51 protein-coding genes (2 of these 51 cut by a window edge) are annotated in these 57671 nt (G+C 44.0%); 28 read left to right on the top strand and 23 right to left on the bottom strand.

Annotation, left to right across the window (positions count from 1 at the left end; translation table 11 throughout):
• From BSZ04_RS01950 to BSZ04_RS01930, 5 genes are all read right to left on the bottom strand, one after another.
• On the bottom strand, positions 1 to 944 hold the 5' portion of the coding sequence (locus BSZ04_RS01950) for an MFS transporter (RefSeq protein ID WP_088879352.1). Its footprint begins 913 nt before the window's first position; 944 of the gene's 1857 nt are visible here — the first part of the coding sequence; its start codon is at positions 942 to 944; its stop codon lies off the left edge, out of view.
• 183 nt (positions 945 to 1127) lie between these two features.
• On the bottom strand, positions 1128 to 1487 hold the full coding sequence (locus BSZ04_RS01945; protein WP_045391241.1) for a hypothetical protein: 360 nt from the start codon (positions 1485 to 1487) through the stop codon (positions 1128 to 1130).
• A gap of 10 nt (positions 1488 to 1497) precedes the next feature.
• Complete coding sequence (locus BSZ04_RS01940; RefSeq protein ID WP_010451224.1) at positions 1498 to 2235, bottom strand: helix-turn-helix domain-containing protein; 738 nt, start codon at positions 2233 to 2235, stop codon at positions 1498 to 1500.
• Position 2236: 1 nt separating this feature from the next.
• Positions 2237 to 2890 (bottom strand): HD domain-containing protein, encoded by a 654-nt coding sequence (locus tag BSZ04_RS01935; RefSeq protein WP_045391244.1) that lies wholly within the window; start codon positions 2888 to 2890, stop codon positions 2237 to 2239.
• Between the two features lie 105 nt (positions 2891 to 2995).
• Positions 2996 to 3766, bottom strand: coding sequence for a hypothetical protein (locus BSZ04_RS01930; protein ID WP_088879351.1), 771 nt, complete (start codon positions 3764 to 3766; stop codon positions 2996 to 2998).
• A gap of 340 nt (positions 3767 to 4106) precedes the next feature.
• On the opposite strand from BSZ04_RS01930, the gene BSZ04_RS01925 reads away from it, so the two are divergent.
• Positions 4107 to 4289: a hypothetical protein gene (locus BSZ04_RS01925; protein WP_010451230.1), complete on the top strand. Its 183-nt coding sequence runs from the start codon at positions 4107 to 4109 to the stop codon at positions 4287 to 4289.
• A 51-nt stretch (positions 4290 to 4340) separates the two neighbouring features.
• On the opposite strand, the gene BSZ04_RS01920 is transcribed toward BSZ04_RS01925, so the two are convergent.
• From BSZ04_RS01920 to BSZ04_RS01895, 6 genes are all read right to left on the bottom strand, one after another.
• Positions 4341 to 5618 carry a cytosine deaminase gene (locus BSZ04_RS01920; RefSeq protein ID WP_010451232.1) on the bottom strand — a complete coding sequence of 426 codons (1278 nt, stop codon included), beginning with the start codon at positions 5616 to 5618 and terminating at the stop codon, positions 4341 to 4343.
• Positions 5619 to 5627: 9 nt separating this feature from the next.
• The gene (gene codB / locus BSZ04_RS01915; protein ID WP_088879350.1) at positions 5628 to 6866 is read right to left on the bottom strand and encodes a cytosine permease; all 1239 of its coding nucleotides are present in this window, start codon (positions 6864 to 6866) and stop codon (positions 5628 to 5630) included.
• A gap of 813 nt (positions 6867 to 7679) precedes the next feature.
• Positions 7680 to 9026 (bottom strand): magnesium transporter, encoded by a 1347-nt coding sequence (locus tag BSZ04_RS01910; RefSeq protein ID WP_088879349.1) that lies wholly within the window; start codon positions 9024 to 9026, stop codon positions 7680 to 7682.
• A gap of 74 nt (positions 9027 to 9100) precedes the next feature.
• Positions 9101 to 10423 (bottom strand): ABC1 kinase family protein, encoded by a 1323-nt coding sequence (locus tag BSZ04_RS01905; RefSeq protein WP_088879348.1) that lies wholly within the window; start codon positions 10421 to 10423, stop codon positions 9101 to 9103.
• Positions 10424 to 10524: 101 nt separating this feature from the next.
• Positions 10525 to 11748 carry an HlyD family secretion protein gene (locus BSZ04_RS01900; protein WP_010451240.1) on the bottom strand — a complete coding sequence of 408 codons (1224 nt, stop codon included), beginning with the start codon at positions 11746 to 11748 and terminating at the stop codon, positions 10525 to 10527.
• Positions 11748 to 12074 (bottom strand): MFS transporter, encoded by a 327-nt coding sequence (locus BSZ04_RS01895; RefSeq protein ID WP_010451241.1) that lies wholly within the window; start codon positions 12072 to 12074, stop codon positions 11748 to 11750. Before BSZ04_RS01895 ends, BSZ04_RS01900 begins: the two co-directional genes overlap by 1 nt.
• A 107-nt stretch (positions 12075 to 12181) precedes the next feature.
• On the opposite strand from BSZ04_RS01895, the gene BSZ04_RS01890 reads away from it, so the two are divergent.
• Positions 12182 to 13183: an AraC family transcriptional regulator gene (locus tag BSZ04_RS01890; protein WP_088879347.1), complete on the top strand. Its 1002-nt coding sequence runs from the start codon at positions 12182 to 12184 to the stop codon at positions 13181 to 13183.
• A gap of 34 nt (positions 13184 to 13217) precedes the next feature.
• Here BSZ04_RS01890 and BSZ04_RS01885 read toward each other — a convergent pair whose 3' ends face one another.
• Positions 13218 to 13499 (bottom strand): hypothetical protein, encoded by a 282-nt coding sequence (locus BSZ04_RS01885; RefSeq protein ID WP_138955199.1) that lies wholly within the window; start codon positions 13497 to 13499, stop codon positions 13218 to 13220.
• A gap of 356 nt (positions 13500 to 13855) precedes the next feature.
• On the opposite strand from BSZ04_RS01885, the gene BSZ04_RS01880 reads away from it, so the two are divergent.
• Entirely contained in the window at positions 13856 to 14548 is a 693-nt protein-coding gene (locus BSZ04_RS01880; protein ID WP_071234523.1) for a response regulator transcription factor, read from the top strand.
• A 4-nt stretch (positions 14549 to 14552) separates the two neighbouring features.
• Positions 14553 to 15902, top strand: coding sequence for an ATP-binding protein (locus BSZ04_RS01875; protein WP_088879345.1), 1350 nt, complete (start codon positions 14553 to 14555; stop codon positions 15900 to 15902).
• Here the strand turns inward: BSZ04_RS01875 and BSZ04_RS01870 are convergent.
• A complete protein-coding gene (locus BSZ04_RS01870) occupies positions 15856 to 16512 on the bottom strand; it encodes a pyridoxamine 5'-phosphate oxidase family protein (RefSeq protein ID WP_088879344.1) in 657 nt (218 codons plus the stop codon). The two genes, BSZ04_RS01875 and BSZ04_RS01870, sit on opposite strands and share 47 nt — an antisense overlap.
• Positions 16513 to 16616: 104 nt before the next feature.
• On the opposite strand from BSZ04_RS01870, the gene pdxR reads away from it, so the two are divergent.
• From pdxR to BSZ04_RS01850, 4 genes are all read left to right on the top strand, one after another.
• Positions 16617 to 18059, top strand: coding sequence for a MocR-like pyridoxine biosynthesis transcription factor PdxR (gene pdxR, locus BSZ04_RS01865; RefSeq protein WP_088879343.1), 1443 nt, complete (start codon positions 16617 to 16619; stop codon positions 18057 to 18059).
• Positions 18060 to 18283: 224 nt separating this feature from the next.
• Complete coding sequence (locus BSZ04_RS01860) at positions 18284 to 19381, top strand: efflux RND transporter periplasmic adaptor subunit (RefSeq protein WP_088879342.1); 1098 nt, start codon at positions 18284 to 18286, stop codon at positions 19379 to 19381.
• Complete coding sequence (locus BSZ04_RS01855; protein ID WP_088879341.1) at positions 19381 to 22431, top strand: efflux RND transporter permease subunit; 3051 nt, start codon at positions 19381 to 19383, stop codon at positions 22429 to 22431. The genes BSZ04_RS01860 and BSZ04_RS01855 overlap by 1 nt, the downstream gene beginning before the upstream one ends.
• A 669-nt stretch (positions 22432 to 23100) precedes the next feature.
• On the top strand, positions 23101 to 27177 hold the full coding sequence (locus BSZ04_RS01850; protein WP_088879340.1) for an ImpA family metalloprotease: 4077 nt from the start codon (positions 23101 to 23103) through the stop codon (positions 27175 to 27177).
• Positions 27178 to 27373: 196 nt separating this feature from the next.
• Here the strand turns inward: BSZ04_RS01850 and yjeH are convergent, their stop codons facing one another.
• Complete coding sequence (gene yjeH, locus BSZ04_RS01845; protein ID WP_088879339.1) at positions 27374 to 28636, bottom strand: L-methionine/branched-chain amino acid transporter; 1263 nt, start codon at positions 28634 to 28636, stop codon at positions 27374 to 27376.
• 175 nt (positions 28637 to 28811) lie between these two features.
• Here yjeH and BSZ04_RS01840 point away from each other — a divergent pair, with 175 nt between their 5' ends.
• The 4 genes from BSZ04_RS01840 (at position 28812) to BSZ04_RS01825 (ending at position 31268) form a co-directional block, all read left to right on the top strand.
• Positions 28812 to 29267: an Lrp/AsnC family transcriptional regulator gene (locus BSZ04_RS01840; protein ID WP_010451258.1), complete on the top strand. Its 456-nt coding sequence runs from the start codon at positions 28812 to 28814 to the stop codon at positions 29265 to 29267.
• Positions 29264 to 29641, top strand: a complete 378-nt coding sequence (locus BSZ04_RS01835; RefSeq protein ID WP_088879338.1) for a nuclear transport factor 2 family protein — start codon at positions 29264 to 29266, stop codon at positions 29639 to 29641. Before BSZ04_RS01840 ends, BSZ04_RS01835 begins: the two co-directional genes overlap by 4 nt.
• Positions 29631 to 30545, top strand: a complete 915-nt coding sequence (locus tag BSZ04_RS01830; RefSeq protein WP_038886100.1) for a LysR family transcriptional regulator — start codon at positions 29631 to 29633, stop codon at positions 30543 to 30545. The genes BSZ04_RS01835 and BSZ04_RS01830 overlap by 11 nt, the downstream gene beginning before the upstream one ends.
• A 108-nt stretch (positions 30546 to 30653) precedes the next feature.
• Positions 30654 to 31268 (top strand): LysE family translocator, encoded by a 615-nt coding sequence (locus tag BSZ04_RS01825; protein ID WP_010451264.1) that lies wholly within the window; start codon positions 30654 to 30656, stop codon positions 31266 to 31268.
• Positions 31269 to 31419: 151 nt separating this feature from the next.
• Here the strand turns inward: BSZ04_RS01825 and BSZ04_RS01820 are convergent, their stop codons facing one another.
• Both BSZ04_RS01820 and BSZ04_RS01815 read right to left on the bottom strand, forming a co-directional pair.
• On the bottom strand, positions 31420 to 31641 hold the full coding sequence (locus BSZ04_RS01820; protein ID WP_005442428.1) for a hypothetical protein: 222 nt from the start codon (positions 31639 to 31641) through the stop codon (positions 31420 to 31422).
• A gap of 505 nt (positions 31642 to 32146) precedes the next feature.
• Positions 32147 to 33580 (bottom strand): glyceraldehyde-3-phosphate dehydrogenase, encoded by a 1434-nt coding sequence (locus BSZ04_RS01815; protein ID WP_010451270.1) that lies wholly within the window; start codon positions 33578 to 33580, stop codon positions 32147 to 32149.
• A 611-nt stretch (positions 33581 to 34191) separates the two neighbouring features.
• Here BSZ04_RS01815 and BSZ04_RS01810 point away from each other — a divergent pair.
• Positions 34192 to 36825 (top strand): hybrid sensor histidine kinase/response regulator, encoded by a 2634-nt coding sequence (locus tag BSZ04_RS01810; protein ID WP_162531042.1) that lies wholly within the window; start codon positions 34192 to 34194, stop codon positions 36823 to 36825.
• 58 nt (positions 36826 to 36883) lie between these two features.
• Positions 36884 to 37876: a Gfo/Idh/MocA family protein gene (locus BSZ04_RS01805; protein WP_088879336.1), complete on the top strand. Its 993-nt coding sequence runs from the start codon at positions 36884 to 36886 to the stop codon at positions 37874 to 37876.
• A gap of 64 nt (positions 37877 to 37940) precedes the next feature.
• Here BSZ04_RS01805 and BSZ04_RS01800 read toward each other — a convergent pair whose 3' ends face one another.
• Together BSZ04_RS01800 and BSZ04_RS01795 are read right to left on the bottom strand one after the other, a co-directional pair.
• Entirely contained in the window at positions 37941 to 39278 is a 1338-nt protein-coding gene (locus BSZ04_RS01800; RefSeq protein ID WP_088879335.1) for an MATE family efflux transporter, read from the bottom strand.
• A gap of 123 nt (positions 39279 to 39401) precedes the next feature.
• A complete protein-coding gene (locus BSZ04_RS01795) occupies positions 39402 to 39716 on the bottom strand; it encodes a DUF496 family protein (RefSeq protein ID WP_005453573.1) in 315 nt (104 codons plus the stop codon).
• 237 nt (positions 39717 to 39953) lie between these two features.
• On the opposite strand from BSZ04_RS01795, the gene BSZ04_RS01790 reads away from it, so the two are divergent.
• The 5 genes from BSZ04_RS01790 (at position 39954) to luxQ (ending at position 45112) form a co-directional block, all read left to right on the top strand.
• On the top strand, positions 39954 to 40157 hold the full coding sequence (locus tag BSZ04_RS01790; RefSeq protein ID WP_010451278.1) for a hypothetical protein: 204 nt from the start codon (positions 39954 to 39956) through the stop codon (positions 40155 to 40157).
• 93 nt (positions 40158 to 40250) lie between these two features.
• On the top strand, positions 40251 to 40904 hold the full coding sequence (locus BSZ04_RS01785; protein WP_010451280.1) for a YceH family protein: 654 nt from the start codon (positions 40251 to 40253) through the stop codon (positions 40902 to 40904).
• Entirely contained in the window at positions 40901 to 41206 is a 306-nt protein-coding gene (locus BSZ04_RS01780; protein WP_010451282.1) for a GIY-YIG nuclease family protein, read from the top strand. Before BSZ04_RS01785 ends, BSZ04_RS01780 begins: the two co-directional genes overlap by 4 nt.
• A gap of 223 nt (positions 41207 to 41429) precedes the next feature.
• A complete protein-coding gene (locus tag BSZ04_RS01775; protein WP_088879334.1) occupies positions 41430 to 42527 on the top strand; it encodes an autoinducer 2-binding periplasmic protein LuxP in 1098 nt (365 codons plus the stop codon).
• Positions 42527 to 45112: a quorum-sensing autoinducer 2 sensor kinase/phosphatase LuxQ gene (gene luxQ, locus BSZ04_RS01770; RefSeq protein ID WP_088879333.1), complete on the top strand. Its 2586-nt coding sequence runs from the start codon at positions 42527 to 42529 to the stop codon at positions 45110 to 45112. The genes BSZ04_RS01775 and luxQ overlap by 1 nt, the downstream gene beginning before the upstream one ends.
• 119 nt (positions 45113 to 45231) lie before the next feature.
• On the opposite strand, the gene BSZ04_RS01765 is transcribed toward luxQ, so the two are convergent.
• A complete protein-coding gene (locus BSZ04_RS01765; RefSeq protein WP_045391311.1) occupies positions 45232 to 45894 on the bottom strand; it encodes a PilZ domain-containing protein in 663 nt (220 codons plus the stop codon).
• A gap of 135 nt (positions 45895 to 46029) precedes the next feature.
• Positions 46030 to 46974, bottom strand: coding sequence for a DMT family transporter (locus tag BSZ04_RS01760; protein ID WP_088879332.1), 945 nt, complete (start codon positions 46972 to 46974; stop codon positions 46030 to 46032).
• Positions 46975 to 47121: 147 nt separating this feature from the next.
• On the opposite strand from BSZ04_RS01760, the gene BSZ04_RS01755 reads away from it, so the two are divergent.
• Together BSZ04_RS01755 and BSZ04_RS01750 are read left to right on the top strand one after the other, a co-directional pair.
• Entirely contained in the window at positions 47122 to 47577 is a 456-nt protein-coding gene (locus tag BSZ04_RS01755; protein ID WP_029561069.1) for an Lrp/AsnC family transcriptional regulator, read from the top strand.
• 62 nt (positions 47578 to 47639) lie between these two features.
• Entirely contained in the window at positions 47640 to 48263 is a 624-nt protein-coding gene (locus BSZ04_RS01750) for a class I SAM-dependent methyltransferase (RefSeq protein ID WP_088879331.1), read from the top strand.
• A gap of 429 nt (positions 48264 to 48692) precedes the next feature.
• Here the strand turns inward: BSZ04_RS01750 and BSZ04_RS01740 are convergent, their stop codons facing one another.
• Positions 48693 to 49256 carry an ATPase gene (locus tag BSZ04_RS01740; protein ID WP_088879330.1) on the bottom strand — a complete coding sequence of 188 codons (564 nt, stop codon included), beginning with the start codon at positions 49254 to 49256 and terminating at the stop codon, positions 48693 to 48695.
• Between the two features lie 87 nt (positions 49257 to 49343).
• On the opposite strand from BSZ04_RS01740, the gene BSZ04_RS01735 reads away from it, so the two are divergent.
• The 4 genes from BSZ04_RS01735 (at position 49344) to secF (ending at position 53528) form a co-directional block, all read left to right on the top strand.
• A complete protein-coding gene (locus tag BSZ04_RS01735; protein WP_010451302.1) occupies positions 49344 to 50012 on the top strand; it encodes an SH3 domain-containing protein in 669 nt (222 codons plus the stop codon).
• A 131-nt stretch (positions 50013 to 50143) separates the two neighbouring features.
• Entirely contained in the window at positions 50144 to 50620 is a 477-nt protein-coding gene (locus tag BSZ04_RS01730; protein ID WP_088879329.1) for a hypothetical protein, read from the top strand.
• A gap of 164 nt (positions 50621 to 50784) precedes the next feature.
• The gene (secD, locus tag BSZ04_RS01725; RefSeq protein ID WP_010451304.1) at positions 50785 to 52623 is read left to right on the top strand and encodes a protein translocase subunit SecD; all 1839 of its coding nucleotides are present in this window, start codon (positions 50785 to 50787) and stop codon (positions 52621 to 52623) included.
• 2 nt (positions 52624 to 52625) lie between these two features.
• Complete coding sequence (gene secF, locus BSZ04_RS01720) at positions 52626 to 53528, top strand: protein translocase subunit SecF (protein ID WP_010451305.1); 903 nt, start codon at positions 52626 to 52628, stop codon at positions 53526 to 53528.
• A 140-nt stretch (positions 53529 to 53668) separates the two neighbouring features.
• Here the strand turns inward: secF and BSZ04_RS01715 are convergent, their stop codons facing one another.
• Complete coding sequence (locus BSZ04_RS01715) at positions 53669 to 53935, bottom strand: hypothetical protein (RefSeq protein WP_088879328.1); 267 nt, start codon at positions 53933 to 53935, stop codon at positions 53669 to 53671.
• A gap of 16 nt (positions 53936 to 53951) precedes the next feature.
• A complete protein-coding gene (locus BSZ04_RS01710; RefSeq protein WP_033009389.1) occupies positions 53952 to 54572 on the bottom strand; it encodes a LysE family translocator in 621 nt (206 codons plus the stop codon).
• 753 nt (positions 54573 to 55325) lie between these two features.
• Between BSZ04_RS01710 and BSZ04_RS01705 the strand changes: the two genes are divergently transcribed.
• The 3 genes in view from BSZ04_RS01705 to BSZ04_RS01695 are tightly spaced (at most 44 nt apart) and all read left to right on the top strand, a layout consistent with a single transcriptional unit that may run on beyond the window.
• Complete coding sequence (locus BSZ04_RS01705; RefSeq protein ID WP_088879327.1) at positions 55326 to 56066, top strand: SDR family oxidoreductase; 741 nt, start codon at positions 55326 to 55328, stop codon at positions 56064 to 56066.
• Positions 56067 to 56077: 11 nt separating this feature from the next.
• A complete protein-coding gene (locus BSZ04_RS01700; RefSeq protein ID WP_088879326.1) occupies positions 56078 to 57286 on the top strand; it encodes an acetyl-CoA C-acetyltransferase in 1209 nt (402 codons plus the stop codon).
• A gap of 44 nt (positions 57287 to 57330) precedes the next feature.
• On the top strand, positions 57331 to 57671 hold the 5' portion of the coding sequence (locus BSZ04_RS01695) for a phasin family protein (protein WP_005433494.1). Its footprint extends 7 nt past the window's final position; the window shows 341 of its 348 coding nt (coding positions 1–341); its start codon is at positions 57331 to 57333; its stop codon lies beyond the right edge, outside the window.

Raw genomic sequence — 57671 nt, 5'->3', positions numbered from 1 at the left:
TGAGTAGGGAAAGACTCGATAGCGGGCACTGCCCAGAGTAGATCAGCACTGAAAATCGTTAAACCCAAGATACCAAATGGAAGAATGCCTAGCTCAACTTGGTTAAATGATAACTTCTCACACAACCATGAACCCGTTGCCACACCAACAGAAAACAGAGCCAACAGCAGAGACACCACAGTGCTGTCTGCGAATAGGTGCTCGCGAGCAAAATTAGGAAACTGAGTTAGGTATGTCGCGCCCATAAACCAGAACCAGCTGATGGCTAAAATTGACATCCAAATACCACGTTGCTTTTGTGCTAGCTTGAGCGTTCTCTTTAAGCCTGAAATTGGTTCGAACTTAACCTTATCGCTTTTCTTACTTGGCAGAGAAGGGATGTTAGCGCTGCTTAAAAAGCCCATAAGAGAAAGTGAAATGACAATGCAAGAGGCGATAGTCATGCCGTTTGGAACTGCGAGCAGAAGACCTGCGCTCAATGTTCCAATAAGGATAGAAAGGAATGTGCCCATTTCAACCCAAGCGTTGCCCTTGACTAACTCCTCAGATTTCAGTGCTTGAGGAAGCAATGCATATTTAACCGGGCCAAAGTAAGCCGACTGAGTTCCTGTCATGAACAGTAGAACCAGCATCAGGATAGCACTTTGCGTCATGATGGCAGTTGCTGCGCAGCTCATGATCACTAATTCAATAAGTTTTAATCGGCGGATCAGCTTGGCTTTGTCCATGTTGTCAGCAATCGCACCTGCGTGGGCAGAAAATAGAAAGAAGGGAAGGATAAACAAGCCTGCAGCAAGATTAACAAAAAGGTCGACTGACATCGGCAGTGAGTCAATTTGACTATATGTCACCATCAGTAAAAGAACGTTTTTATAGATGTTGTCATTCAGTGCGCCTAAACACTGAGTAACGAAATAGGGGAAGAATCGTTTAGTGAGAAACATGCTGGCTCCATAAGTGCAAAATCGCGTTGAGATGAGAGCACTTTAAAGATTGAGCCAAAGGAAGCCAGCGTGGCGGTAAGAGTTACGTTATGAGAAACCAAAAGTAACACTTAATGCTACTTTTAGTTTCACAAAATGGTGAACCTGCACGGTCTGGTGCTTTTATATGTTACGCAGATGCAATTAATATCGGAACCAGATACTGAACATTCTCAATGTGACAAACAGAATAAATCCAGATAGCCCAATAAAACCCAAAGTGATGAGATAAAAGAACAGGCGGACAATGCGAGCTTTTGTCCGTTTGAAAATGCCGAGGCTTGGAGTTATCTCCGGAACATGCTGAAAAGTAGAGATTATCACCCACGCCGAGAGTGCCCATAGCGCAGCCACACCACTCGGAATAAGATAAGACTCTTTGACCATGTCGGAGAGCTTGAAGAGTGTGGTGAGAAATACCGCAAACCCACCAAGGGCAATTAACAAGAACAGAGGTTGGATAGGACTTAGCTTGATGGAAAATGTTTTGAGTTTATCGAGCATCGAATATCCTCTATTTGCGTTCCCAAGAGCTAAATAATGGGAATGTCCAACGACGCATCGCAATCACCAGAGAGGTACCGTGCTTCTCGTTCATGTCTAGTGACTCGTCGCTTTGGCAAACCTGGTAAAACTCATCAATGACCTTTTGTAGCTTAGCCTGCATCTTCTTATTGGTTGGCAAGCTCATTAAGCCTGTAGCCATCACCAGTTTTTCATCTTCAGCAGAGAAGTAACTTTGGAAGAAGGCGTCTTGCACTTGTTGCTGAAAGAAGCGCTGGATAGGGCCGCCAGTATGCCAACGGAAAGTTGGGGAAATGCGTAGACGAATCTTATTGCCTGGCAGCAGGTCAATGATATCGAGACGGTCGAGTTGCGCGAGCTTTTGTATCAACTCCAATTCATCAAAGGTGTATTGCTCGACAATTTGATCGAAACGATAGCCATTGACTACACACACAGCAACAAGCAATAAGCCTTTATCGTCGACGAGTTGCTTTTCTTGCTCTAATGTCAGTGATTCCAGCCCCTTATTGTGTGCTGCTGCCAGCTTAAACAACTCTGCCATCTCTAAACCTATCAGCTGACAGATACGCTCTAATCGGTCGAGACTAATTTGACTGCCTTCTGCCAATAAACGTTTAACAGAGCCTTCACTCAACTCCAAATGTTGCGCGATGTCGACATAGTGTAAACCGGACAGTTTGAGTTGGCGTTTGAGCTCTTTAATTAGGTCGTGACTTTCCGACATATTAACCTTCTACTTCTTGGCGTAACTGCTCTAGGTAAGATTGCATAAACGCTTTACGCTTCAAAGCTTCTTCATACGCCGTTTTGGTGTTCATGGTTTCTACAATTTTAAACAGTTTGGTTTGGAAGTGATCGATGGTGAATCGTTTATCTTCTAGTTTTCGATGTTCTGCAAACATGTCCTGCTCGTTATACAAGGCGGCATCAAATAAAGTACTGACTTGAATACAACGTGTAACGCCAATCGCACCAAGCGCGTCCAAGCGGTCAGCATCTTGGACGATCTGAGCTTCCAAAGTATTAGGCGTAATGTTAGCACTAAAGCTGTGAGATTCGATCGCATGAGCAATGGCGTCATGATACTGAGCGGGGTAGCCGATGCTTTCGAGGAACGAAATGGCTTTGGTTGCCGCAATCGTGGAGCTTTGCTTGCGATTTGGGTGGTCTTTCGGATAAGTGAAGCAATCGTGCAGATAGGCAGCGGGTAGGACAACGGCTAAGTCAGCACCTTCCTTCTGGGCAAGCTGGTGGGCGGTTTTCACTACGCGTTGGACGTGGCTTAGATCATGAGCAGCATCGGTTTGCATCTCTTGCTGCATAAACTGTAGGAACTGAGGCTCAAATTTGCTTAGGTCTGATGGGGTAAGTTGAGGCATGGATTTCTTCTAAAAAATAAAGGCTTAGACAGAGTATGCCTAAGCCTTTATTAAATTGCCAAATGAGACGTTGTTATTGAGACGTTACAAGAAAGTCTCGTTGTTTTATTGAGTGCGGGTGAAACGGAATGTCTGTACTCTTTGCTCTGCTCCATCGATGTAGGCGTAGCTGTCGATGGTCCAGACGTTTGGTCCCGCAAAACCGAGTTCTACGCGCACATCACCGGTAGGGATACCTTGGTAAATAATGTCATTAATGTTCATCGGGTAGAAGTTGTAGCGATTGTTTTGCGACTGTTGCTCACCAGCAAAAGCGACCGAGACGTTTTTTGCTTGGTTCGTTAGTGTTAACTGGTAGCCCGCTTGTGGGTCGAAGGTGAATGCTGCATTAAGATCAACGCCTTGCGAGTTGGTCACTTTAACATTCGCTTCTGTTGTTTTTGCCAGAGAGCCGTGTGCTTGCAACCCTTCTAAGCCTTTAAAATCGCGGTTGTGGTTTTGGATATTTACGTTCCATTCACCAACAAAGTTGTCGATCTCTTGCCATTGTTGAGGTGCATTGGTTGCCGCTGTGTTCTGACCGCTATTGATGCCACCAATCGCGTCGTTACGGCTGTCGTGACGGATGTTCTCACGGTTGTTCTGAATATCAGCACTTGCGCCTGCTACTCCTCCAGTTACACCGCCAGCAATAGCTCCTTTTAGTGCTAAATCAGCATCGCCCGTCAGGGCACCCATAGTAAGGCCTAGAAGTGCACCACCGGCTGCACCCTGTTTTGTTAATGCGTTTGGATCGTCTTCTCCCGGAGTCACGCATCCTGCAAGTAGGGGAAGAGATAGCGCCGCAACCAAAGTAGTTTTGTTAAAAATGTTCATGTGTTTGCTCCGAGATGCTTGGTTCGAAACTATTATTGAACACTGTTTCATTGTCCGTCTACTTATCTCGCTGATAACCACTGGTTATCAGTACGTGATGCCGAGTCACACTTGCTTAGTTGAGACTCTTCTGCCTTAAACTGAGCTGCCTTTTCTTCGAGCCAATGGTAAAGGAGTTAAACTCATTTAAAACAGTCATGACGGCAAGTTTTAACTAGGTTTGTGTTGTCCTATTTTTGAAAAGACATACCTTTATTTTTTATGATCTGTATCAAGCTTTGTTTATGCATGCGGAGATAGGATGCGGCCGAACAAAATATTATAAAATTGGGGCCTGAGTGTGCAGGATCTTTATGAACTAGAGCGTAAGTTGGTGGAATGCGGCGCGGATATGAAAGGCTTAAAGGTTGTGCCAGCAATTATTGATGAAGATGGCGAGGTTGTGTATATAGGCAATTCGCCTTCGTTGCTAAGGAATGTCATTAGTTGCCGTAGACAGCTAACGCAACGCGTGAAGAAATAAAAAAAGGGTCTGATTTAAGTCAGACCCTTTTTTGTATTTTAAGCAAAGACTCTAGCGTTTGAAAGTCACTTGCTCTTGTTCACTAAGGTGAATATGTGTTGTTGCTGGTTGTGTTTCTGCAATCACTTTACCGTGACGAACTGAGTAACGAACTGGTACCTGACGACGAACTGCATCAAACCCATTTTCCGCAGGAAGAATAAGTAAGCTACCAGGTTTACCAGCTTCAATGCCGTGTTTGTCTTGAATGTTCAGCGTGCGTGCTGAATTGGTGCTGATCAGATCAAGTGAGTTGTTGATTTGGTCGTAACCCATTACCTGACAAACATGCAGACCCATATGCAGCACTTGTAGCATGTTTGCTGTACCGAGCGGGTACCAAGGATCGAAGACGTCATCGTGACCAAAACATACGTTGATGTTGGCGTTCAGCATTTCTTTTACACGAGTCACACCACGGCGTTTCGGGTAATCATCGAAGCGGCCTTGAAGGTGGATGTTGACCAATGGGTTTGCAACGAAGTTGATACCAGACATGCGCAGCAAACGGAATAGGCGAGATGCGTACGCACCGTTGTAAGAGCCCATCGCCGTTGTATGGCTTGCGGTTACCTTGTGGCCCATGTTGAACTTATGCGCTAGTGCTGCAAGCGTTTCAACAAAGCGAGATTGCTCGTCATCGATCTCATCACAGTGCACGTCGATCAAACGGTCGTATTTTTGTGCCAGCTCGAACACGTAGTGTAGAGACTCGATGCCGTACTCACGAGTGAATTCAAAGTGAGGAATAGCACCAATAACGTCAGCACCCAGCTGAACCGCCTCTTCTAGCAGCTCTTTACCATTCGGGTAAGACAGAATGCCTTCTTGCGGAAACGCAACGATTTGAATGTCTACCCACTCTTTCATTTCTTCACGAACTTCTACCATTGCTTTTAGAGCAATTAGAGTAGGGTCAGAAACATCAACGTGAGTACGAACGTGTTGTACGCCGTTTGCAATTTGCCATTTCAGAGTTTGCTTAGCGCGTGATTTCACGTCTTCAATCGACAGCGTCTCTTTGCGCTCAGCCCAACGCTCGATACCTTCGAAAAGCGTACCAGAGATGTTCCAGCTCGGCTCACCGGCGGTTTGCGTGGTGTCTAGGTGAATATGCGGCTCGCAGAAAGGTGCGACAGCCATGCCGCCCTCCGCATCAAGAACATCACCTGTGTAATTTAGTTCTACATTATTGTCTTCAATACGCTTGAATTGACCATCCTCAATCAAAATTTGCTGGAGACCTTCCTGTCCCTTAAGCGTTGCGTTCTTGATCAATAGTGTTGTCATGATGGTTCCTTACGCTGGCTGCTGTGCCAGTGTCTTTTTATTAAGAATAGGATTTAGAATCAGGTAGCTGATTGTGCCGCCCAGTACTGCGTTTACAGGTACCACTCCCGGAAGGAAGTGACCAGCTGCAACACCAATCGCCACTGCGATAATGCCAGCCCAGTTAACCGTTTGGAACTCTGCTGCTGCGAAATTTGTGTAACGCTTACGGTTCATGAAGAAGTCCGCAATGATTACGCCGCCAATTGGTGGAATTGCAAGCGATAGGAAAGTTAACCAGCCTACAAAGTTATTGTACAACCATAGTGCACACAATGTACCGACTAAACCGTTCGCCATAGAGATGTATTTGCTTGGCAAACCAGTGATGTTTGAGAAACCTAGGCCCGATGCGTAAAGCGCATTGTCGTTGGTTGTCCAAATGTTCAAACCAAGCACGATGATAGCTGGGATTAGAAGACCTTGAGCGATCATCACTTCTGAAATGTCTGATTGGCCAGTTACCGCAGCGCCTGCTGCGCCGAAGATGAACATCAGTGAGTTGCCGATAAAGAACGCCACCATAGTGACCATCACTGCACCTTTTGGCTTCTTGCCGAATCGAACAAAGTCTGCGGTTAGTGTACCCGCACTGATGAATGAGCCAACCACCATTGCAAGCGCTACAGAAAAATCGATAGGTTGTGCTGGTTGTACTTTTTGTAGTTCAGCCACACCACCCACGCTGTTTACCGCTTCTACTACCGAGTATCCGCCGAGTAACGCAATCGCTGGAACTGCAATCGCAGATAGCACCATAAGCGCAGAGATACCGAAGTAAACCGTCGCAGTCATTAATAGACCAGAAATGATGATAAGCGTGTTTGTATCGATGCCTGTTGCTTTGTTTACTGGAATAGCAAACATCGCCACGCCAACACCAAACCAACCAACTTGTGTGCCGCCAAGAAGAGCGGAAGGAAGCCAAGAGCCTTTAGAGCCGAAAGAGAAACGAGCGAGGAGGTGAGTAGAGAGACCAGTAGAAGCGCCGATGTAACCGAGGAAAGAAGTGTAGATGCCGAGGATTAGGTTACCAATGAGAACAGCGAGGAAGAAATCATCAAAAGAAAGTCCAGTACCGAGCGAACCGCCCGTCCACATACTTGCGGAGAAGAAAGTGAGTCCCAACATAACCATGGTTAATGATGCAACACCCTTTCTGGCAGTGTTAGGGACTGGTCCAAGACTGTAGTTATTGTCTGCAGCCATTTTTACCTCCGCAAAGAAAATTAAAATGAATTATAGAACCCTGTTTCTGGGCAAACGGCGCGTATTATCGTGATGTAAATCTCATAGTCAATGAGTTTTTTGTCACTTAAACGTTTACTGTGAGATTTGTGTTTTTATATTTCTTTAAAAACATATGGTTATTGATTTTTTAAAAGTCAAAAAAGTTTGGCTGTTGATGGGCTTTTTGGCCTGTTATGTGTAATGAAATCGGTGTCATTGGTCTTGCTGTTATATTTCATCATATTTCTATGATTTGTTTATAAAATGGCACAATGATTGATTTGAATGATGTTTGGCAAACGTTTTCCTATGCTTGTTGGGAAGTGTTGTTCGTTATTTGAACATAAATACGATTGTTTTCTTTGTTTTTTGTGGCTTTTGTTGATTTGTTTTTGTGAGAGCTTCTTTTGTTGTGGTTAACTTTGGGTTTTTATGTGTGTAATCGATTGTAAAAAATCAAACAAATTGATTTAAGAGGGTGGGGAAAGTAAATAGGGAAATTTGGAAAGGGCTAGATAAAAAAAGAGCCAACCGCAAAAGCTGCGATTGGCTTATATACTTGTGAACAAAAATCGAGTTCACTAACAACGTCAGTTGGCTAGGTGACCCTCGGCTTAAGAAGGGTCACTATAGATAATGCAGCATACGTGCCAACTTTTTGATGACCTAAAAACCCCAGTTTCTGTGAGTTTAGTTGCCTAATGTGAATTATTCTTTGCAAAGTGCATTTGCGTATTGCAATGCGTGTTTAATATGCTACTGATTGTTTTATTATAATAACTAATTAATCACTTAAAGCATCACTAGACTTGCCGTGCCTAAGAAGGCAAAGAAGCCAACGACATCCGTTACTGTGGTCAGAATAACTGAGCCTGCTAGTGCGGGATCTAGTTTGAGCTTATCCAAAACAATAGGGATTAAAACACCAAATAGTGCTGCTGTAATAATGTTCACTATGATAGCTAGTGCAATGGTGCCACCCAATACAGGAGACTGGAACCAAAGCCCTGCTAAACCACCGATGATCAGTGCCCAAAGCAAACCGTTGAGTGAGCCGATGCCCAACTCATTTTTTAATAGGGCAAAGCGGTTACCAGGTGTGATTTGGTTTAACGCCATCGCACGAACCATCAAGGTCAAGGTTTGGCTACCAGCAATACCACCCATTGAGGCAACAATCGGCATTAGAACCGCAAGGGCAACCACCTGCGAAATCACATGTTCAAATAGCCCAATTGTCACGGATGCTAAAATGGCGGTGAGCAGGTTGATCCCTAACCAGACGCCGCGTTTTTGTGAACTTTTTAGAACAGGGGCGAACAAGTCATCGCCTTCATCCATACCGGTACCTGCCATTAAACGTGCTTCGTAAATTTCACGCTGCGTGCTCAAGGCAAACTGCCAATCCACTTCACCGATTAAGGTTTGGTCAGAATCGGTAACAGGAAGCGCTGGAAGCGCACTGTGCTCAAGTGCTTCTACCGCCTCAGGAAGCTCCATCTTACTGTTGAGCACATTGACGGTTTCAATGGCTAAGGTGCTAAGGCGTATATCAGGATCGCTACGTAAGATCTCATAATAGTTCACCGCACCACGGAACTGTTTCTTGCGGTTGATGAGATATACTTGTTGCGGTGTATCGTAGCTGTAACGCTCCATTAAGCGTCGAGCTTTACCAATCGTAATATTAAAAGGGAGGGTGATGATCTTACGCTCAGCCCAACGTCCGAGTTGTTCGTCTTCATATTCATTTGCTTGGTCATAAAGCTCAAGCTCATCTTTCTCAATTAGCTCTAGTGCTTCATTGATGAACTCTTCTGGTAGAGAGTCGGCCCACTCTATCAGGGATAAGTTATCAAGTTTAGCGAGAGTGAGTTTGAGTTCGATTTCCGAAAGTGCTTCGATGATAGAAAGACGTACGTCCGCACGCATTTCAGTGAGCACATCAATATGCAATTCAAGAGGTAATGCGCGCCACAAGCGTACACGTTCATCGATAGGGAAGGCTTCAAGGATCAGCGCAACGGCGCCGGGCTCGAGACCACATTCGATAGAATCATTCAAAGCGGTGACTTGATCCGCTTCGTCTGCTTGGACAATTTGTTCGATTAGAGTGGAGAGGTCTTGAAACTTACTCACCGAGCACCCCGACAGTCAGATTATTCTTATAGGCAGCTGATCAAGGTACTCGAAAATAGCAGAAAAACAATAGGCTATTCGCCAACAATCCGTAGGTAAGGGGCAACCAATTGGCGAATGTTCACTTTTGCGCCAATACGAGCCGCAAGCAAGTACATCCCACCAATTTTTCGGTGTAGGAAAAGGGCGTCGGCTGGTGGTGTATGCCAGTAGTCTTGCTCCAAGCTTAAAATGGTACCAGCTTCGCGGAGTTTCTGCGCTAAGCCACTGGCTTTGAAGTCATATGGCTCATCAACCAACATAGGTTCACACGCCATTTTCACCAAATTGAGAATCGCTTGGCGCTGCGCTGGCATGATGGTTTGGCTGAAGAAGCCTATTTGCTCGAGCGCATCATTCAAACCTTGTTCGTCATTATTAACGACAGATGCAAAGGCTTGGCGATAGCCGGTACTGAACCGTTCGCTATATTCTCGAGTTGCGCCAAAGTCTAACAAGCCGATTTGACGAGTGTTTTCGATATATAAGTAGTTGGCGAAGTTTGGGTCGGTTTGTACCATCTTAAATTCAAACAGCTCTCGAAACAGTAATTCGAGTAGGCTGTGCATGACAAAATCTCGCGTACTCTGATCATAATGTTCGATTTGCTCAATCGGACTGCCATCAATGAATTCCATCGCGAGAACGGAGTCTGAGCAGCTTTCGGTGTGAATCTTCGGTACCACAAAATGAGGGTGATCTTTCAAAGCGTCATGATAGCGAATAGCAAATTGCGCTTCGCGCGCGTAATCAGCTTCGTCATGGAGTTGTTTCTTCGCTTCCTCCAACAACCCTTTGTAATCGACGGATTCCGGAATCAACCCAACCACTTTAAGCAGCGTTCCTACGTTGTCGACGTCACTATCGATGCTTTTTCGAATGCCCGGATATTGCACTTTGACGGCTAAGTTGTCGCCCGCATCACTATAAGCTTGGTGTACCTGTCCGATTGACGCGCTGGCAATAGGCTTGAAGTTAAAGGAAAGAAACTCAGTTTTCCATCCGGTACCTAGCGAGTTTTCCATCACGTTGTTCAGTTGTTTAGCCGGCATTGGGTCAGCATTAGAACGAAGTCGAGAAAGAATATCGGCGAGCTCTGGTTCCAAAACATCGCCAGCATCCATCGAGAGCATTTGACCAAGCTTCATCGCAGCACCTCGTAGGTGAGCGAGTTGGTCGGTTAAGCGCGCGATATTCTGCGGCGTCAGCAACAGGTCTTTCGCTTTGGGTTTGTTGCCTTTGGCGATCTGCTTCGTGCCTTCCGCAATTACGTTTCCTGCAACACGGGTAGCGAGTGATGCGAACTTGCTGAATCTTGAAATACGATGGGTTGGTAGGCTTCTTTCCTTTGCCGACATGAATCTTCTCCGCTATTTACTAACTATTTGTTATACGGGAAAAGTACGTGCTTGGATACAAATGAAAAGAAAACCGCCAGCGTAACTGGCGGTTTATTAGTTTAGATAGAGTAGAAGAAGTACAGCTGAGACTTCATTCGGATGATGATGCCACGAATCGCATCCAAGAAGGCTAAGAAGCCAATTGGTTTTTCACCACTCACCCATGCTAAGCCTACAGAGCCTACTGGGATATCGTAGCCTTCTGGTTCATCAATTTTCAGGCGAACAAAGTGGTGCTTGTTCTGTAAGTTCTTGCCAGTGGTGACACGTACTGAATCATCCAAACCCAGCAGGTTACCTTGTGACTCACCTGTTGCTTCAACAATACCTTCTACCGTAGCAGAGAAGACTTTGCCTGGGTAAACTGAAGAGGCGAACTCCGCTGGTTGACCTGGTTTAACGTTTCTAATTGCTTGATGGTTCACGCGCATCAGAACGTACTTTTCATTGGTGTACATGTTGATACGCGGCATCATCGAAACACGTTGACCTTCACGCAAGATAAAGTTAGTCACAAAGCCATCTGCTGGAGCATGAACTTTCGTACTGTCCAAATCCCATTGCGCTTTTGCAATTTGCTCTTCTGCTTGGCGCAGCTCTGCCTGTTTGGTTTCAACTGCGAGCTCTGCTTTATGAATTGCCAGTTTTGCGCGAGATATATCGACTTGTTTCTTCTTGATTTGAGACTCAAGGGTCAACACGTTATGTCGAGCCATATCAACCGCGCTCGATTGTTTGTCGATGTCGCTTTCTGTAATGGTGTTCTTGACCACTCGGTTTTGCTCAATATAACGATCTAGCATCTTTTTCTGCAATTTGTGGTCAACTTTTGCAGCTTCCAATTGGCTCTTTGAAGTTTCTAGATCTTGCACTAATGCTTGGTGGTTCGCTTCTTCAATCTCGATATCACCTTGCGCGGTTGCTAGTGCCACTCGAGCAGAGTCTGCCGACACATTTGCTTGATTCAATGCGATCTCATATTGCGTTGGGTCGAGTTCATAAATGAGCTGACCTTTTTCAATTTGTTGATTCGGCTTGATGTAAATATGGTCGACTTTGCCTTTTACATTGGTTGAATCAGGACGAAGCTGAATGTGCGGCGATTGCACTACAGAACCACCTGATATGTCCATAGGCGTAAAGTTAATCAAGCCCACCCATACGAACATTAGCCAGCCCAAGCCACCAAGGTAAGCAAAGGATTTGGTTGCTTTGTTCCAAGGCATGCCGACTAAACGGAGCAGATAGATGAAGAGTGCCCATACCGCTAAACCTTCTAACATTATGCCTCCTCTTGTGGCTGTGTTTCTGTTTGCGGTTTACTTCTCCATGTATCACGCAGATTGATGATGGCTTTTTCCATATCAACGAATGCAAAGATCACGGCTAGCACCCATACCCAGTGCCAGACAAATCCTATCCAGGTGAGGGCGGTGATGAGCCCTATCTGGTGATGGTCTTTGCTGTGTGCCTTATTAATTGGCAACTCATGGATTTTCCAAAAGCCGTAACACGCGCCAGCGACACTCGCGATTAAAACGACAGCAGCGACAACGTGCAACGCCGTATCTGCGCCTGTTCCGACAAATGGGACACTAAGTAAACTCATTAAACACTCCTCTATCAAGCTGTTGGCGTATTGTGATCTGGAATTGAAATGGATGAGTTTTTGTGACAAATTCAATCACTCAGAGAGTAAATTTGATGTGATTGGTTATGAAAACGGTTCGATTCATTCGCGCGATGGGCATATTAAATATGCATAACCTCGCGTTATCTAAGTACAATTTGACATCTGATGACCTAGGTATTCCCGCTTCAGTATTTCATAACCCGATGACGCTGATACCTCTCACCGCCGTTTCTGAATGGTTTCGTCGCATAGAGTGCTTAAGCGGCGACCCAGATGTCATTTTGAATTTGAGCAAAGGGATTGATCTGCAAAAACTAGGGCCTGTTGGGCGATGGTTGTTTTCAGGCAATGACCTAGCAAGCACAATTCGACGTGTGAATTACGGTGTGAGTAATCTGCAATCTGGCGCTTTTTTTGCTGGCGCGCAGTCTGGAAAGATAGTTAAGTGGACTTATCACAACCCTTTCATTGATACGACGATCAAAGTACATGACAGCATTCGTAGTGCGGTGTTCATGATAAAGATATTACGCGAATTCTTAGGAAAGGATTATCGCCCACTTCGAGTGATGATCTCTGGCTCAAGAAAAAACCATGACTTGTATCGAGATTACTTTGGTTGTGAAGTGGAGTGGAGCCAACCTAAAACCGAGGTTTGGATTCATGGTGATGATCGCTTGGCATCTCGTCAAGTCAGTCATCGTGAGGAGAGCCGTTTAGCGATGAACTTCTCAGATTTGGATGATCTGTTGAACATGCCAGATCCTGAGGATGAACTTAAAGTGATTTATGAAGTAGTGAACTACAGCAGCCACTATGGATTACCAACATTAGACAGAGTTTCTGCGCTGTTAGGTTTATCTGATCAGCAATTTCAACGTCGACTACATAAGTTAGGTCTGAACTTTTCTACCGTCTGTGGCTATGTACTGAGTAATGTCGCAGCTGGATTATTGGGCTCCAAAGTGAGCGTTGAAGATATTGCCGCACGGTTGGGTTATAGCAATGTCGCAAGTTTTAACCGTATGTTTAAAAAACATCGCGGTGTGACCCCAAAACAGTATATGGCCCGCTTTGAAAACTAGCTTCCCCCTGTACGTAGAATGAAGCTCTGGTTTTCTAACGTATGCGTTTGATTTTATCCATGCAACGAGTCAGTGACTGCTTGATATTAAATGACTTGTGGCCGCTCGGAGTGCCAGGTTCAATCATTGATGTTTCAGCTGATGCAGCTAAAGGTGTCGACGTAGAATGTTGGATAGAAATAGCTTCAGCACTCAGGATTGATTGTGTCGGTTTGGTAGCGTAAGAGGAAGTAAAACCAGAAGCCGTATTACCACAAGCTGAAAACAACGCAATACTGGCAAGGGCAAGTGAGGATAGCTTAAAACGAGACATCATAATTCTGATTGTTATTTATAAATTTAATAACAAATTTAAATGTCATAAAGCGCTCTGTCTATATACTCACTTAGATGCTTATTGCCCAGAAGTGTAGCCTTGTCGGCACGTCGTATTACTCAAACTACTTCTTTATAGTGTTTGGTTTCAGTGGGCTGTGTGTTTGCGGGTTTATATCATGAAATATTTTACAATTAAGTCTATTATGCTGTCCTTCTGGGTATTTAACCCTAAATTTGGCCGACCCCCTGCCTTTGTAAGTGATTGTAAGTGCTTCGATGTATCAAATGAGCGTAGCTTGCACTCACATTTCTGAACGATATACTGCTCCCGTTTTATAAGTAGAGTGAATGGGTATGAGTCGTTATAAAATCGTATTGATTGAGGATGATTCCGAGATAGCGCGTTTAACAAAAATGTACCTCGAAGCAGAGGGGCACTCGGTAACTATTATTAATAGCGGCGAAAATGCTGTCGAAAGTATCCGTTCATTACACCCCGACCTTGTATTACTTGACCTGATGTTACCAGTCAAAGATGGAGCCACAATTTGCCGAGAGGTGAGAGAGTTCTTTGATGGCATGATCATTGTTTTGACGGCAACCGACGATGAAATGAGTGAGGTGAGTTTATTTAAGTTTGGCGCTGATGATTACCTTACCAAACCAATCAGAGGAAATGTGCTGTTAGCAAGGATAGAAGCGGTTATGCGTCGCTATGCCAGACAGCCTTGCACCGATTCGAATCAAACAGTCTATGGGTACGGCATTGAGCTTTGCACTCGGAGAAATAAAGCCAGCTACCAAGGTACTGTACTTGATTTAACTGATTCAGAATTTGAGATTTTAGAACTGCTAATGTCTAATATCGATCAGCCAGTGTCTCGAGAGTCATGCTGTCGTCTCGCGCGAGGTATTGAGTACTGTATTACCGATCGTTCCATTGATATGAGGATCTCTTCGCTGCGTAAGAAGTTTGTCAAAGCTGGTGTTCAATCTGCGACCGTCAAAACTGTCCGAAATCGTGGCTATATGCTAACAGGCAAGTAAGTATATGTTTTCTACCTTCACTCGTCTTTACATTGCAATTATCACTGGCCTAACGGTGACTGTGTCACTTTTTGTTTTCTTAGGTGACGAATATATGCGTAAGACGGAGGTAGAGATATTTATGAACGATGGTGCATACTTCGCCAATCAGTATATCGCTCAGAAAGGTACTGAAAGTTCACTCTATAAAGAGCTCACTCAAACTGGTCAGCAAGACTTTTATATATTTAAACTTGCACTGCTTGATCATTGGGACGAAACTCCGCCTTGCGATGACTGCAAGCAGATCTACCGATTGCAGTCCATTCCGGTTTACCTCATTGAAGACAGCTTATATGGTGCAGTCTTTCCTCTGCCGAATAGTACTCAAAGCTTATTGTTCAAAGAAAAGAGAGATTTCTTCCGGCCAGATGTTGATTGGCATGAGGACTCAGAGCTGATTTTTGTTTTAAGCCTTGTTATCGTCGTTTTCTCCAGTTTGGGGGTGATGATTTACATACCAGTCAGATCGATTGAAAGCCAAATCATAAGACTATCGAAAGCGCATAACGAGTTTGGTTCAGGTGAGTTGCAATGCAGAGTTGATCCTAAAACCTATTCAGACTCTTTGGCGAGTTTGGCGCAAGGCTTTAATGATATGGCGGAAGACATTGAAAGGAGAGTCAAGCAGAGCCATATTTTGACTCAGGCGATTCCTCATGAGGTGCGTACTCCCTTAAGTCGGATTCAACTTGCGACTGATATTGCGCGGTTAAGTAAACCTGAACAGCAAGAGCAACTGTTTAATGATATCGACCGTTATGTTGGTTCGATCAATGAGCTTACTCAGGATATTGTAAAGCTATCTCGGCTAAGCTCTCAGAAAAAGGGAGGAGGGCACGCGACGACTTCACTTAACCTGCTTCAATGGACTCGTGAAAGGCTTGCTTATCATGGTCTAAATCAAGTGGTGATTGAAAGCTGTATCGAATGCAACAGTGAGCAAGTGCGTTTTCAGCAGACCCTTGGTAACTTAGTTATTGATAACCTAATTCAAAATGCCGCACGATATGGAGAAAAAGATATTTACCTAGCTATTCATCGTGTTAAAGAGCATTGGGTGATCGATATAGAAGACGACGGTCCCGGAATCCCGATTGAAAAGCACTCCGAAGTGTTTTTGCCATTCTCCCGACTAGATAAAAGCCGAAATGCAGACAAAAAAGGGTTTGGATTGGGCCTCGCTATCGCAACCAGTGCGGCGAGGCAATTGGATTGGAAACTATCGGTTGGGGAAAGTCACTTAGGTGGAGCGCGCTTTACTGTGCTCATTCCTGCCAACGATCAGGATAAGCGCTGCTATAGTCAGGCGTAGCAAGACCTTCATATAAACCATCACACGCCTCAAGTGGGCCGACAATCGTTCGATACGGTAATACACCTGCCCAAACGGGGAGATCCATGTCTTGCTCATCATCATTGACCCCAAAATGGCTGATTTTCACTGATGCTTCAGTGAGTGGAATACGTAACAACATGGTCGCTTTGAGTTCTTTTTCATTGCTCAAGCGTATATTTTGCGTTCTTCCCGGCGCGATTTGCTCGATAAAGTGATTCAGCAGTTTGTCTTTCTGTTGGTTATCTTCCATCACTTCAAACTGCCCGAAGACCACGGCACTTCGATAATGTGCGCTATGATGAAACGCACTTCGAGCCAGTACCCAACCATCAAACAAAGTAAAGGTTAGGCACGTTTGCACTCCTTGTTTAAGTGAGCGCAACAATCGACTGTTGTTGGCTCCATGGATGTACACGTAATCATCTACGCGCCATGCCAGCATGGGGATGACCACAGGGCCAGACTCGTTTGTTATCGCAATATGAGCGATCAGGCTTTCATCTATGATGGCGTGCAGTTTATCGACATCAGAGACTGCTTTGTGTGCGCCTTTTTTAATCTCAGTTCGATTGGTGTTGGATAACATTTTCTCTCCTTAAGCTCTTACGATAATGAGCGCTTGCTTCTCTATCTCTGATTGCAATGTATCGATTAACTGGTAGCTTAAAGAGAGCCAGTTTTAACTTATGTATGGATCCAGTTTTGTCTTTAATTGTTGTTGGTGATTTGAACTTAAATGAGCATGATGGCACTCGCCAGCAAGCTCTATTCTTTGCTATTCGAGAAAAAATCGTGAAAGGATTGTGGATAAAGGGCGGAAAGTTGCCCTCAACACGCAAGCTTGCGCAGGAACTCGATATCAGTCGAAACACCGTGATTGCAGCGTATGAACAGTTGGTCGCTGAAGGGTACTTGAGCAGTCAAAAAGGTTCCGGCTTTTATGTGGCGGTGGAGTTGCCAGAGCAGTATTTACCAGAACCCGCAGCACCTGAAGAAGGGGTGGATCCTAAGGCTGGCTTCGATATAAACCGAGCGTTTGCTCCAGGTGTTCCAGATTTAGATGCGTTTCCAATGGCACAGTGGCAGAAACTGATTGCGCGCCACTCATCCCGCACGTGTTTACTCGGTAATCAAGATATTCAAGGCAGTTGGAGATTGCGTTGCGCTTTATCTAGCTACCTTGCTTCCAGCCGCTCAGTCAACTGTTCGCCAGAGCGGATCATCATTACATCTGGAGCGCAGCAAGCGTTGGCTATTGCCACTATGAGCGTACTAAAACAAGGCGATACGGTGCTGATGGAACAACCGGGATATGCACAAATGCGTAAATTGATCCATTTCCAGCAATATCATTTTGAGCCACTGTACGTGCAAGAGAAGGTAGGCTTTGATGTGGAAACGGTGACATCGAGTCAGGTGGATGCTTTGTATATCACGCCAAGTAACCAATACCCTATGGGGACGACGCTCAACATAGAACAACGAAGCAAGATCATTAACTGGGCCGTACAGAGAGCGCATTGGATAATCGAAGACGACTATGACAGTGAATTCCAGTTTGCGCATCGGCCATACACTAGTTTGCAGGGATTAGCGGCTCAAATGGGCAGAGATGATCGCGTTTTATACATTGGCTCGTTTAGTAAAGTCATGTTCAACGGTTTGCGCCTCGGTTATCTCGTCGTTCCTGAATCTTTAGTCGATGGTTGTCTTGTGGTTAAAGATGCGTTAAGCGGTGATTCTCCTACACATACGCAAGAAGCGTTAGCCGATTTCATAACGGAAGGAGGGTTACTTCGTCATATTCGCAAGATGCGTCGACTATACAAAAGTAAACATGAACGGATGTGCTCGGCGATTGAAAAGTATTTTGGCAATAAAGTGAGTGTTATCAGTCAAGCGGCGGGTCTCCACATTACGTTGAAGTGGCGCTATGGCATTGATGAACATCAATGGACACAGCGTGCTGAAGCGAAAGGTATTGTGCTGCGTCCGTTGAGTTATTACGAACATCCCGAATTTAAAACCCGTGATTGGAATGGGGTGGTGTTAGGCTACGGCAATGTTGCGCTAGAGAATATTGACACTTTGATGCAGCAGTTGGCGTTGATGTTTGAGTTGAAGGACTTATGAAAGTAAAAACATCGATGGATCAGCTTGATCATCAACCCCCGCATTCCTAATTGTTTGTCATTGTTTTGTGTTATATCTAGCAAGAATAAATAATAGGTAAACTTTAGAGTTTACCTGTGGCTAAATTGACTTTAAAATAAACTCCGAAGTTTACTTCTGCGCTTGTGCGTAAAGTTCAATAGTGACTACTCAATAATGGGTCACGCTCTTGGAGTAAAGAAAATATGGTCGCAACTAAATTTGGCCAAAACACACTTAAACTGAGTGCTATTTCAGCACTGCTCATCTCTTCCTTAAGCATTACCGGTTGTTCTGATGAAAATGAGGTATCAGACGTCGCACCACTAATCAAACCTGCACTTATTGAAGTCGTTACAACCCAATCAGCAATGGAGCTGAGCTTTAATGGTATTGTTCGTGCTGCAGAAAGCGCAGACCTCGCTTTTCGAGTGAGTGGGAAACTGATCAGCATTTTCGTTAAGGAAGGCGATGAGGTGAGCAAGGGTCAACTGCTTGCTTCCTTAGATGATCGAGATGCAAAAAATGCATTGGTGTCAGCGCAACTTGAGTTTGAGAATGTGTCTCGTGAGTATGAGCGTGCTCAAGCTGTTTTTAAGAGAAGCCAAGCAATTTCAAAGGCCGACTTAGATACGATCACGACACGTTATAATCTTGCTCGTACACGTGTTGAAGATGCAAAGCGTCATCTAGAATACACCCAAATCTTTGCTCCTTTTGATGGCATCGTTGGACGCAAGCTGGTTGATAACTACGTTCAAGTCCAAGCTAATGCACCTGTTCTGACCGTTCATGATATTAATGATCTTGAAGTGGTCATCCATATTCCACATAAAGTGATGCTCTCCGGTAAAGAGGGGACGAAAGCAATTGCTGAAATCTCAGCCATTCCTGGGCAATCTTTTCCTTTAAAGCTGCGCACGGTTGCGACCGTTGCAGACCCTGTTTCTCAGGCGTATCCGGTCGTGTTGGGTTTTGAGCACTTAAACGGTTTCCACGTATTGCCGGGAATGGCGGTGAAAGTGCTGCCTGTTTCCACTTCAGGAAACACTCAGAATCAACAAATTACCTTACCTCTGACGTCAATTGTCCCTGACAACCAAGGCGAGCAATTTGTCTGGGTCGTTGGCAGTGACGACAAAGCAACGAAGCGTTATGTGGCGATTGGCGCACTCAACAAAGACCGCATTATTGTTACCGAACATCTTTCGTTGGGTGAGAAGGTGATCATTGCTGGGGTATCAAGTGTGAGAGAGGGCATGGAAGTTCGCCCTTACACGGATGATCGCGCTGGAGCACAATGATGGACATTGCACGTTATACCATAGCTAAGCGTACAAGTGTGTGGGTGCTTATTGCTCTAATACTGTTAGGTGGTTACATCAGCTACATCAAACTAGGTCGTTTTGAAGACCCTGAGTTTGTTATTCGTCAGGCAGTGATCGCGACACCTTACTCAGGAGCGACAGCGCAGGAGGTCTCTGACGAAGTGACCGATGTTATCGAAGGCGCCGTTCAGGCTTTGCAAGAAGTCAAAGAAGTGAAATCCGTCTCGATGCAAGGAATGTCTGAGGTCACGGTCGAGATTAAACTCGAGTTTGCAGGCAGCGCCGCTGAGCTACAACAAGTATGGGATAAACTGCGTCGTAAAGTGACCGATGCACAGCGACTGCTTCCTCCGGGAGCAGGGCCGTCTATTGTGAATGATGACTTCGCGGATGTATATGCATTGTTCTTTGCTGTTACAGGTGAAGGATTCAGTGATAAGCAGTTGCAAGATTATGTCGATAGTTTACGCCGTGAAATCGTACTCGTACCAGGTGTGGCGAAAACAGCGACATTGGCGCAGCAACAAGAAACCATCTTCGTTGAGATTTCAAGTGAGCGCTTAGCCGAGTTTGGTGTCTCTGCTGAGAAAGTGTTTCAAGTTCTGCAAAAGCAAAATCTAGTCACAGTGGCAGGTAGCATCGAAACTAGTGCGATGCGCATTCCCGTGATCCCAAGTTCCAATATTGATTCTGTTGCCGACCTTAAAAATCTACAAGTAGGGCTAGGTAACAACAATACAGTGCTTCGTTTAGGTGACATTGCGGACATCACTCGCGGTTACCAAACACCAGCAACTATGTTGATGCGTTTCAACGGTGAACGAGCTGTGGGCTTTGGCATCTCCAACGTGTCCGGCGGTAACGTTGTGGATATGGGAGACGCAGTTAAAGTACGTTTGGCAGAGTTGGAAAGTCAGCGCCCATTGGGTATGGAACTGAATGTTATCTCGATGCAATCAGATTCTGTTCGCGCGTCGGTAGCGAACTTTATCGACAACTTGATCGCTGCGGTTGGTATTGTATTCGTCGTGCTTCTGTTGTTTATGGGTGTACGTTCGGGTGTGATTATCGGTTTTGTGCTTCTACTAACGGTGGCTGGCACACTGTGCATCATGCTCATAGAAGATATTGCGATGCAGCGTATCTCTCTTGGGGCGTTGATCATTGCCTTAGGTATGCTAGTGGATAATGCGATTGTAGTGACCGATGGTATTTTGGTTCGTTTTCAACAAGATCCAGATGCCGATCGCAACGCTGTGGTGTCTGAAGTTGTCGATGCAACCAAGTGGCCTTTGTTAGGAGGAACCGTCGTTGGTATCTGTGCATTCAGTGCGATTGGTTTATCGCCTTCGGACATGGGGGAGTACGCTGGCTCGCTGTTTTGGGTGATTCTTTACTCAATGCTCCTTAGTTGGGTATTTGCAGTCACAGTGACGCCAATGCTGTGTCACGATTTCCTCAAAGTAAAAGCGGCAAATGCAGATAAGAAGCCTAGTCGCGTCGTAGCAAGCTATAAGTCACTGCTCGCATGGGTATTGAAATACCGCATCATCAGTTGTGCACTGTTGCTGGGAATGATGACAGCAGCGATTTGGGGCGTGAAGTTTGTACCTCCGGGTTTTATGCCAGAATCTCAGCGCCCGCAATTTGTTGTGGACGTTTACTTGCCGCAAGGCTCGGATATCAAGCGTACCGAGGCAGTGGTTGCGAGTATTGAGCAAGATGTGAAAGCCAAAGAGGGGGTTACCAACATCACCAGTTTTATTGGTGGTGGCGGCTTACGTTTTATGCTCACCTATGCGCCAGAAGCTCGTAACCCAAGTTACGGCCAACTGCTGATTGATATTGATGATTACACGAAGATCGCCCCGTTACTGGGTGAGCTACAAAGTGAGTTAGAAGCCAAATACCCTGATGCGTCAATTAAAGTGTGGAAGTTCATGCTTGGTCGTGGAGGCGGTAAGAAGATTGAAGCCGGTTTCAAAGGCCCTGATAGCGCGGTGTTGCGTCAACTGGCGGAGCAAGCGAAAGCCATTATGCTGGCGGATAGCAACTTGATCGCGGTTCAGGATGATTGGCGTCAACAAGTCCCTGTGCTTCGCCCTGCCTATTCTGCAGAAGAAGCCCAGCGATATGGGCTGACTACGATGGAGATTAACCAAGCTATCGCGCAAACCTTAACGGGTCGGAATGTAGGTGTATATCGAGAGGGAGATGATTTGATCCCAATCGTTGTCCGCGCGCCGGAAAGTGAGCGAAGCCACCAACGCGCGATTGAAAATACAGAAGTTTTCAGTCCGACAGTGGGTGCTTATATTCCAGTAAGTCAACTGGTGAACTCTGTTGATGTGGTATACCAAGACGCCATCTTGCGTCGAATCGATCGCATGCCGACGATTCTGGTGCAAGCGGATCCAGCGCCGGGTGTATTGACGGCAGACGCATTCAAGCAAGTACGTACTCAAATTGAAGCCATTGAGCTGCCAGCAGGGTATGAGCTGAAGTGGTATGGCGAATATAAAGCGTCGAAAGATGCCAATGAAGGGCTAGTTATCTCAGCGCCATACGGGTTTGCCGCGATGATCCTTTCGGTGATTTTTATGTTCAACGCACTGCGTCAGCCATTGGTTATTTGGCTAACGGCACCGCTCGCGGTTGTTGGTGTTACCGTGGGGCTTATCATCTTCCAAACACCGTTCGAGTTTATGGCCATTCTCGGCTTCTTAAGCTTGATTGGTATGATGGTGAAAAACGCGATTGTATTGGTTGACCAAGCGGATGTTGAAATTCGTGAAGGTAAAACGCCATATACTGCGATAATTGATGCAGCACTAAGCCGTGCCCGTCCGGTTCTACTGGGCGCATTCACGACTATCTTAGGTGTTGCCCCACTGCTGATTGACCCATTCTTTAAGAGCATGGCGGTGACCATTATGTTTGGTCTACTGTTTGCCACGATTCTTACTTTGGTCGTCATTCCGCTGTTTTACGCCATTTTCTTCCGCGTAGAGGTGGAAACAACGTAATCAACACCCTTAACTTAAAATGGAGTCTTGTGGCTCCATTTTTTGTTTTTTTGCTAGCAGTTTGACTGGTTAGTGAAGCGTTATACTCGATGCACCAAGCTTCCAAATAAAAGTGTGTTAATGACCGTTGAGTCGGCCAAGGTCCCTTAAACACATTTTTAGTTGTAAATCCCAGCACGTCCATAGGCTAATGGAGACTGAATAACCTATAACAACCGTTAAAGGGAACATAGCCTCTCCAAAAAGAGTAATCACGCTAGAGCACCTTTGATGGATTTTCCTAGGACTAGGAATAGTGGAGCTCCTATATTGTCACTTAACTCTCTGTTTGTTTTCATAAATACAGAGCTGTTTCTGCAACCCTTCCCCGATAAGGCGTGTTGCTAGCAACGCGAGTTTCTCTGTTTATTGATTCTATAATGTGAGTAATTGTACAGGCATATATTTCTGGAATGTATGTCTCAATACGTATAATTGGCGTATTGCGTATGGTATGAGGGTGTCTGTAATATCCCGAGCACTCGAATGAGAGTGAAAAAATATCCAAAAAAGTGTTTTCATAACGGTAGCTTAACTGAAAACGATGCTGCATTTAGGTTGTGGCTAACCGTCGTTCACAAACGGCCTTTTGGATAGGTTCTTAATTCTTACAACACTCAGTAATATAAAATGAAAAAGCTCATACTCGCATCTATGATCGCGACAGCTCTAACGGGTTGTGGTGGTGGCTCCGATGATCCATCGGCTCAGTTCGATAAACCTGTTATCAAGGAAATACCTAAATTAGAAGCTCAAGTTCAAAACCCAGATAGTGATGTATTTACGTATTCCATTGATGCGTTCTCTGTAAGTGGTGAAGACCTAGTGTTTGGTCTGGAAGAAAATGAACACACATGGATTACGATCAACCCTATAACGGGTGTGATTTCTGTTGACTTAAATTACGCAGTTACGGGTACATATACATTTGTAGTTACCGCAAGTGACAGTAATGCTGTACAGAAGCAAACAGTGACGTTGGAAATTGCCACGTTTGAGGTCGATCCGAATAATCCTGAACCTGTCGTTTCGGATATCCCAACAATCAATGCACGTACGAATGTTGTCTCTACGTTCCAAATTGAAGCCATTGATAACGAGCCAATGTCGTTTTCGCTTGAGGGCACCGAATCAAATCCGCTACCTGAGTTTGTTTCTATTGATCACAAAACAGGCTTAATCACAGTTGATGCACATAGCGGCTCTCAAGACACTTATGAGTTTATTGCTAAAGTTTCTGATGGGAATAAAGCAGTCGAAAAAACGGTGACCTTGGTGGTTTCGTTTTATGCAGATCCTGAAAATCCAGATTTTCAAAATACAGTACCCTCGGTGAAAGCTATTGACCCTATTTCGGTGAAGACGGGTAAGTCTGACTCATCTCAAATTTATGCCAATGACGCAGATGGCGATTTTCTTTCTTACGTTTTAGCGTCGGACGCTCCGGAATGGGTCTCAGTGGACCAAGATGGCGTGATCATTGCAAAACCTAGTGATGAGCATGTTGGTAACTACAGTTTCAACGCGATTATCAGTGATGGCTTTGTTGATGTGAATCGCTCGGTTTCGGTTTTAGTTACAAGCTCTACACCACCAGTAACAAACACGCCACCAAGCGTCGCTTATTTTGACGACGTTCATGCAAAGCCAAATAAAGAAACGATCGTTCGAGTGAATGCTGCAGATGCCGAGGGAGATGAACTATCGTATTCCTTATCTCAAAACCCGGATTGGGTTTCGATTAATGCTGCGGGGGTCATTTCTGTAACACCGACCACAAGCGAACAGGGTAAGCACACTTTTACAGTGACCGTTTCTGATGGTACTTATAACGTAGAACGGGAAATTTCAGTACGCGTATTTGTGTCTCCAGACCATGTCGATCAAGCGGTTGTTTCTGAAGACCATAATCTTGCGACAGAAGCGCAACTGCTTGAGCGTGCAAAAGAGATCATTCTTGAAAAAGCGGTGGAGAAAGAAGCTTTATTAACTCGACTGTTCACAGGTGTTGATAGTATCGATTGGATCCCATCACACGATTCACAAATTATCACAAGTTTCTCATCGATTAATGACTCAACGGTAATCTTGCAATCGAACTCAAACCAAAGTGGTGGAGAGTCGAATGCGACACTTGCTGTAGCAGGCACCAAACCTAACGGTCAAAACTATGTGATTTTCGGCGGCAATCCGTTCGGCGTTCATGGTTCTGGCGATATTGATATTTACCTTAAGAATGTGATTAATTGGCTAATAGGTGAAAGCAAAATCACTCTGAATGTCATGGCGGTCAACCAACCAAACAGCGGTTATTTCTATCACCATAACAATACGAAAACGTGGCTAGAAAATAATTACCCTGAAAATCACACACTCAACGATTACCGTACTTGTGAGTATGAAAATATCAGAGCGTGCGCGATGGAAAGTCGTCCTGATTTCGTGATCCTTGGTTCTGATGATAGTGCTGGCCGTGGATACGAAGGCATCAAAGCTTCAATGGAGTACCTAGAACAACAAAAAATTCCATTTATTTTGGTATCCCATTTGCGCCATGCGTCCGCTTTAATTAGTCCTATTCTGATTGAATCTGGTGTCACAACAGACACTAACTATTGGTCTAAAGTCACCTTGTCTGGAGCAAATAAAGATAATATCTCCGCACTCACTGATCAGCGCCTTGATGTTGTCCAAGACTTTATTAACGATGAGTATGACATGAGCGCAGTTGATGCTTGTGGCTCTAACTATATTGTTTGTGACACTGCACCGTTCTGGTCTGCATTTAGAACCAGCGCCGATGCGCTACGTAACGATATTTTATTTTTCGATAAGTTCAACATTGACCCATTCAGTGTTGACGGCTCAGAGCTCGCGAAAACCATTTTGCTGCTTGCTGATAAATATCGTTCCGAGATCGATTATCCGATTTCATTTAGTGAGCCGGAAGAGTGGTACCATGCGATGTTCGCAGACTGGATGGTATCTTACTCACGACCGGATAACCTCGCACAGTCAGACCTAGGTGAATACATTCACAAGGGCGATCCTGTGAAAGGCGATCTTGCGCATTACGAATACCCAGAAACCACCACGAAAACCAAAAACATCAGTGTGCCTTATGCAAACCAATGGACTGGAACAGGTTGGTATGCATTACCATCTCAACCTGTAACGTTAACGCGCAGTGGTGTGGATACTCATGATGTCTTTGTTAAGTTGTACTACGCTCGTCCTAATACCAACCGAGCATTTGAAACGAATTCATATAATCGACCATTGGAATTAACCACTCAGCGTTTAACGATTCCACCACAAGGTTCTGTGACATTCTCGACGCCTTATGGTGCGCCTATTTACTTGCACATTAATGGTGATGGTGAAAGTGAACTCACAACCAACATCACGGCGAGCGGGATCACTGAACATCCATTTATTGATGATTTCACAAGCGAAGAGCAGATTGCTCAATTTGAACAGTTAGTCAACACGACCGATCTTCCTCATGTCGATTTGAAATCTCCGTCGTATGAGCAGCATGCACGAAAAGACAAGTTAGGTGAAGGCGATGTGCGTCAGTTACTAACGATGCTTCGTGATGAGCACATTAATGGAATCTACTCATTGGCAGGTTTTAAAGTACAAGGCCAAAGTTTAGATCAGTCCACTGACAAAGATGCGATGGCGATTTGTAAGACGAAAATGGGAGTAGAGGATTGTACCGACGAAACGCTGCATGTTCGTAAGATTATCCAACATGCAAACTATGACCGCCACGCGCAGTGTGGTGTAGGTTGCTCAGGAAACCCATGGGATTCTGCTTACAATATTAGCCCTAGAGGTTGGTTAGATGGGCACGAACTTGGCCATAACCTGCAAACTGGTCGTTTGCGTGTAGGTTATGCAACAGAAGAAAATCGAAACCTGTGGAATCAATACAGTGATCGTGCGGGTGAGAACTCAAACAATATTTTCCCTTATTATGTGATGTGGAATGGACATGCGGTTGTTGACGGCGATACAACGCCTTTAAATGACGGCCACATGAACGGTAAAGAAACGTTCTTTGCCCTTCAATCTGATTATTCAAACGTGACGGACGCTGATGGTAACCGTGTGGTTTATACCCCTACTTGCGGCACTTTAGATGCGGGGAAAACGTCACGCCATGAAGCAATTTGGTCTAATGGTGGCTATGCGGCAATCAATGGCATTCGCATGTCTTTCTATACTCAGATGGCACTGCAAATGCACGGGAAATCACTCGCTGACGATTCAGTGTTAGAAAGTGGATGGGGTATTTACCCAATGCTTTACTTACACGAGCGTATTTACGGCAAATATGCAAAAGATGAAACAACGTGGAACGCAAACCGCGAACGTTTAGGCTTTGCCATGTTTGATTGGAGCAATTCACACGGAACCATGAATGGTATTCAAGGTAACGATTTTATGTTGGTGTCGCTGTCGTATTTGACGGGCATGGACTGGAATTCCTACTTTGAAATGTATGGTCTACGAAACTCTGATACCGCCAAAGCACAAGCGAGCGCTCACGGTGTGAAAGGCGCGGTTCCGGTAGGCATGTATGTTCACGAACAAGATTTACCGCCTGCGAATATGTCAGCAGGAATGACATGGTTGCCACTAGGTGGTGCAGACACAGTTTGGACGCGTGACGATAGCTCGCCAGCTAACTGCCAGTAATTACCCTATAAAAACATAAGCCTCGTATTAGCGAGGCTTTTTTTATTTTGTCACATAGGTGCTCCCACGATTTATTCGACGCACAGACTTGCTGCGTTAAAGAATGAAGTATGAATCATTCTTTGACCTAACAAACGTTGGTATGTGGAGGTATCGATCTCCTTCAGTTGTTTGAATGACGTCTAACTTGGTCTGGTCACCCAATGAGTCTGCTTTGACGCTTTTTTCGCCATTGTTTCCATGGCAATGAAAGGACAGCAAAAATAGTAATGGCGTACAACATTGACCAGCCTAAGCAGATAAACACTGCAGTACATAAGAGTAGCGAAACTCCTGCGAGAAGTTTGCCTGCTCCTTGCAGTAATTTATAAGCAGCGAGCATGGCAAGTAGGTAAACCAAAACAAAAATTCCGTTGGCAAGCTTGAGGAAAAATTCCAGATCCAATCCGGAGAGTGAGCCGATAACACAAGAAGCAAGTAAGATAGCGCCGACGATCATCGTGGCATTAGCAGGCACGCCACGAACCGATACGCGAGCAATGGCGCTTGTTGGCTTGTACTCCCTTGCCTGTGCCCACACCATACGAGCTAGGCTTTGGGTGTAGAGGTTGATGCTAGCAAAACATGCTGAGAAACCTATTAGGCTAATTAGCCATTTGGCATGGTCACCAAAAAGATGTGCACTTAACCAAGGGATGGAAGCGCTGTCTAACTCGGTACTGCCATATGCGCCAAACTTTAGGATCACCACTGAGCATGCCCAGTAGGTTGCGCCAGCGACAAAGCAGCCAACGATAATAGCAATAGGGAAGTCTCGTTGTGGGTTCTTAAATTCTTCTCCCATGTGTGCAAAGGCTTCTATGCCGACAAAGCACCAGAACATTACCCCAAGAGCTGCGGCAATCGACCAAGTGGAATCCATAGTGATTGCAGGCATCGCAAGATCGGAAGATCCAACATCGCCCTTCCATAAAAACGCGCCAACCAATGCAAAAATGCTCAATGCAATAACGGTTTGCAGACGTCCGGATGATTTAGTACCAAGCAAATTAACAAAAACTAAGAGAGCGACCGTAATAATTTGTGCGAAAAGGTGGTTGCTGATTGCCTCTGGTAACAGTTGTTGCAAAAAGCCCGCAGCCAGAGCAACGGCGGCAGGAACACCAACAGGAATCACGCTAACGAATAACCACGCTACGCTGCTTTCCAATTTGGGACTAAAGGCTTTACGGACAAAAAAGGCAGTGCCTCCAGCGTTGGGGTAGCGCTTGCCAAGTTGTGCGAAAGTAAGCGCAATAGGGCAGATAGCCACGAACAATACAATCCAAGCCCACAGAGAAAAGTGCCCAGCAATGCCAGCTGCAATTGCCGGAATCATAAATAACCCCGTTCCCATTAACGTGGTGGAGAGTTGGCCAATGCCTGATATCAGAGTGATGTCTTTGTTGAGTTGTTCCATAACTGCCTCGAACTTCCATATGGTGCGAGTGACAAGCATAGCTAAATTCTGCACAACAATATGATGTTGTCGACCGTCAAAATGACGGTTGTTATGCTGACAACCTTCAAATTGTCGGTTTTCAATAAGTTGTAATGGAGTAGAATGGAAAAATTAAGGAAAGCTTGGTGAGTTTATGGACAAATTTGATCATCAAATCATAGATCTATTACGTCAAAATGCCCGTCTCTCAATTACGGAGATCGCGGAGCATGTGAGTTTGTCACGCTCGGCAGTCACGGCTCGAATAAAAAAGTTAGAAACCGATAAAGTCATCCTCGGTTATCACGCTGACATAGCAACATCGGAAGAATCGACGATTTGTGCATATCTGGCGCTGAAATTTGATACATCTGCATCCAGCCACCATTGTGATGCTTACGCGAATGAGTTGTATAAAATCGATGGGGTCAAGTGGTGTCATGCCATTAGCGGTGAAACGGATATGATGCTGTTTGTTGAAGTGCCAAATATTGCCCGCCTTAATGAGATTCGAGATCATATTCAACGTTACCCAGAACTTCGTAATGTCATGACACATACTGTGCTGACTGAGTTTTTTAATACCACAGGGAGCAAGTTTGTAAAATGACAGAGAAAGACATCGTCCTCAACTTCTGGAAAGCGATGGGGGGTAATGATTTCTTTGCGGCGGCGGAGTGCCTCACACCAGACTGTGAGGTGATTTGGCCGTTAACCAAAGAAGTGATTCGAGGCAGAAAGAACTTTGCGGAGCTCAATTCCGCTTATCCCGCAGAAGGAGAGTGGACCTTCACCATTGAACGTATTTTGGCGGATGGCGAGCAAGTGGTTACCGATGTGGTAGTGAGCGATGGTGTGCGTTCAGATAGAGCGATTACCTTTCACACTGTGCGTGAAGGGTTGATTTGCAAGCAAGTCGAATACTGGCCAGAAGAGTACGCTGCAGCTCAGTGGCGTTCAAAGTGGGTCGAGCGTGCTGAATAATATCAACCTAAATTTATTACGCTCTTTGCATGTTTTACTCGAAGAGTGCCATGTAAGTAGAACGGCTGAGCGTTTGCACATTACGCAGTCAGCTGTCAGTCGTCAGTTGGCTCAGTTACGTGAGTTATGTGGCGATCCTCTATTAGTGCGTCAAGGTAACCAGCTGATTCCAACACCCAGAGCACTAGTGTTGAAAGATAAGTTAGATGCGTTACTTGCGGAATTTGACCACCTTCTTGATGACAAACCTTTCGAACCTTCGGATTGGAAAGGAGAGCTAGTGTTAGCATCGAGTGATTATGTCGCCCAATACGTGTTGCCAGACATTGCTTCACACTTGAGTGGTTTTGCGCCTCAGTTAGACATGGCTTACCGACTATGGCAGCCGGACTTTCTTGATAAGCTCCATGAGAGCGGTATTCACATCGCCTCTTCAATGTACCCGGAAAAACCGCAAGGAGTATCGAGCGTGAAGATCGGTGAGGATTCGTCAGTCTGTTTGATGAAAGCCTCTCATCCGTTAGCAAAGCAAGAGCATATCAGCGTTGAAGATTTAATTTCATATTCTCATATCAAAGTGACTGGTGGTGGTGATAAAGATTCCTACACCGATTTGGCGTTAAGAGAGTTAGGTCATACGCGCCACGTTACGTTCAAAGTGCCTTTCTTTTCTGCTGCCATCAATCGTTTGGTTTCAAGTGAACACTTAATGGTGGTTCCAGAGCATATTGCGGTTAACCTCGCGAAGCATTGGGATTTAGCCCATAAATCGCTGCCTCTCGAAACCCCTATTCATCAATATTGGTTAATGTGGCATCCGAAATACGATACGGATCCAGCGCATAAATGGGTTCGAGAAGAGATTCGTTCAGTGATGCAAATTTCAGAGTATTCCATTCGCTAATAAGTGCATTGTTACGCTATGAGTTGGAATCATGGCTAGTATGAAAAACTTTGATTTCTACTTATACCTATTCCGTTGATAGATTAGCGTCAAAGAGGGGAGATTCTTATGACACTAACAGTTTGGTTATCACTTTTTACCGTGTGTTTATTAGGGGCGATGTCACCAGGCCCAAGTTTAGCCATTGTTGCTAAACACTCGTTGGCGGGTGGTCGTGTTAATGGTTTCGCAACGGCTTGGGCGCACGCATTTGGTATTGGGATTTACGCGTTCATCACTTTAATTGGTTTGGCGGTAGTACTTCAGCAGAGCCCATTGCTGTTCAAGACCATTAGCCTTGCTGGTGCGGCTTACTTGGCATATTTAGGGTTCAATGCATTGCGCTCAAAAGGTGGCGTAGCAGCAAAGTTGGAGTCTGGCGAAGAGACAACGGTCATTCAATCTGCACGAGAAGGCTTTTTGATTTCGATTTTAAGCCCGAAAATTGCTTTGTTCTTTATCGCACTATTTAGCCAATTTGTGGCACTAGGAAATGATCTCAGTAATCAAATGATCATCGTGGCGACGCCATTTGTTGTCGATGGTTTGTGGTATACCTTTATCACGTTGGTATTGTCCAACTCACGTGTCGTTGATCGTATTCGTTCGAAAGCGGTGCTGATTGACCGACTGTCTGGCATCGTTTTAATGCTATTGGCTGTGCGTGTGGTAGTGACGATTTAATCAAGCTGAGAGCACTACAACCAGAAAAAGGCTACCGAGATGGTAGCCTTTTTTGTATATAGCAAAAAAACATCCTAGCTCTAAACGAGATAGGATGTCAGCAAGGAAGGTTACTCAGGAACATAGGGGGAGTGTGAAACCTTCAGAAGCGTTAACGACGAACTTCTTCAAACTCGCCTTCAATTGCGTCGGACTTACCCGTATTGAATTCATACTCTTCATGCATTTCTTGTTGCATTTGCTTCACGCGTTTTTCAATACGTTTACCAGTAATCAGTGCTGCGATGGTCAATGGAATCGCCATGATTAGGCTAAATACCAAAGTAAAAAAGCCAGTAATCAGTGCTAGTGCAGTAACGATAATTCGATTCATAATCATGACCTCTCTTTCAATCTATGGGTTCATATTAATAATCTGAACATGAACGAAACATGAATATACCCAAATAACCTCAAAATTCTAGTTTCAGCAAGATTGTCTTGGTTCGTAGACGCGGCGACGATTTGAAGTTCTAGTGATTCTAAATCGAGAATCGTCAACAAAGTATCCGAGCCAAGACAACTTGCCCTAGGGAGCGTGTTACTAACGCCATTTCTTTGATAAATCCCTCGGCAATAGTGAACTATTACGCAAGCGATTTATCTTTGAACTAGCGCTAGTAACGACGCTCTGAATTCTGAATATTGAGGTCATTTGGGTATCTAACGTTCAATTTCGCATCGATTTGTCTGAGGAATGTCAAACCGCCCAAAAAAGAAAAAAAACGCCTGAGGGTCATCAGGCGTATAAACGGGGGATAATAGTTATTATTGTTTGACAACAAATGAGGTGATAGATCGCTACACATTGTGGTTAACGTTGTGGAGCAAAGTTGACCTTATTGAGGGAAAGTCTGGTAACGAACACCCATCATTTGTTCCATACAGTGCACGACTTGGCAGCTGTAACCGAATTCGTTGTCGTACCATATGTACAGTACGCAACGCTTGTCTTGTGCGATAGTTGCTTGACCGTCAACTACGCCAGCATGACGAGAACCTACCAAATCACTAGACACAACTTCCGTTGAGTCTGTGTAGTCGATTTGAGCGGATAGCTCTGAATTGAGCGCCATGCCTCGTAAGTACTCATTCAATGAATCACGATCGACATCTTCACCAAGGTTTAGGTTGGCAACTGCCATTGAAACGTTAGGTGTTGGGACGCGAATAGCATTACCCGTTAGCTTACCAGCTAGCTCTGGTAGGGCTTTTGCTACTGCCTTCGCCGCACCTGTTGAGGTCAGAACCATGTTTAGAGATGCACTACGACCACGACGATCTCCAGAGTGGAAGTTGTCAATTAGGTTTTGGTCGTTAGTGTAAGAGTGAACCGTTTCAATGTGACCAGAAAGCACGCCGTACTTATCGTTTAGCGCTTTAAGCACAGGTGTGATTGCGTTGGTCGTACAGCTTGCTGCTGAGATGATAGTGTCATCTTGCTTAATTACGGACTCGTTTACACCAAATACCACGTTCTTGATGTCACCTTTTCCTGGGGCGGTAAGCAGTACTTTCTCAGCACCTGTACATGCTAGGTGCTGGCTTAGGCCTTCTGCATCACGCCAAACACCAGTGTTATCAACCACAAGTGCATTGTGAATGCCGTAAGTTGAATAGTCGACATCGCTTGGTTGGTTAGCGTAAATAATTTGGATGTAGTTGCCGTTTACAATCAGAGCCTTACGCTCTTCATCTACCACAATGCTACCGTTGAATTGACCATGAACAGAATCACGTCTTAGTAAGCTAGCACGTTTTTCCAAATCGCCTTTTTTACCACCTCGAACAACGATTGCACGTAAGCGCAGCGGGTAGCCAGGGCCACTTTTCTCGATTAAAAGACGGGTTAGTAGACGACCAATTCGCCCAAAACCGTAAAGCACGACGTCACGGGCTTCGAGGGATGAATCTGCATCACGTGCGCCGTTTAGCGCCGTTTGAAGAAAATCTTCAAGTGCGGACGCATCATCATGATCTCGCCAGTACATATTTGCTAATTGACCTACATCCACACGACAAGACGAAATGCTCATTTCGCAAAGCGCTTGGATAATCGGCATGGTTTGTTCTAGAGAGAGGGGAGAACCAGTGTAACGGCGGGCAATTCGGTGAGTTTTGAGAATGTCGATGGTGGTTGCATTGATCAGTGTTTTACCGAAGAGGACGACTTCAATGCCTTTTTGACGATATAGCTTACCGATAAGAGGGGAAATAGATTCGGCAATCGTTTGGCTTGTTTGCCAGTCTTGGAGATATTTCTCTGGACTCATTGTTGTTTCGGACCTTTCACGTTTTGGGGCTGACTTTACTCTCTTCTGTTACCTCACCGGTAAAGTGTGAGAGTTTGTTATGTAATGTGATTGTAATAATTTTGTGTGCGAATTGTACGGCGTGACCTCTTATTCTGCTAGGAAAAATAATATGAGATAAATCACCGCATTCTTAGGGATTTACTGTTGAATGTAGGGTGATTTGTATAGCAATTAGTGATATTGACTTTAGTAAAGTTAGATACTTAATTCGCGATGATAACGCTCTAAGTCTTATTTATTCTGATGGATGTAATTTCCAGTTTCAGTAAAAAGGAGATTCGAATCTGTTTGTAAACAAAAATAGTAATCATAAGTCGGGCTTAACAAAGAAATTCCTAGAGAGTCTTAAGTACAAGTCGCTCAGGGCATCAAGTAGGAAAATAGGTTTTCAAAAATTTGTGTTAAGTCACACAAATCTGCACCACACCAGATTTCTTGAGAGAGAGTGGGCTTTTAGGTGTTTCAAAACAAAGAATTTACTCTAGATTAACCCGACCAAAACGACGACAGTATGAAACTGGACTAGTATTTTAGAACGTCAGTTTTTTTTCGGTTCGCAAAGCCAAATGATAACGAAATTATCAATAAAGAGTCGTTTAGCTTTACTAACAATGATGCCTATCGTGGTTATCACATGGTTCGCATTGCTCCAGTTTTCACATACGACACAGCAGGTGGAAAGACTGAACCTAACAGTCAACAATATTCATACGTTAAAGACTATCTCGGATGCAGCCAACTTTGTATATCGCTCTGTGCGAGAGCGACAACATCAAAAAACAGATGTGCTTTCCGTTGAGTTGGAGCTACATCAGCAAGAAGTTCAGCAGTTTTATAATCAGTTTGCTCGTAACCCAAATACACGTGATTTTGCTTTAGAGTGGAAAGAAGAAGCGCTCAATGTGTTTTCATCTCCGCTGGATGAAGTCGTTGAATCGGGTGATATTGCCTATCAAATGATGGCATTAATGCTCAAGTCGGTGAATCGGGAATACCACCAATTAGAAAGCGATGATTCTCAATGGACTCAAGACATCATAGCCCATTTGGCTGAGCTGTCTTTCTGGACGCAAAAAGAAGCATGGCTAACCTATACCCTTGCAATCAGCGGTTACACACAACCGAACAGGGACACTCTTATCAAGGTGGTCGATAAACAGCAAGAAAGCCTAGATAGCTTTTTGCTTTTAGGGGCGGATAGCCAGCAAGTTTTCAAGTTACTCGATTTTTTCCAATCAACTCGCTACCGACAGAATGTACAGAGTCGTTCTCAGTTGATTGACGGTAAAATGTCTCAAGTCGAACTTCAGTTCTATCTTGTGGATTTAGATTACCGGCTGCAACGGCTAATTCTGTTGATCAAAGGTTTTTCCATTCAAGCGGAAGAGCGTTTGATGTCTGCAGTAGAGTATGAAAAAAGAGAGCTTGTGATCATCAATGTTACTGTCTTGCTGGTGGTGACCTTACTATGCTTTTTGGGAGGAACAACTTGGTTTCGCGTCCATTCAAAGCTGGGGGCAATACTTCATGCTCTTCGTGGGAGGGGTGAAAGAGGCAGCAGTGCAAAAATCACGGTAGACGGTAATGATGAGTTTACGGAGTTTGCACGGCAGTTGAATAACATCATTGAAGAGCAAAGTTTGAAAACAGATGAGCTGGTTAAAACTCGCGAGTCAGCTATTGCAGCGAATCGAGCAAAATCTGTTTTTCTTGCCAATATGTCCCATGAAATCAGAACCCCACTTAATGGCATTATTGGGATGACAGAGATCCTTTCGCACAGTGAGTTAGACAGTCACCAGCAAGAGATCCTAGAAAACATTGATACTTCATCGCATTCATTACTGATTCTACTCAATGATATTTTAGATCTCTCAAAAATTGAATCCGGTAACCTCAACCTTTCACTGACAGAAGCTGATATTCGAGAGGTTATTTACCAGTCATTGATTCTGTTCCATTCAAAAGCGACCAGCAAGAATATTGAGCTTCACGTTAACCTTGATGAAAGTATCCCGGCTTTGGTGAAAGCAGACGATCATCGAATCAAACAAATCATTACCAATTTACTTAGTAATGCGATCAAGTTTACGGACGATGGGTATATATCTGTAGATGTTGGATATCAGCGAAAGAGTGCTGGTAAAGGGGAGTTACATTTTAAAGTCACTGATACTGGCATCGGTATTGATGAAAGTCAGTTGAGCAACATATTTAAACCTTTCACCCAAGAAGATGACAGTATTACTCGTCAATTCGGAGGGACTGGATTGGGTCTAGCTATATGTCGTCAGCTTGTCTCAATGATGGGGGGAGAGCTTAAAGCTCAATCTAGTAAAGGGTATGGCAGTAGTTTTGAATTTTCTGTTGAGGTTGAAATAGTAAGCCGCCAGCTCTGGCGCTCACAAGTCGTAAAGCGTGGTCTACTCATTTCTGACAATTATCGCTACTCGCCTCAGCTTGAACGAGAATGTCGATTAGCAGGCATTGAACTAAAGGGTGTTGATGATGCAAAAGGTGCTTGCGACTTAAAGGATGATTTCGACGTCGTATTTTATTGCTACAGCCTACACCAAAACATCAATAAAGATCTTGAACAGTTGGAGGCTCGTTTTCCACTCGAAAAGGTTGTTGTTTGTCAGCATCATTTGTTTTCCACACATATCAGTTTAGATCGAGTACATGCCCTGCTAACTCAACCGTTTTTAGGAAAGCGTTTCCAGGCAGCAATCTCTGAGTTGGCGGAAATCCAACTGAGAAAATCTCAATCTCTTGCAGAAATAGCGGTAAACGCACAGCCTTTGGATCAGTATGTTGCTGGTAAACATAAACGAATTCTCATCGCCGAAGATAACTTGATGAATCAGAAAATCGCGAGCTTTTTCCTAGAAAAGGCGGGATATGACTATCTTATCACGAGTAATGGCAAAGAAGCCTTGGATGCGATCACTCAAGGTGGAGAATTTGATGCAATATTGATGGACTGCATGATGCCTGTGATGGATGGCTTGACCGCAACGGAAGAGATTCGCCGTTGGGAAGATAAAACGAAAAAACACAAAACCACAATCATTGCGCTTACTGCGAGTGTCTTGGAAGAGGACATACAAAAGTGTTTTTCAGCTGGAATGGACGCTTACCTACCAAAACCTTATAAATCGCATCAGTTATTTGAGTTGTTTAAAGAGCTAAAGCTTGCTTAAATCGCCCTTAAAAGCCGGACTCTCTACGGCCTTAGAACGATAAAGAAAAGGAAGTAACATGTTCAAACTTGCTGTGATTGGGACAAACTGGATCTCTCAACAATTTGTTGAAGCGGCGATTCAGACTAAAGAATTTTGTCTACAAGCGGTTTATTCACGTGATGTCGTGAAAGCGCGTGAATTTGGCGCACCTTACAATGCGGTATCTTACTACGATAGCCTTGATGATTTAGGGGCAGACTCAGACGTTGATGCAGTGTATATCGCAAGCCCTAACTCGCTGCATGCGCCACAGGCTATTAAAATGCTTGAATATGGCAAGCACGTTATCTGTGAAAAACCGATGGCGTCAAATGTTCTTCTGGCTCAAGCCATGTTTAAAGCAGCGGAAGAGAATAATGTCGTGTTGTTTGAGGCTTTCATGTCGCCCTACACGCCAAACTTCCAAGTGTTGAAAGAGAGCCTATTGACGATTGCTCCTCTTCGCCATGCAACGATTAGCTACTGCCAGTACTCTTCTCGTTATCAGAAATACCTGAACGGTGAGAACCCAAATACCTTCAATCCAGAGTTTTCCAATGGCTCTATCATGGACATTGGCTACTACTGTGTGGGTTCTGCTGTTGAGCTGTTTGGTGAACCTAACAGCGTACAAGCAAGTGCTCATCTTTTGCCTTCTGGTGTTGATGGTTGTGGCAGCGTGACTCTGGCTTACGATGGCTTCAACGTGAATTTATTGCATTCGAAGGTGAGCGATTCACTCATCCCAAGTGAATTTCAAGGTGAGCAGGGCAGCATGCTGGTGGACATGATCGCTACAGGGCGTGGTGTTGAACGTATTTTGCGAGGGCAGGACAAAGAAGTGCTGACGTTACCTCAAGAAGAGAACCATATGTTCTATGAAGCGCAGGCGTTTGCGAAACAACTTAAAATGGGTGTGATTGATCAGCAAATGAAGCAGCGCTCATTGTCCGTCGCAAAAGTGTTGACCGAAGTAAGAAGACAAACTGGCGTGGTTTTCCCAGCTGACGAGATCTCTTTATCTCGCTAACTTGATCTCTAAACTATAGAAACGACAAAGCCCTCACAACGAGGGCTTTGTTATATGTGTTTTTTTAAGCTGTTACTGTAGCAGAAGCTAGCTTACGAATCGTTTTTTGATAAGTCATATAAGCCGAGAGCCCTGCCATCAGATTACCAATACTGGCACCAATCAGTAGCCCTTGAATGCCACCCATCTGAGCACCGACCCATAGACAAGGTAAAAAGAACAAGAACAGGCGCAAGGCCGAGATTGTCAGTGCGGTATAAGATTTCCCTAACGCGTTACAAATTGACACCATCAGCATACACACCCCAAGCGAACCCAAACTGATTGGGACGATCATTAAGTGCATGCGCAAGACTTGTTCTACTTGTGTATCGCTTGTCATAAGTAAGGCGAGTGGATTAGCGGCGGCAAACGTCAATAGTGCAATCAATAGCTGGAAACCAAGGATGAACTTAACGGCAATAGATACTAGCGCACGAATATCGGTGTAGTTTTTCGCTCCTAATAAGCGTCCGACCATAGGGGGCATCGACATGGTCAATGCCAATACCGATACAATGGCAAAAAACTCATAGCGCGAGCCCAAAGCCCAAGAGGCAACTGCAGCTGTACCAAAGCCAGCAAGCAGCTTGGTTGCTAACATAGAGGATAGCGGTGGTAGTAATTGGCTTATCATCGCAGGCCCCATAATGTTGCCAATCGATGTCACGCTCTTGAGTACATTTAAGTCTTGCCATTGGAATGTAGCCCAGTGGTTCTTCTGCACGCGAGGTGCGACAACCAAGATACCGAAGCTGAAAGCGATAATGGTCGCAATTGCAGCCCCATTAATGCCCAAATCAAAAGTGAAAATAAACAGTGGATCGAGTACTAAGTTCACGCCGCTGGTGACCATCATCATAGTGCCGGGCAGCATAGTGTTACCGTTCGCGCGACAGATACTATAGTAGAAGTACAGCACGGCACCTACCCATGAGCTTATTAGCCACCAAGGCCAATAGCTGTCGATGATTGGCATGACACTCTCTGGTGCACTAAGTAAAGAAAGAATAGGGTAGCGCAGAAACCAAATAAGCAGACCAAAGATGGCTACGCCAACGGAGCCGATCATTAGCACCAAGCCGCCCAACTGTTTCGCGTATCGGGTATCGTTCGCACCCAGCGCTTTGGATATCACTGCAGTTGTGGCGATACCCAAGCCAACTTGGATACCAATGACCACCATCTGCAGCGGCAGCGTAAAGCCTTGCGCAGCAAGAGGCAGGATACCGAGTTGACCAATGAAAGCACTATCGACAAGCTGGAAGCTCATCAGCGATAACACACCAAACAGCATTGGCCATGTCATAGTAAACAGCTGTTTTGCCAGCGTCGGTTGTGCGTTAGAAGAATTCGAGGGCATAGGAATGTTGCGTGTTTTGGGAACAAAAGTTGATTTTATTGTACACACTGTACAACAAAGTGACAAAAAGAAACCCCGAGCAAGGTATTCCTGCTCGGGGTTGGAAAACTGAACTAGTTGCGCTTATTTTTTGCCGCTAGTTTGCTTGTCTTCTTCAGTCAGTTCGCGAATACGACGGCTGATATCACGACGAGCCTTAGAGATCTCTGCACTCTTGATGATGTGATCGTCAACGCGGTCTTCGTAGTCTGCTTTCATGTTTTTGATGATTGCAACGATTTCGTCGTGAGACATTTCTGGTTTGATGTAGTCTAGTAGGTTTTCTAGTAGGTCTACACGTTTACGGTTGTCACGAACTTTCTTTTCGTTATCAAGCAGCTCACGTTTTAGTTTGTTTTTACGACGAGCTTGGTTCACGATTTCAAATACGCTACTCATGGTTCCCTTTCCTAATTTGTGAATATCTGATTCGATTAAAGCACAACATCCCGTGGCATAACAGTCTTAAGATCAAACGCCACGTTGACTTGAACATTTATTCATCAATTCTGATGTGGCTTTAACAAACACGGCGAAAAAGCACGATTGTTGTTCACTTGAGCAGTGAGATGCGTTGTCATAGTGAAGTTCTGGTTATATCATCTGTGTTAATTACTACAAATAATGAAGCTCGAAATGAACTCTGGGACTATTGCGGAGCCGGCTGAAAGCCAAGACCTTGAAACAAAGGATGAATCTTTGGCTGAGAAACTAAAAGCGGCATACGTAGACGCAAGAACACAACTCGAAATCACCGAAGTCGAACTTAATCGGTCGAAAATAATGGTGGTGGATGAGAATGGAAAAATGACCAAAGTGTCGATTTTATCAGAGCATTGAGACCTAACCCGATTCGCAAAGGGTGTCAGGTCCATGCACTATGCTTTAGCCTGAGACCCAAATTCAAATGCAAAAATAATAAGGAAATGCATTATGAAAGTTGAGCTAACGGCAATTGAAGCACGAGTAATTGGCTGCTTAATCGAAAAAGAAGTCACCACCCCCGACCAATACCCTCTAAGCCTTAACGCGCTGACTAACGCATGTAATCAAAAAAGCAACCGCGAGCCTGTCATGTCATTGTCTGAAGCAGACGTGTTAGACGCGGTTGATGCACTCATCGAACGTCGTCTTGTCAGCGATGAAAGTGCCTTCAACAGCCGCGTAAGCAAATACCAACACCGATTCTGCAACACTGAGTTTGGCGACTTGAAGTTAACGGAACAAGAGAAGGGAATCGTATGTTGTATGCTGCTTCGTGGCGCACAAACGCCGGGTGAAATTCGTACGCGCACTAACCGCTTAGCGGCATTCAATGATGTGAAAGAAGTTGAAAATGTGCTCGAACACCTTGCTAGTGAAGAAAAGGGTCCGTTAGTCGTCAAATTGCCTCGTGAAGCTGGCAAGCGAGAATCACGCTATATGCACCTATTCTGTGGAGAGGTTGATGTTAGTGAATTGGCTGTGGCAAGTGCTGCACCATCTTCTGCGGGTTCAGAGCGCATCACCCAACTAGAGCAAGAAGTGGCAGAACTTCGAGCAGAACTTGCAGCCTTAAAAGAACAGGTCGAATCACTACTTTCATGAGTGACACCGCTAAGCAGAGTTGGAGCGTCTATTTGATTCGGAATAATCGCAATGCCTTATATTGTGGTGTTACCAATGATATTGAACGACGCTTTAACCAGCATCAAAGTGGCAAAGGAGCCAAAGCTTTAAAAGGGAAAGGGCCTTTGGTGTTGGAATGGTCAAAAAGCTTTGAGTCAAAAATATACGCAATGAAAGTCGAATATTTCATAAAGCAGTTACCTAAAAACAAGAAAGAAAAAATCGTGATAGGGGACGCGACTCTCAGTTGTGATGACTTAGGCGTACATTACCTTACTTAGCTAACAAAACCGCCTTATACGGCGGTTTTTTCTTGTTTGTAGGTACCAATTTATTGGACTCTAGCTCATAATAGAAACCAAATTCCTCACAAAAATTTATCAAATATAAGTATGGAATTTGTCTTGCGTTATATGGATACAGCGTACTTTCGAAATGGAATGCTTGGCTAGGTACTAAGAATTAAGCCCCACAATGATGGCGGCAAAATAACAAGAGCATAGAATGAAAAAAGCGCTTATATTTTCGCTATTCTCCTTAATTGGTGTTTCTTCAAACGCCTACTCAACCCAGGTACTAGACGGGTACTGGGCATATCAGGAGTATTTAGAACAATATCCAAACCAGCGAGCTCTCACTGAAAAGTTGGGGGATGCTGTTAGAAATTATCCGGTTCCGCTCAACGCAGAGCAGCGCCACCCTCTCAAAATATCGGTTGTTTATCCTGGGCAACAAGTCTCTGATTACTGGGTGAGAAATATTGAAGCTTTTGAGAAAAGGCTAGATAAGCTGAAGATTAGCTACCAGATTAACCAGGTTTTTACGCGGCCAAATGCTGATATCAAGCAGCAAAGCATGTCATTAATGGAAGCTCTCAAGAGTAAATCTGACTATTTGATTTTTACGCTTGATACGACTCGCCATCGTAAATTTATTGAGCATGTTCTAGACTCATCAGAAACCAAACTCATTTTGCAGAACATCACCACACCAGTGAGAGAGTGGGAGAAAAGGCAGCCATTTCTCTATGTTGGTTTTGATCATGCTGAAGGGAGTCGTGCACTAGCCAAAGAGTTTGGAAAACGATTCAAAAAAGAGAGTAAATTCAGTGTGTTGTATTTCTCTGAGGGATACATTAGTGATGTCCGAGGGGATACGTTTATTGAGCAGGTTACTCGTGACAATGGTTTTGCCCTGGAGTCGGCCTTCTATACAAAAGCGACAAAATCTTCCGGGTATCAAGCCGCTAAACTGAGCTTAGAAAAATATCCTGATATTGACTTTATGTACGCCTGCTCAACCGACGTGGCACTTGGTGCAGCTGAAGCGTTAGATGATCTTGGTCGCGATGATATTATGATTAATGGTTGGGGTGGCGGCTCGGCGGAGCTTAACGCTATTCAACGTGGTCAGCTTGATTTTACTGTTATGCGAATGAATGATGATACAGGTATTGCAATGGCTGAAGCGATAAAGTGGGATTTAGAAGGACAGTCTGTACCAACCGTATTTTCTGGTGATTTTGAGGTGGTGACTAAGTCAGACGCACCTGAACGAATTGAACAACTCAAGAAACGCGCATTTAGATACTCAGATAATTGATGTCAGCTCAGTTAAACTTAACCAAGCGTCGCTCTCTGGCGACGCTGATAACCCGCATAATTGTCGTCGTTCTAGCGCCGATTATCTTTGGTATTTTCGTCCAGAGTTATTACTTCTCCAAACAAATTATTTGGCAGGAGGTCGATCGCAACAAACAGCAAACCTCTTCATTGATCCATAATATCTTTGATAACCATTTTGCGGCGATTCAAATCCACCACGACAGCAATTCCAAAAGTGAACCCATTCGCGATTTCTATTCCGATAGAAATGCTGAAATGCTCAATTACTTTTATTTGGGCATTGATCAAAGTGACCCTTCACATACCCCAGAGTTTCGATTCCTAACTGATCACCACGGTATTATTTGGGATGATGGTAATGCTCACTTTTATGGTGTGAATGAAGTTATCTTAGAGAAGATGTCGAAGAAAATATCTTTTAGCAGTAACTGGTACTATATGAATGTACGCACGCTGATGGGGCAGCGGCATATGCTGCTAAGGCGTGTACCAGTGATCAATACGTCCACTGGTGAAGTCTTAGGCTACTCATTTATTTCGATTGTTCTAGATAATAACTTTTCATTGATGGAAAAACTGAAAAGTGAAAGCAATGTAGATAACGTCCTTTTGATTGCAAATAATGAAATGCTTGCGAACTCTTTTGATGATGAAGAGGACTACTCAGCGGCAGATATTATTGCGCGTCGTGGATCGACAAAAAGGCTAGATAAACTGCTGGTTATTGAAACGCCAATCATGGTGAATGCTTCGATGACTGAGCTATGTTTACTGTCAGTTCAAGACAACCAAGGCGTTGTATCTCTACAAATTCAACATGTTCTGGCAATGCTAGCATCCATCATTGGTTTGCTGATGATCGCATTGATGGCAAAAGAGTGGATGGAAAGCAAGGTTGCAGCTGCGCTCGATACGCTAATGTCCTATACAAAATCAGCCAGCGATGAGGATCGGTTTAAACGATTCGTTGGTTCAGATATCGAAGAGTTCAACCATATCGGCTCAACTTTAGAAAGTACATTTGAAGAGCTAGATTCGCAGAAAAAGTCTTTCCGCGATCTGTTTAACTTTGCATTATCACCGATTATGGTTTGGTCTGAGAGTGCAGTGTTAATTCAAATGAACCCTGCAGCAAAGCGTGAGCTTGTGATTGGTCAAGGCAATACTAGTCTTGAGGCCATGCACCCAGTATTCCAAAAGTTTAAAGAGAAATTGACACCTCACTTAAAGATGTCGGCGCAAGGCGCTACGTTGACGGGGGTTAATGTACCAATCGATGGCAAGGTGTTTCGCTGGAATTTATCACCAATTCGTGTTGATGGAGGGATCAGTGGAATCATCGTTCAGGGACAAGATATTACAACTCTGATTGAAGCCGAGAAACAAAGCACCTTAGCTCGACGAGAAGCAGAAAAATCTGCCCAAGCCAGAGCTGATTTCTTGGCGAAAATGAGCCATGAAATCCGCACGCCAATCAATGGGATCTTAGGTGTCGCTCAATTGCTTAAAGATTCTGTTGAACATGATGAACAACGTAAACAAGTCGATGTGTTGTGTAACAGCGGAGAGCATCTACTCGCGGTGCTGAATGATATTTTGGATTTTTCCAAGATAGAACAAGGCAAATTTAATATTCAAAAACATCAGTTTTTGTTTGCCGATACCATGCGCACTATCGCTAATATCTATGGCCCTATCTGCCGAAAAAAAGGTGTTGAACTGATTATTGATAATGAGGTTGAAGAAAACACTGAGATATTTACGGATCAAGTTCGACTTAACCAAGTGCTCTTCAACCTTGTTAGTAATGCGGTGAAGTTTACCCCCGCGGGTAGCATCCAGATTATCTCTACACTTGAGCATTTCCATGGTCACGATAGCAGTGTGCTCGTGATAAAAGTTGAAGACACAGGGATCGGGATTGATTCAAATAAACTAGACCAAATGTTTGAGCCGTTTATTCAAGAAGAGGCAACAACAACACGTGAATACGGTGGTAGTGGGCTAGGTTTAACCATTGTTAAAAACTTAGTTGAAATGCTTGAGGGTGATATTCAAGTTAGGAGTGATAAAGGTAAAGGGACACTTTTTGTTATTACCATCCCGGTGCAAGACCGACTGCGACAAGTCGAGGAATTAACACAAACACTAAGGCTTCCAGCAGAAAAGCTGTTTAGCGATGCGTTAAGAGTGTTGCTGGTGGAAGATAACCATACTAACGCCTTTATTCTTCAGGCTTTTTGCAAGAAATATCAGATGGAAGTTGATTGGGCAAAAGACGGAATTGAGGCGATTGAGAAGGTAAAACAGCATCGCTATGATTTGATTCTAATGGATAATCAACTACCGCATTTAGGTGGTATTGAGACAACCAAAACCATTCGAGACGTTCTTAAGATAGCAACACCAATTTATGCTTGTACCGCAGATACGATGAAAGAAACAAGCGAAGCATTTATGGCAGCAGGCGCAGACTATGTTTTGCTTAAGCCAATTAAAGAAAAGGCGCTGCATGATGCATTTACGGACTTCAAGAATCGATTTATCGAGGAAGAGGCGTAGGATAGGTATACCCAAGTAACCGCAAGATGCTTGGTTCATCGAGAATGACTTGGGTATAAATCGTTATGATTGGATTGCTGGCTTCATGATTCGAATCATAACGATGACATTGTTTGTCTTTACAAATTACCTGATGCAAATGAATATTCCAAAAGCTGAACTTTAAGCTCATTGCTCAGTGTTACTTCTGAAGTGAACTTAATACCAATCATCCACCCTTTATGCAGTTTTTTGATATTGGCTATGGAACAAGGGTGCTCTGCCTCAAGGTATTCATCAAGCGGTGATGAAATAGATACTACATCGCCCACCTCAAACTCAGGCTCCACAAGGCTAGTAAACCCACATCCTGAAATTGAAAAATCGACCAACGTTCCCTCATACACGTCATTTTCATGTTTCAGCGTACAGTCTAGCTCTATTTTATAGCGCTCATGTTCTCTAACAGGCTTTGAAACAAAAGACGCTGGAATTCTTAAAAAGAGAAGAGGAGATGGCCTTTGTTGTACAAATAACGCCGTCGTCTTGAAAGCAATAACATGCCCTAAATCGGTTTTTGAAATACCTCGAATTACTACATCAATATTGTCGAGTTTTCGTAGTGCTTGCTCTTCAATAAGTCGAATCGGGACATCCAAGAGTAAAAAAGCACCTTCTTTTAAGCCGATGAAGGTTGCTGGGTAGGTGTACTTCTCAATTGGCCCAAATTCTAATGTGACGGAGAGTTTGATTCCACCTATTAGGAACTTGTTCAGGTCTTCCTTAGTGTGAGTCGATGGCATAATTATGGCTGTTTTGTCTTTGATAAATAAAGATTACTTAAAGCTTGGTTCTTTTCAAGCGCAACACTATCAGTGATGCGCTTTGTATTGTGGTCAAATCTCATTTTGTGCAAGATATCACGGATGGTTGGCTTACTAAGGCGCTCGTTTTGAGCTTGAAAATTGCGGTGGCCGATAAGTATCTTGGTGGTGTTTTTTCATCAAGACATTGCTCGCGACAATACTACCGATAGTGACAAATGCTAATGCACTTATGGTCACTATATCTGGCTTTTCTGATAGCAAAGGTATGGCAAGTAGAGTGGCTAAAGCCGGAGTTAGTGAACCTAAAGCAGCGCTAGCTTCCGCCCCAATTTTTTTAACGGCATAGAGAAAAGTGAATGAAGCAACGAGCCCGGCACCGATGCCCTGCAACATCAGTTGCCACATTACGTCGCGCCAAGGCCATTGCGTCATAGGGGTTTTCATCAAGTAACTTTCTAGCCACCCGCAGGTAATTGCCAAGCTTAATAGAACGAGAGAAGAAATAGAGACAAATCCAGCGCAGGCATAAGCGTTAAGGTTACTGACTCTAGCGCTAATTGTAAAAATGGCCCACATAAGGCTACCTAGCAAGAACAGGGTATGGCCCTTGAGTTGCTGCCAGTTGTACTCGTCGCCAATGTTAGACATCAAAAAAAGTATCACTCCGAATAAAACTGCGCAGAGCCCTAGAACGCGATGATTGGATAATGGTTGCTTATAAAACAAGACCGCGATTGCAGAGACAAACATGGGTAGAGTACCCGGAATTAGTGCGCTTCCGTGTGAAACGGGTGCAAACTGCATTGCTGTTCCTGCAACTATTAGGTAAGGCAGCCCACTACCAATAATAAGACCGGCTTTATATCGCTTTGGTACGGCGCTGATCGAAGGTAAATGCTTCACAACAAATGGTATGAGGATCAGGCTAGGAATAATGAATCTAGTGATGGCGATATCTGCAGGCTCAAGCTGTGAATGTACGCCAAATTTCAAAGAGATGAAAAAACTAGCCCAGACAAGGAGCGTTGCAAACATAGCGCAATAACCAAACAACATGGTAGAAATCCGTTAATGTAAATGAATTGTAATTATTACGTGTGTTGAGGGACGAATGGTGGCAAACTTGAGCGTGTTTTAAATATTGGTTGGTTATTTTTGCTAATGTTTGACGCGTTTTTGGTGTATATCGTCAAGGAGGGCTCTTTGGATAGGATCGATAAAAAGCTGTTGTCACTGGTACAGCAAGATGCGCGGCTAACCACGGGAGAGCTGGCTGATATGGTTGGGCTTTCGGCATCACCTTGTGCAAGGCGGCTGAAGCGCCTCGAGCAACAAGGGTATATTAGCGGCTATTATGCGATGCTTGAGCGAGAAAAAGTGGGCATTGCGATGACTGTTTTTGTAGAAGTTAGCTTAAATAACCATCAGGCGCATTCGATAGACGAATTTGAGGTAGCGATACTTTCAATGCAAGAGGTAATATCTTGTCACGTAGTCTCTGGTGCTTATGACTATTTGTTAGAGGTCGTCAGTCAAGATTTAAAAAACTACGAAGTATTTACTCGAAAACTTCAGCGGTTAGAGAATGTAAAAGATATTCATACACATCTTGCCATCCGCCAAGTAAAGGGGAGTGGGGAATTACCTATCTTTCTCTAAGCTCTGCCATTTGATAAAACATCATAGCCTTTTGCCCTCGGAACGACTGACCAGGAACTAGTGTGAAATTTTTAGATAAACTTAGGATCTCTCATTACCATCATAAACGTGAGAAGCAGTTTGATGGTGAGTACTCTCAGATTTTGGGGTGGCAGGATTTAAATAGTCAGATATCTAGATTTGAAGCATTATGTGGTGACTTTTGCTTCCGCGACCGCTCCATTTTAGATGTTGGATGTGGATACGGTGATTTACTCGCATACTTGGAATCTACAGAGCGCTTTCCTAGAGCTTATACTGGCGTTGATTTGAAGCGAAGTTTTGTGTCTGCGGCTAAGAAGAGGGAGTTTTTAACAAAATCTACCTTCTTAAAAGGGGACTTCAGCAAGATGATCCTCAGAAAATATGATTTTGTGTTTGCCTCGGGCTCGTTGAACTATCAAACGAGTAATGCGAATCACACCGTAGAGATGATCAGTAAAATGTATGATTTAGCGAATGTTGCGTGTGTTTTCAATTTGCTCGATCAAGAGAAACTGCCTGCGATGAGGCTATTGGCATCACATAATAAAGAGGGCGTACTTCGGTATTGTAGACTCTTATGTCCGGAGAGTTATTTGATAGAGGGGTATTCTGATCATGATTTTACAGTGGTTATGATCAAAAAAGCGGAGTCAGTTTCCTAACTCCGCCTAAGAACTTTTAAGCCTTATTGGTTCTTATATTGTGATATCTCACAATCACCAGTCATTCTGTCTACCTTGAATGAAAATGCAGCTGAATGGTATTCCCTACCGTCACTCCAAATTGTTTCTCCAAAGATTTTACACAAGTCCAAATCATTGATTGAACCGAATTGTTTAACGTGCCTAACTACTGACAAAAACTTGGCTTTAGTAGCATTAGGACAATCCATGTTACTCAAACGATTGATAATCATATGGTTTGCATTATCTCCAGCCAAATATGACTTTTTATTTAATTTTGTTAATGGATAAAGTACCCAAAAAGTGGACGTAAGTAAAGCATTATTGTGACGTGTGTCGCTAATTTTAGGTCTGGTTGGTTGAATTCTGACCGTAAATTGGAAGGGGAGTAAAATACCGTTAATAGATTCAATTGGATGGGTTTTGTACACGTAATAAGGTAGCAACTTCTCTGTCGTACTGCGCTTTGAGCGCATCAAATTGAGTTGTCAGTTGGTTGATTTGTGAACCTAGCTCTAACGCTTGCGTGTGATACCAATCAGCTACGATCTGGTTTACTTGGTATTGCTCTTGTTGGCATCCCAATGCGATTTTCTGCCAGTTGTTAGCGTTACTATCTAAAACGCCAGACAGCTTTCGAACGAGGTTAGCGTTTTCTTTGACTTTATTGACAAAAAGCCGAGCGGCATTCAGTTGATTTTCTAATAAGGCTTTCTTACTTTCTGACTGCCATAACAGCGAAATATCTGGCTCTGAGAAGGTTTGCGTTAATAACCGGCGCTGCTTGTGTTCATTTAGAAGTTGGTTGTAGGTGGTTGCGTGTCGATTGTAGGTAGACTCTAATCTATTGAATTGGGTAAGATTATTATTCCATGAATTTTCATTACATTGAGGCTGTTCTTTCGCTAATAGAGCAAAAGAACAACACGTTATTGATGATATGACTAACCATTGTGAAAAAAGTGAATGCATAATGAGCTACTTCGCAATAGGCGCTCCTTCCATTATAGGATGCATCTTTAATGTCGCTCATTAGCCAAAACATTACAGGGAAAGAACATGAAGAAAATCATAATTGCTGTGTTCATTTTGCTTCTATTAGGCGGCGCAGGCGCGGGCTATTATTTCTTTTTCATGCAGAGTGATGAGCCGGAAGCTACTGTTGCTGAGCCTGTACCTGTTACCACTGAGAGCACTGAGGCACCTAAGCCTATAATGGACTTAGAAGCCAAACCTAAGGAAATAACGGAATACTACGTTATTGAAAGAAAGATCAGTGTTTATAACGAACCAAGTGAAGATGGCTTAATCGTTGACTCTCTATACAAGGGAGAAAAGCTCTCCGTTCTCGAAAAGAAAGATGGCTGGTTCAGAATTTCTGCTTACATTGTTTATCATGAAGGCGGTGAAGAAACCGCAGAGTGGGTAGATTCTCAAGGGCTTTCAGATGCCGCCCCTGTCATTAAAGAGCAAGAGCGTCTTGAGATTCTGGACAGCTACCTAGGTAAATCCGATGACTTGAAAGAACATCGAAAAGTATTTCGCAGCACAACTCAGAGGCTACTAAAAGATGGTACTTGCAAGCCAGAAGACTTTGAGGAATTAGGTGGATGGGTACGTTCGGTGACTTACAAGACACGTAATGTTTACTTCATATATTGTGGTGGGATAGAGCAAGAGAACAAAATCTATCTTGATGTCGATAACGGCGATATTTTCTATCGATGAGCCATTCCCAGAGTATTGATTCTAGCTTAATTATGAATTTAGAATTTTTTAGTTGTTAACTATACACGATGAGAATATTATTCAAGGGTCGGACTGGTTGAGTTCGACTCTTTTATTTTAAGTGAGCAGTTATGCCTTGGTATTTCATTAGACACCTCTTTTTGTTGCTTTGTGCAATGGCGTTTGTGCCTGCATATGCAGCAATTTTTGATACAGAGGTTTCAGTACCAAGCCACGTTAAAATCAAAGTAAAACCTGTAGTCTCCAATCAAGTTAACCAACCTGTTGATTTTAAAGAGCTGACAGAAGAAGAGCCTGTTCAATCTCCAGTATCTGAAGGGCATGTCAGCCAAGACTCCTACGCTATTTTTAACTATCAACGATTTACGTCGCATCTAAGAGAAAATATCGATGATGAACATGTTGATAGTGTTTCCGATTTAACCTCGCCATTTTACGCCGATGCAGGCTACGCTTATGGACTGCACACTACAGTATGGCGTCAAAATCGCTCTACGTTTAACCACTTCGTTAGCGATCATCGCCTTTCCGGCTGGAAAGAAACCAATGCGATGTACGTAGCGCTCAATAGTCAGTTTTCTGCATAAACACCATCACTCTGCACATTTTGTGCATTCTTAACACGACGACTTTTCTACAGAGCAAATAGAAGCTCTGGGTATTCTATACCTGCATTTTTCAGGTAAGCGTTTGTCGTGTCTTGAATCTAATTAATTGAAACTTCACTGCAAAGTGAAGGGATGATGTTTACATGAAGAAAACACCCGGAACACAAAAAAACAGAAAAGTGCTGAATCATTACTCAGCATGGAAATATGTTGTACTCGTTACGACCATCATTATCTTAACGCTAAGTGCAATCCCAACTTGGTTTGGTGAGCAACCTTCTATTCAGGTGACGTTTGCTGATCAAAACAACAGCGCGATGTCGTTGGTTCAATTAGACCAACTATTGAAAACGCATCATATTCCCGCCTCAAAGATTATCGAGAAAGACGGAAAAACCACTATCGTGTTTGATGGTGAAGATGCTCAAAGTAAAGCGCGTGCATTACTAAATGAGCAACTAGACCAAGACGACAGTATCACGTTCTCATACGTATCTGTTGCGCCAGAGTGGCTTAATGAAATGGGCTTTAGCCCAATTAAACTAGGTCTCGACCTTCGTGGTGGTGTTCAGTTTTTGCTTAATGTCGATGTGAATAAAGCGTTCGAAGAGCAGCGAGATGCACTTATCGATGAAATCAAAGCTAACCTTCGTGAGCAGCGTATTCGTGGTGTTCAAGTTCGTTCAGAGGCGCATAATCACATCGCCGTAAACAGCGAAAATGAAGAAGGCTTGAAAGCGGCAAGTCAGTTCATTCGTCAAAACTACCCTGGTTGGACAATGACCAGCTCTGACCGCGGCTTCGAACTTCAACCAAGCGAACAAAACATCCAAGAGTTCCAAACCACGACACTTCAACAAAACTTGAAGATCATGCGTGGACGTATCGAAGAGCTAGGTATTACTGAAGCATTGGTTCAGCGCCAAGGTAAAGAGAGCATCCGTATTGAGCTACCAGGCGTTCAAGACCCTGCACAAGCTAAAAACGTTATTGGTGCAACGGCAAGTCTTGCCTTCTATGAAGTAAAAGATGCGAGCCAAGCGCGCACTAGCCAAGATTTGGTTCTTAAAGATAACGATGGTCGTACCGTTATTTTGCAAAAGCGTCCGGTTCTTACTGGTGAGCATATTGTGAACGCTCGCGCGGGTGTCGATCAGATGGGTATGTCAGAAGTGAACATCTCTCTCGATCACGCTGGTGGTAAGAAGATGAGCGACTTCTCTGCAACTCACATTGGTAAGCCAATGGCAACGGTCTACCGCGAGTACAAAACAAACGAACGCGGCATGACAGAGCGTAGTGAACGCGTAATCAGTGTTGCAACCATCCAATCTCAGCTTGGTAGCCAATTCCGTATCACAGGTGCTGGCAGCATGGATGAAGCACAACAGCTTGCGCTACTTCTGCGTGCTGGCTCGCTTACTGCGCCAGTGACTATTGTTGAAGAACGCACTATCGGAGCATCGCTTGGTGCAGAAAACATTCAAAATGGTTTCGCAGCACTAGCGCTAGGTATGGGCTTAACCCTCCTATTTATGGCGCTTTGGTATCGTCGTTTAGGCTGGGTTGCAAACGTAGCATTGTGCGCAAATATGCTTTGCTTGCTTGGTCTTATCGCGTTGCTTCCAGGTGCGGTACTGACTCTACCAGGTATTGCAGGTTTAGTTCTTACGGTTGGTATGGCCGTTGATACCAACGTGATTATTTTTGAACGTATTAAGGACAAAATGCGTGAAGGCCGTAGTTTCGCGCAAGCGATCGACTTAGGCTTTGACAGTGCATTTGCGACAATCCTCGATGCCAACATCACCACCATGATCACAGCAGTGATTCTATACGCGATAGGTAACGGTCCAATTCAGGGCTTTGCCTTAACACTAGGCTTGGGTCTGATGACCAGTATGTTTACAGGCGTATTTGCTTCTCGTGCAATGATCAATTTAATTTGGGGCCGCGATGGCCGTCGTGATGTGAGGGTTTAATCATGGTCGAAATGCTAAAACAAAATATTCGCAAGATTCGTTATTTCACTACTGCTGTGTCAGCGGTACTAACAATCATTGCTCTGGTAGCTCTTGGTATGAAAGGGCTTAATCTCGGTCTCGACTTCACTGGCGGTATGGTTACTGAAGTTAAGGTTGATAAACAACTGACTAACCACGATTTACTTAATGCTCTTCAACCAAAACTTGGCGAATCAACATCGGTTACGCGTTCTGGTGAAGACGGTCGTTGGGTAATTCGTTACTCTGCGCCGGCTGAAGGTCAAACACTACCAAGTGTTGCAGACGTTCTTAAACCAATCTCGCATCAAGTTGATGTGGTGAGCAACAGCATCGTTGGTGCTCAAGTGGGCCAAGATCTGTTCGACCAAGGTGGCCTAGCACTGCTGATTTCGGTACTAACCATTCTTGGCTACCTGTGTTTCCGCTTTGAATGGCGTTTGGCGAGTGGTTCGTTATTTGCTCTAGCACACGATGTGATCTTGGTACTTGGCTTCTTTGCTATTACACAAATGGAGTTTAACTTAACGGTATTCGCGGCGATTCTGGCGATTCTTGGTTATTCGCTGAATGACTCGATCATCATTGCAGACCGTATTCGTGAGCTTCTTGTCGCGAAACAAAGTTGGAAGACTGAGAAGATCAATGATGAAGCGGTATTAGCGACGTTCTCTCGTACAATGGTGACATCAGGCACAACGCTGATAACCGTTGGTGCACTATGGATTATGGGCGGCTCTGCGCTTGCTGGCTTCTCGACAGCAATGTTTATTGGCGTACTTTCTGGTACGTGGTCATCAATCTCGATTGGTACGGTGCTTCCTGAATGGTTGAAGCTAGAACCAAAACACTACCTACCAGTAGAGATCGACACTGCACCATAATGCTTGGTGTGTAATACCAACCAGAAAAGATATTTGGGCAATGTGACCATCTACTTACCCTGATTGGTATAGGTAAAAGTGCTTGCGCCACTCAATTTGAGTGGCGCTTTTTTATCTGGACAAGCGAGAAACGAGAGGCGTTATTTCACACGCATCAGTCGATGCTTGACTGAGCCCAAATCAAACTCAATAACTTGGGAACGCTTCATTGATTCTACTTTGGTGAGCATCGAATCTTTGTAGCCTTTCTTTTTCATCCACTGTAACGACTCAGAGAAGCTGTCCTCATTGACCACATAAGACTCTCCTTTATGTTCACCAGCGTAGACGTTAACTACCCACACACGGGCTTGGAAATCCAATACCTCACCTATGGTCTGTTTGAGCTTATTTAAAATGTTCTTCATCACTGGCCGCTCGTTTCTAACTCATTAATAGCCAAATACCCACCCCCATCATTAAAGTTCCTGCGATGCGATTCATTAACCGAACGTTTTTTGTTTGTCCAAGCAGACGCTTCAAGCCTTTACCACCAGTTGCGTAGAGTGACATGCAAATGAACTCGAACATAAGAATAATAGAAACCAACACGACGAGTTGAGGGGTAAGAGCAGCACTTTGGTCAATAAAAGGAGGGAGGAGAGAAATCATAAACGCCCAACCTTTTGGGTTTGCGATTGCTGTTACGAAACCTTGTAAGACTAGATCCCAGTTACCACTGATAGGGATATCGGAGTTGTCAACGTTGATAGCGAGCTTTCCACGTGAGCGCCACATTTCTATACCAAGATAGAGGAGGTAACCGCCGCCTATAAATTTGAGTGCGGTAAATAGCCACGGGTAGTTAAGCATAATAGCCGCAATACCAAGTACAGCAGACACCGAAACCAGCGCAACACCAACCAGCTCACCTACCATCATCCATAGAGTGCGTCGATATCCAATACTCATTCCTAGTGTTAAGGCGAGAGTCATGCACATTCCGGGCGTAATTGATACGAAGAAAAAAGTAGGGATGAACATGGTTAACAAAGCGGTATTCATAGTAACTGATAGTTTTGTAAGTCAATAGTAAGCTATCAAAGATAGTGCAAAAGGGTGATAGATGCCACCAATAATCAACATTGGTCACATTGATATAGAGTTATTATTCAATTATTTAATCGAACTTAAGGCGTGACTAAATGCGTGCGACATAATAGTGCAAACTTGCACTAAATAGTGACATTTATAAATAATTCCTTACTAGTGGAATAAAATGAGAAAGATTTCTTTTTGTCATTTTTATATTTATTTAATTATCCTGATGACCATTTGGAAAGGTACTTATTAATAAATAAATCTCTCAGTAAAAATCTAGGGAATTGATATATTTAATATTAGTTTTTATACCTGAGTGAAGTATTAATTCTATGATTTAATTGCGAATAATCACTTTTAGAAAGAATGATGATCTTACGCTCCTTGTAAATGAAACATACATAAAAATGTATGTAACATATTGAATATATTATGTTTTTCAAAATTGAGAATGTTCTATTATTGTTGTTTTGTTCTTCAAAAACAATGACTTGACGTGATTTAACGTTTCCATAACATTTCACTGCGATTGAGATCTAAATCAATCTTATGCAAACAAATAAGTTTTTTATTTGAAATGTAACATTTCTAAGTTAAGTTTAAATAAAAGGCAGTAGAGGACTTACTGTCGAAAGAATAAATAAACACGTCAGTTGGCGAATCATTTCGCCAGTGTATTAGTTTGCTTTTTAAATGCCGTTAAGAATGGAGTCTTCAATGAAGAAAGTCGCTTTGATCACTGGATCAAAAGGCGGAATTGGTTCTGCTATTTCCTCTCAATTAGTAAATGATGGTTACCGTGTTATCGCAACATATTTCACCGGTAAATATGAATGTGCTTTAGAGTGGTTTAATGAAAAAGGGTTTACGAAAGAGCAAGTTCGCCTTTTTGAGTTAGATGTTACTGATACAGCTCAGTGCGCTGAAAAATTAGCCATTTTACTTGAGGAAGAGGGGACAATAGATGTCGTGATCAACAATGCAGGTATCACACGCGATGGTGTGTTTAAAAAGATGTCTGCACAAGCTTGGAACGACGTAATTAACACTAACCTAAACAGCTTGTTCAATGTTACGCAGCCACTCTTCGCAGCAATGTGCGAAAAAGGTGGTGGTCGCATCATTAATATCTCCTCTGTTAATGGTCTTAAAGGTCAGTTTGGACAAGCAAACTACTCTGCGGCAAAGGCTGGCATGATCGGTTTCTCTAAAGCATTGGCGTACGAAGGTGCTCGCTCGGGTGTGACAGTCAATGTCATCGCTCCGGGATACACCGGTACACCAATGGTTGAGCAAATGAAGCCGGAAGTGCTGGATTCTATTACTAGCCAAATCCCAATGAAGCGTTTAGCAACGCCAGAAGAAATTGCAGCATCAGTGAGCTTCTTAGTAAGTGACGCAGGCGCGTATATCACCGGCGAGACCTTGTCGGTGAACGGCGGCTTATACATGAACTAAGGAGTATGATGATGGAAAAAGTATTTATCGTTGCAGCGAAACGCACACCTATCGGTGCGTTTGGCGGAAGCTTAAAAAACACATCAGCAGGCGATCTAGCTGCGGTGGCAATCAAAGGTGCTCTTGAGGCTGCTTCACTTTCTCCCGATAAGGTCGATGAAGTGATAGTGGGTAATGTGGTTTCGGCTGGCCAAGGCATGGGCGTTGGTCGCCAAGCGGCATTGTTTGCCGGTATTCCTGATTCAGTACCAGCTTATGGCGTAAACATGGTTTGTGGCAGTGGTATGAAAACCGTCATGGATGGCGTTTCTCATATTCGCAGCGGCGATGCAGAGGTAGTCGTGGCAGCAGGTGTTGAGGTGATGTCACAGATTCCATTCATCGTGCCGAGCAATGTGCGTGACGGCAACAAGATGGGGCATATGGAACTGAAAGATCTCCTTATCGCAGATGGCTTAACGGATGTTTACAACCAATACCACATGGGTGTGACAGCAGAAAATGTAGCTAAGGAAGTGGGCTTATCTCGCCAACAGCAAGATGAGTATGCATTAGCAAGTCAACAAAAAGCGGTGGCAGCGATTGAAGCAGGCAAATTCAAAGATGAAATTGTTCCTGTCGAAGTAAAACAACGTCGTGAAACGGTCATGTTCGATACGGATGAATATCCAAAAGCGAATGCAACACTAGAAGGATTGAGCAAGTTGCGTCCAGCGTTTGACCGAGAAGGAACGGTGACTGCAGGTAACGCTTCGGGCATTAACGACGGTGCAAGTGCCATCATCTTGGCTTCGGAAAGTGCCGTTCAAGCAAACGGTTTGACTCCGATTGCAGAGGTAGTGAGCTACGCTCAATCAGGGTTAGATCCTCAAATCATGGGCCTTGGCCCAGTGGAATCAGTCAATAAAGCGTTGCAAAAAGCTGAACTGAAAACCAGCGATATCGATGTTTATGAATTAAATGAAGCCTTTGCGGCACAAGCGCTAGGTGTAATTCATAAATTGGCAGAAACCAATCAAGTACCCGTGAGCTCAATTCAAGATAAAGCCAACTTCAATGGTGGTGCAATCGCATTGGGTCACCCACTTGGTGCTTCAGGTAACCGTATTCTGGTTACGCTAGTACACGAACTTCACAAACAAGACGGTCAGTACGGGGTTGCCTCACTTTGTGTGGGCGGCGGTATGGGCACGGCTGTGGTTGTAAAAGCAGTTAAGTAGTTATTTAAACGGACATTTTTAATTCTTTCTCTAGGAGATAAACCATGTACACTGATTTCTTTAAAACTTTTAGCGATCAAACTGAAAAGAATCTAGAACCATACTTGAAGTTCAATAAGCTAGTGACAAAGAACGTAGAAGTTCTTACTGAGCTTCAATTGAACGCAATCCGCACTTACAGCGAAGTTGGCCTAAACCAAATGAAAGCGGCGTCAGAAATCAAAGATGTGACTTCTCTAACAGCGTTCAACAGCCAGCAACTTACCGTTCTTACTAAGCTTTCTCAGCAAATGATGGACGACAGCAACAAGCTGCAAGCTATTGCCAAAGAATTCAAAGAAGACGTTGAGCAAATGACTTCGGAAAACCTAAAGACTGTTACTCC

The organism is Vibrio rotiferianus, from assembly GCF_002214395.1.
In the GTDB taxonomy this organism is placed as follows: domain Bacteria; phylum Pseudomonadota; class Gammaproteobacteria; order Enterobacterales; family Vibrionaceae; genus Vibrio; species Vibrio rotiferianus.
The sequence above is the reverse complement of the archived record's forward strand: the minus strand, read 5'-3'. Positions and strand labels throughout refer to the sequence as shown.

Coding starts and splice junctions, on each gene's coding strand:
- BSZ04_RS01825 (WP_010451264.1), top strand. CDS start 30,654: ATGACACTAACAGTTTGGTTATCACTTTTTACCGTGTGTTTATTAGGG.
- BSZ04_RS01785 (WP_010451280.1), top strand. CDS start 40,251: ATGAAAGTTGAGCTAACGGCAATTGAAGCACGAGTAATTGGCTGCTTA.
- BSZ04_RS01870 (WP_088879344.1), bottom strand. CDS start 16,512: ATGTTATCCAACACCAATCGAACTGAGATTAAAAAAGGCGCACACAAA.
- BSZ04_RS01895 (WP_010451241.1), bottom strand. CDS start 12,074: ATGAGTTTACTTAGTGTCCCATTTGTCGGAACAGGCGCAGATACGGCG.
- BSZ04_RS01705 (WP_088879327.1), top strand. CDS start 55,326: ATGAAGAAAGTCGCTTTGATCACTGGATCAAAAGGCGGAATTGGTTCT.
- BSZ04_RS01880 (WP_071234523.1), top strand. CDS start 13,856: ATGAGTCGTTATAAAATCGTATTGATTGAGGATGATTCCGAGATAGCG.
- BSZ04_RS01760 (WP_088879332.1), bottom strand. CDS start 46,974: ATGTTGTTTGGTTATTGCGCTATGTTTGCAACGCTCCTTGTCTGGGCT.
- BSZ04_RS01795 (WP_005453573.1), bottom strand. CDS start 39,716: ATGAGTAGCGTATTTGAAATCGTGAACCAAGCTCGTCGTAAAAACAAA.
- BSZ04_RS01930 (WP_088879351.1), bottom strand. CDS start 3,766: ATGAACATTTTTAACAAAACTACTTTGGTTGCGGCGCTATCTCTTCCC.
- BSZ04_RS01940 (WP_010451224.1), bottom strand. CDS start 2,235: ATGTCGGAAAGTCACGACCTAATTAAAGAGCTCAAACGCCAACTCAAA.
- BSZ04_RS01885 (WP_138955199.1), bottom strand. CDS start 13,499: ATGATGTCTCGTTTTAAGCTATCCTCACTTGCCCTTGCCAGTATTGCG.
- BSZ04_RS01805 (WP_088879336.1), top strand. CDS start 36,884: ATGTTCAAACTTGCTGTGATTGGGACAAACTGGATCTCTCAACAATTT.
- BSZ04_RS01700 (WP_088879326.1), top strand. CDS start 56,078: ATGGAAAAAGTATTTATCGTTGCAGCGAAACGCACACCTATCGGTGCG.
- BSZ04_RS01740 (WP_088879330.1), bottom strand. CDS start 49,256: ATGCATTCACTTTTTTCACAATGGTTAGTCATATCATCAATAACGTGT.
- yjeH (WP_088879339.1), bottom strand. CDS start 28,636: ATGGAACAACTCAACAAAGACATCACTCTGATATCAGGCATTGGCCAA.
- BSZ04_RS01735 (WP_010451302.1), top strand. CDS start 49,344: ATGAAGAAAATCATAATTGCTGTGTTCATTTTGCTTCTATTAGGCGGC.
- BSZ04_RS01780 (WP_010451282.1), top strand. CDS start 40,901: ATGAGTGACACCGCTAAGCAGAGTTGGAGCGTCTATTTGATTCGGAAT.
- BSZ04_RS01815 (WP_010451270.1), bottom strand. CDS start 33,580: ATGAGTCCAGAGAAATATCTCCAAGACTGGCAAACAAGCCAAACGATT.
- secF (WP_010451305.1), top strand. CDS start 52,626: ATGGTCGAAATGCTAAAACAAAATATTCGCAAGATTCGTTATTTCACT.
- BSZ04_RS01800 (WP_088879335.1), bottom strand. CDS start 39,278: ATGCCCTCGAATTCTTCTAACGCACAACCGACGCTGGCAAAACAGCTG.
- luxQ (WP_088879333.1), top strand. CDS start 42,527: ATGTCAGCTCAGTTAAACTTAACCAAGCGTCGCTCTCTGGCGACGCTG.
- BSZ04_RS01850 (WP_088879340.1), top strand. CDS start 23,101: ATGAAAAAGCTCATACTCGCATCTATGATCGCGACAGCTCTAACGGGT.
- BSZ04_RS01935 (WP_045391244.1), bottom strand. CDS start 2,890: ATGCCTCAACTTACCCCATCAGACCTAAGCAAATTTGAGCCTCAGTTC.
- BSZ04_RS01855 (WP_088879341.1), top strand. CDS start 19,381: ATGGACATTGCACGTTATACCATAGCTAAGCGTACAAGTGTGTGGGTG.
- BSZ04_RS01900 (WP_010451240.1), bottom strand. CDS start 11,748: ATGTTAGAAGGTTTAGCGGTATGGGCACTCTTCATCTATCTGCTCCGT.
- secD (WP_010451304.1), top strand. CDS start 50,785: ATGAAGAAAACACCCGGAACACAAAAAAACAGAAAAGTGCTGAATCAT.
- BSZ04_RS01730 (WP_088879329.1), top strand. CDS start 50,144: ATGCCTTGGTATTTCATTAGACACCTCTTTTTGTTGCTTTGTGCAATG.
- BSZ04_RS01945 (WP_045391241.1), bottom strand. CDS start 1,487: ATGCTCGATAAACTCAAAACATTTTCCATCAAGCTAAGTCCTATCCAA.
- BSZ04_RS01710 (WP_033009389.1), bottom strand. CDS start 54,572: ATGAATACCGCTTTGTTAACCATGTTCATCCCTACTTTTTTCTTCGTA.
- BSZ04_RS01860 (WP_088879342.1), top strand. CDS start 18,284: ATGGTCGCAACTAAATTTGGCCAAAACACACTTAAACTGAGTGCTATT.
- BSZ04_RS01820 (WP_005442428.1), bottom strand. CDS start 31,641: ATGAATCGAATTATCGTTACTGCACTAGCACTGATTACTGGCTTTTTT.
- BSZ04_RS01840 (WP_010451258.1), top strand. CDS start 28,812: ATGGACAAATTTGATCATCAAATCATAGATCTATTACGTCAAAATGCC.
- BSZ04_RS01890 (WP_088879347.1), top strand. CDS start 12,182: ATGAAAACGGTTCGATTCATTCGCGCGATGGGCATATTAAATATGCAT.
- BSZ04_RS01835 (WP_088879338.1), top strand. CDS start 29,264: ATGACAGAGAAAGACATCGTCCTCAACTTCTGGAAAGCGATGGGGGGT.
- BSZ04_RS01715 (WP_088879328.1), bottom strand. CDS start 53,935: ATGAAGAACATTTTAAATAAGCTCAAACAGACCATAGGTGAGGTATTG.
- BSZ04_RS01905 (WP_088879348.1), bottom strand. CDS start 10,423: ATGTCGGCAAAGGAAAGAAGCCTACCAACCCATCGTATTTCAAGATTC.
- pdxR (WP_088879343.1), top strand. CDS start 16,617: ATGGATCCAGTTTTGTCTTTAATTGTTGTTGGTGATTTGAACTTAAAT.
- codB (WP_088879350.1), bottom strand. CDS start 6,866: ATGGCTGCAGACAATAACTACAGTCTTGGACCAGTCCCTAACACTGCC.
- BSZ04_RS01775 (WP_088879334.1), top strand. CDS start 41,430: ATGAAAAAAGCGCTTATATTTTCGCTATTCTCCTTAATTGGTGTTTCT.
- BSZ04_RS01875 (WP_088879345.1), top strand. CDS start 14,553: ATGTTTTCTACCTTCACTCGTCTTTACATTGCAATTATCACTGGCCTA.
- BSZ04_RS01765 (WP_045391311.1), bottom strand. CDS start 45,894: ATGCCATCGACTCACACTAAGGAAGACCTGAACAAGTTCCTAATAGGT.
- BSZ04_RS01790 (WP_010451278.1), top strand. CDS start 39,954: ATGAACTCTGGGACTATTGCGGAGCCGGCTGAAAGCCAAGACCTTGAA.
- BSZ04_RS01920 (WP_010451232.1), bottom strand. CDS start 5,618: ATGACAACACTATTGATCAAGAACGCAACGCTTAAGGGACAGGAAGGT.